At 72.1% G+C, this 57,671-nt stretch carries 46 protein-coding genes, 1 tRNA gene and 1 riboswitch (1 of these 48 running past the window's edge); of the genes, 29 read left to right on the forward strand and 18 right to left on the reverse strand.

Translation table 11 applies throughout. The features are described 5' to 3' along the window. The coding region (locus ACIGEZ_RS32425) for an IS481 family transposase (RefSeq protein ID WP_399838410.1) at positions 1-675 on the forward strand (675 nt) is incomplete at its 5' end. An 8-nt stretch (positions 676-683) separates the two neighbouring features. On the opposite strand, the gene ACIGEZ_RS32430 is transcribed toward ACIGEZ_RS32425, so the two are convergent. Continuing rightward, a complete protein-coding gene (locus ACIGEZ_RS32430; protein ID WP_399838413.1) occupies positions 684-2,114 on the reverse strand; it encodes an MFS transporter in 1,431 nt (476 codons plus the stop codon). A gap of 106 nt (positions 2,115-2,220) precedes the next feature. Further along, on the reverse strand, positions 2,221-3,954 hold the full coding sequence (locus tag ACIGEZ_RS32435; protein ID WP_399838619.1) for an MFS transporter: 1,734 nt from the start codon (positions 3,952-3,954) through the stop codon (positions 2,221-2,223). A gap of 397 nt (positions 3,955-4,351) precedes the next feature. Here ACIGEZ_RS32435 and ACIGEZ_RS32440 point away from each other — a divergent pair, with 397 nt between their 5' ends. Further along, complete coding sequence (locus tag ACIGEZ_RS32440; protein ID WP_399838416.1) at positions 4,352-5,140, forward strand: ABC transporter ATP-binding protein; 789 nt, start codon at positions 4,352-4,354, stop codon at positions 5,138-5,140. Continuing rightward, complete coding sequence (locus tag ACIGEZ_RS32445) at positions 5,137-7,710, forward strand: ABC transporter permease (protein WP_399838418.1); 2,574 nt, start codon at positions 5,137-5,139, stop codon at positions 7,708-7,710. The genes ACIGEZ_RS32440 and ACIGEZ_RS32445 overlap by 4 nt, the downstream gene beginning before the upstream one ends. Before the next feature lie 35 nt (positions 7,711-7,745). On the opposite strand, the gene ACIGEZ_RS32450 is transcribed toward ACIGEZ_RS32445, so the two are convergent. After that, positions 7,746-8,021: a type II toxin-antitoxin system Phd/YefM family antitoxin gene (locus ACIGEZ_RS32450; RefSeq protein ID WP_399838421.1), complete on the reverse strand. Its 276-nt coding sequence runs from the start codon at positions 8,019-8,021 to the stop codon at positions 7,746-7,748. A 142-nt stretch (positions 8,022-8,163) separates the two neighbouring features. On the opposite strand from ACIGEZ_RS32450, the gene mfd reads away from it, so the two are divergent. Beyond that, entirely contained in the window at positions 8,164-11,694 is a 3,531-nt protein-coding gene (gene mfd, locus ACIGEZ_RS32455; protein ID WP_399838423.1) for a transcription-repair coupling factor, read from the forward strand. Between the two features lie 75 nt (positions 11,695-11,769). Here mfd and ACIGEZ_RS32460 read toward each other — a convergent pair whose 3' ends face one another. After that, on the reverse strand, positions 11,770-13,065 hold the full coding sequence (locus tag ACIGEZ_RS32460) for an SGNH/GDSL hydrolase family protein (RefSeq protein ID WP_399838425.1): 1,296 nt from the start codon (positions 13,063-13,065) through the stop codon (positions 11,770-11,772). 74 nt (positions 13,066-13,139) lie between these two features. Beyond that, on the reverse strand, positions 13,140-13,739 hold the full coding sequence (locus ACIGEZ_RS32465) for a TetR/AcrR family transcriptional regulator (RefSeq protein WP_399838428.1): 600 nt from the start codon (positions 13,737-13,739) through the stop codon (positions 13,140-13,142). Between the two features lie 193 nt (positions 13,740-13,932). Here ACIGEZ_RS32465 and ACIGEZ_RS32470 point away from each other — a divergent pair, with 193 nt between their 5' ends. Then, positions 13,933-14,772: a hypothetical protein gene (locus ACIGEZ_RS32470; RefSeq protein ID WP_399838622.1), complete on the forward strand. Its 840-nt coding sequence runs from the start codon at positions 13,933-13,935 to the stop codon at positions 14,770-14,772. A 174-nt stretch (positions 14,773-14,946) separates the two neighbouring features. Continuing rightward, a complete protein-coding gene (locus ACIGEZ_RS32475) occupies positions 14,947-15,726 on the forward strand; it encodes an N-acetyltransferase (RefSeq protein WP_399838431.1) in 780 nt (259 codons plus the stop codon). Positions 15,727-15,816: 90 nt separating this feature from the next. Here the strand turns inward: ACIGEZ_RS32475 and ACIGEZ_RS32480 are convergent, their stop codons facing one another. Together ACIGEZ_RS32480 and ACIGEZ_RS32485 are read right to left on the reverse strand one after the other, a co-directional pair. After that, positions 15,817-16,602 carry a hypothetical protein gene (locus ACIGEZ_RS32480; RefSeq protein ID WP_399838433.1) on the reverse strand — a complete coding sequence of 262 codons (786 nt, stop codon included), beginning with the start codon at positions 16,600-16,602 and terminating at the stop codon, positions 15,817-15,819. 56 nt (positions 16,603-16,658) lie between these two features. Further along, on the reverse strand, positions 16,659-17,456 hold the full coding sequence (locus tag ACIGEZ_RS32485) for a DUF4190 domain-containing protein (protein WP_399838436.1): 798 nt from the start codon (positions 17,454-17,456) through the stop codon (positions 16,659-16,661). Positions 17,457-17,614: 158 nt separating this feature from the next. On the opposite strand from ACIGEZ_RS32485, the gene ACIGEZ_RS32490 reads away from it, so the two are divergent. The 4 genes from ACIGEZ_RS32490 (at position 17,615) to ACIGEZ_RS32505 (ending at position 22,522) form a co-directional block, all read left to right on the forward strand. After that, on the forward strand, positions 17,615-19,756 hold the full coding sequence (locus ACIGEZ_RS32490; RefSeq protein WP_399838439.1) for an N-6 DNA methylase: 2,142 nt from the start codon (positions 17,615-17,617) through the stop codon (positions 19,754-19,756). 94 nt (positions 19,757-19,850) lie between these two features. Continuing rightward, positions 19,851-20,444 carry a hypothetical protein gene (locus tag ACIGEZ_RS32495; protein WP_399838442.1) on the forward strand — a complete coding sequence of 198 codons (594 nt, stop codon included), beginning with the start codon at positions 19,851-19,853 and terminating at the stop codon, positions 20,442-20,444. After that, a complete protein-coding gene (locus ACIGEZ_RS32500) occupies positions 20,441-21,991 on the forward strand; it encodes a protein kinase (protein WP_399838445.1) in 1,551 nt (516 codons plus the stop codon). The genes ACIGEZ_RS32495 and ACIGEZ_RS32500 overlap by 4 nt, the downstream gene beginning before the upstream one ends. Positions 21,992-22,123: 132 nt before the next feature. Then, positions 22,124-22,522, forward strand: coding sequence for a hypothetical protein (locus tag ACIGEZ_RS32505; protein ID WP_399838447.1), 399 nt, complete (start codon positions 22,124-22,126; stop codon positions 22,520-22,522). Between the two features lie 74 nt (positions 22,523-22,596). Here the strand turns inward: ACIGEZ_RS32505 and ACIGEZ_RS32510 are convergent, their stop codons facing one another. After that, positions 22,597-24,294 (reverse strand): RICIN domain-containing protein, encoded by a 1,698-nt coding sequence (locus ACIGEZ_RS32510; RefSeq protein ID WP_399838450.1) that lies wholly within the window; start codon positions 24,292-24,294, stop codon positions 22,597-22,599. Positions 24,295-24,346: 52 nt separating this feature from the next. Between ACIGEZ_RS32510 and ACIGEZ_RS32515 the strand changes: the two genes are divergently transcribed. Continuing rightward, positions 24,347-25,282 (forward strand): NAD-dependent epimerase/dehydratase family protein, encoded by a 936-nt coding sequence (locus ACIGEZ_RS32515; RefSeq protein WP_399838453.1) that lies wholly within the window; start codon positions 24,347-24,349, stop codon positions 25,280-25,282. Positions 25,283-25,324: 42 nt separating this feature from the next. On the opposite strand, the gene ACIGEZ_RS32520 is transcribed toward ACIGEZ_RS32515, so the two are convergent. From ACIGEZ_RS32520 to ACIGEZ_RS32530, 3 genes are read right to left on the reverse strand one after another with little or no spacing between them, the layout of a single operon-like run. Next, entirely contained in the window at positions 25,325-25,684 is a 360-nt protein-coding gene (locus ACIGEZ_RS32520) for a hypothetical protein (RefSeq protein ID WP_399838456.1), read from the reverse strand. Then, positions 25,681-26,259 carry a DUF6232 family protein gene (locus ACIGEZ_RS32525; RefSeq protein ID WP_399838458.1) on the reverse strand — a complete coding sequence of 193 codons (579 nt, stop codon included), beginning with the start codon at positions 26,257-26,259 and terminating at the stop codon, positions 25,681-25,683. The genes ACIGEZ_RS32520 and ACIGEZ_RS32525 overlap by 4 nt, the downstream gene beginning before the upstream one ends. A 46-nt stretch (positions 26,260-26,305) precedes the next feature. Continuing rightward, on the reverse strand, positions 26,306-28,633 hold the full coding sequence (locus ACIGEZ_RS32530; RefSeq protein WP_399838461.1) for a YfhO family protein: 2,328 nt from the start codon (positions 28,631-28,633) through the stop codon (positions 26,306-26,308). Positions 28,634-28,759: 126 nt separating this feature from the next. Here ACIGEZ_RS32530 and ACIGEZ_RS32535 point away from each other — a divergent pair, with 126 nt between their 5' ends. From ACIGEZ_RS32535 to ACIGEZ_RS32550, 4 genes are all read left to right on the forward strand, one after another. Beyond that, positions 28,760-29,794 carry a glycosyltransferase family 2 protein gene (locus tag ACIGEZ_RS32535; RefSeq protein ID WP_399838464.1) on the forward strand — a complete coding sequence of 345 codons (1,035 nt, stop codon included), beginning with the start codon at positions 28,760-28,762 and terminating at the stop codon, positions 29,792-29,794. Continuing rightward, the gene (locus ACIGEZ_RS32540) at positions 29,791-30,216 is read left to right on the forward strand and encodes a GtrA family protein (protein WP_399838466.1); all 426 of its coding nucleotides are present in this window, start codon (positions 29,791-29,793) and stop codon (positions 30,214-30,216) included. Before ACIGEZ_RS32535 ends, ACIGEZ_RS32540 begins: the two co-directional genes overlap by 4 nt. Before the next feature lie 81 nt (positions 30,217-30,297). Beyond that, on the forward strand, positions 30,298-30,936 hold the full coding sequence (locus ACIGEZ_RS32545; protein WP_399838469.1) for a SurA N-terminal domain-containing protein: 639 nt from the start codon (positions 30,298-30,300) through the stop codon (positions 30,934-30,936). Positions 30,937-30,961: 25 nt separating this feature from the next. Then, positions 30,962-31,939 carry a nucleoside triphosphate pyrophosphohydrolase gene (locus tag ACIGEZ_RS32550; RefSeq protein WP_399838471.1) on the forward strand — a complete coding sequence of 326 codons (978 nt, stop codon included), beginning with the start codon at positions 30,962-30,964 and terminating at the stop codon, positions 31,937-31,939. Between the two features lie 67 nt (positions 31,940-32,006). On the opposite strand, the gene ACIGEZ_RS32555 is transcribed toward ACIGEZ_RS32550, so the two are convergent. Next, entirely contained in the window at positions 32,007-33,218 is a 1,212-nt protein-coding gene (locus ACIGEZ_RS32555; RefSeq protein ID WP_399838474.1) for a globin domain-containing protein, read from the reverse strand. Positions 33,219-33,431: 213 nt separating this feature from the next. On the opposite strand from ACIGEZ_RS32555, the gene ACIGEZ_RS32560 reads away from it, so the two are divergent. The 11 genes from ACIGEZ_RS32560 to ACIGEZ_RS32610 all read left to right on the forward strand — a co-directional run bounded on the left by ACIGEZ_RS32560 (position 33,432) and on the right by ACIGEZ_RS32610 (position 48,942). Next, a complete protein-coding gene (locus tag ACIGEZ_RS32560; protein ID WP_399838477.1) occupies positions 33,432-36,959 on the forward strand; it encodes a LamG-like jellyroll fold domain-containing protein in 3,528 nt (1,175 codons plus the stop codon). 77 nt (positions 36,960-37,036) lie between these two features. Continuing rightward, positions 37,037-38,323, forward strand: a complete 1,287-nt coding sequence (locus tag ACIGEZ_RS32565; protein ID WP_399838480.1) for a cytochrome P450 — start codon at positions 37,037-37,039, stop codon at positions 38,321-38,323. 127 nt (positions 38,324-38,450) lie between these two features. Then, complete coding sequence (locus ACIGEZ_RS32570; protein ID WP_399838483.1) at positions 38,451-39,521, forward strand: transglycosylase family protein; 1,071 nt, start codon at positions 38,451-38,453, stop codon at positions 39,519-39,521. Between the two features lie 257 nt (positions 39,522-39,778). Beyond that, positions 39,779-39,952, forward strand: a riboswitch (cyclic di-AMP (ydaO/yuaA leader). Between the two features lie 3 nt (positions 39,953-39,955). Next, positions 39,956-40,675: a transglycosylase family protein gene (locus ACIGEZ_RS32575; RefSeq protein WP_399838486.1), complete on the forward strand. Its 720-nt coding sequence runs from the start codon at positions 39,956-39,958 to the stop codon at positions 40,673-40,675. 261 nt (positions 40,676-40,936) lie between these two features. Beyond that, positions 40,937-42,223, forward strand: coding sequence for a phosphopyruvate hydratase (gene eno / locus ACIGEZ_RS32580; RefSeq protein WP_399838489.1), 1,287 nt, complete (start codon positions 40,937-40,939; stop codon positions 42,221-42,223). 117 nt (positions 42,224-42,340) lie between these two features. Further along, positions 42,341-42,811 carry a septum formation initiator family protein gene (locus ACIGEZ_RS32585; RefSeq protein ID WP_399838492.1) on the forward strand — a complete coding sequence of 157 codons (471 nt, stop codon included), beginning with the start codon at positions 42,341-42,343 and terminating at the stop codon, positions 42,809-42,811. Positions 42,812-42,829: 18 nt separating this feature from the next. After that, positions 42,830-43,420 carry a DUF501 domain-containing protein gene (locus ACIGEZ_RS32590; protein WP_399838495.1) on the forward strand — a complete coding sequence of 197 codons (591 nt, stop codon included), beginning with the start codon at positions 42,830-42,832 and terminating at the stop codon, positions 43,418-43,420. Further along, on the forward strand, positions 43,417-44,331 hold the full coding sequence (locus ACIGEZ_RS32595; RefSeq protein WP_399838498.1) for an exopolyphosphatase: 915 nt from the start codon (positions 43,417-43,419) through the stop codon (positions 44,329-44,331). The genes ACIGEZ_RS32590 and ACIGEZ_RS32595 overlap by 4 nt, the downstream gene beginning before the upstream one ends. 380 nt (positions 44,332-44,711) lie before the next feature. Then, on the forward strand, positions 44,712-46,091 hold the full coding sequence (locus ACIGEZ_RS32600; protein ID WP_399838501.1) for an NAD(P)/FAD-dependent oxidoreductase: 1,380 nt from the start codon (positions 44,712-44,714) through the stop codon (positions 46,089-46,091). Between the two features lie 174 nt (positions 46,092-46,265). Next, positions 46,266-47,579 carry a class I SAM-dependent methyltransferase gene (locus tag ACIGEZ_RS32605; RefSeq protein ID WP_399838504.1) on the forward strand — a complete coding sequence of 438 codons (1,314 nt, stop codon included), beginning with the start codon at positions 46,266-46,268 and terminating at the stop codon, positions 47,577-47,579. A 109-nt stretch (positions 47,580-47,688) separates the two neighbouring features. Then, positions 47,689-48,942, forward strand: a complete 1,254-nt coding sequence (locus tag ACIGEZ_RS32610; RefSeq protein ID WP_399838506.1) for a phospholipase D-like domain-containing protein — start codon at positions 47,689-47,691, stop codon at positions 48,940-48,942. A gap of 64 nt (positions 48,943-49,006) precedes the next feature. Here ACIGEZ_RS32610 and ACIGEZ_RS32615 read toward each other — a convergent pair whose 3' ends face one another. Next, positions 49,007-51,535, reverse strand: coding sequence for an ABC transporter permease (locus ACIGEZ_RS32615; protein ID WP_399838509.1), 2,529 nt, complete (start codon positions 51,533-51,535; stop codon positions 49,007-49,009). Positions 51,536-51,600: 65 nt separating this feature from the next. Then, the gene (locus ACIGEZ_RS32620; protein WP_399838511.1) at positions 51,601-52,377 is read right to left on the reverse strand and encodes an ABC transporter ATP-binding protein; all 777 of its coding nucleotides are present in this window, start codon (positions 52,375-52,377) and stop codon (positions 51,601-51,603) included. A gap of 398 nt (positions 52,378-52,775) precedes the next feature. On the opposite strand from ACIGEZ_RS32620, the gene ACIGEZ_RS32625 reads away from it, so the two are divergent. Together ACIGEZ_RS32625 and ACIGEZ_RS32630 are read left to right on the forward strand one after the other, a co-directional pair. Beyond that, positions 52,776-52,857: transfer RNA gene (locus ACIGEZ_RS32625), tRNA-Leu, on the forward strand. A 108-nt stretch (positions 52,858-52,965) separates the two neighbouring features. After that, the gene (locus ACIGEZ_RS32630; protein WP_399838515.1) at positions 52,966-53,868 is read left to right on the forward strand and encodes a Bax inhibitor-1/YccA family protein; all 903 of its coding nucleotides are present in this window, start codon (positions 52,966-52,968) and stop codon (positions 53,866-53,868) included. Between the two features lie 58 nt (positions 53,869-53,926). Here ACIGEZ_RS32630 and ACIGEZ_RS32635 read toward each other — a convergent pair whose 3' ends face one another. Next, positions 53,927-54,490: a TetR/AcrR family transcriptional regulator gene (locus ACIGEZ_RS32635; protein ID WP_399838518.1), complete on the reverse strand. Its 564-nt coding sequence runs from the start codon at positions 54,488-54,490 to the stop codon at positions 53,927-53,929. Positions 54,491-54,576: 86 nt separating this feature from the next. Beyond that, positions 54,577-54,807 carry a DUF4287 domain-containing protein gene (locus tag ACIGEZ_RS32640; RefSeq protein ID WP_399838521.1) on the reverse strand — a complete coding sequence of 77 codons (231 nt, stop codon included), beginning with the start codon at positions 54,805-54,807 and terminating at the stop codon, positions 54,577-54,579. A gap of 100 nt (positions 54,808-54,907) precedes the next feature. On the opposite strand from ACIGEZ_RS32640, the gene ACIGEZ_RS32645 reads away from it, so the two are divergent. Next, a complete protein-coding gene (locus ACIGEZ_RS32645; protein WP_399838524.1) occupies positions 54,908-55,237 on the forward strand; it encodes a hypothetical protein in 330 nt (109 codons plus the stop codon). Positions 55,238-55,313: 76 nt separating this feature from the next. Here the strand turns inward: ACIGEZ_RS32645 and ACIGEZ_RS32650 are convergent, their stop codons facing one another. Next, on the reverse strand, positions 55,314-56,192 hold the full coding sequence (locus ACIGEZ_RS32650) for a hypothetical protein (protein ID WP_399838527.1): 879 nt from the start codon (positions 56,190-56,192) through the stop codon (positions 55,314-55,316). Positions 56,193-56,488: 296 nt separating this feature from the next. Then, positions 56,489-57,671, reverse strand: partial view of an acetyl-CoA C-acetyltransferase gene (locus ACIGEZ_RS32655; RefSeq protein ID WP_399838528.1) — the 3' portion only. The gene runs 38 nt beyond the window's last position; the window shows 1,183 of its 1,221 coding nt (coding positions 39-1,221); its start codon lies beyond the right edge, outside the window; its stop codon occupies positions 56,489-56,491.

Consider the following 57,671-nt stretch of genomic DNA (forward strand, 5'->3'; position numbering starts at 1 on the left):
CACCTGCTGGACCTCGTGCCCTCGACCGTGCACCGTGTCCTGACCCGCTTCGGCCTGGCCCGCCTCGCACACCTGGACCGCGCCACCGGCCGGAACATACGCCGCTACGAACGCGACCGGCCCGGCGAACTCGTCCACGTCGACATCAAGAAACTCGGCAACATCCCCGACGGCGGCGGCCACAAGGCCCTCGGCCGACCTGTCGGCCGCAAGAACCGCAAGAACGCCGGCTACAGCTACATCCACACCGCCGTCGACGACCACTCCCGCCTCGCCTACTCAGAGATCCTCACCGACGAGAAGAAGGAGACCGCGACCGGCTTCTGGACCCGAGCCCAGACGTTCTTCGCCTCGTACGGGATCACCGTCGAGCGGATCCTGACCGACAACGGCGCCTGCTACAAGTCCCACACCTGGCGCGACGCACTGGCAGCGGCCGGGATCACCCACAAGCGAACCCGGCCCTACCGGCCCCAGACCAACGGCAAGGTCGAACGGCTGAACCGGACCCTGCTGGAGGAGTGGGCCTACGCCCGCCCCTACCGATCAGAGCAGGAACGACGCGACGCCTTCCCCGACTGGCTGCACACCTACAATCACCACCGCGGACACACCGCACTCGCAGGCAAACCACCCGCCAGCCGCGTCCCCAACCTCACTGGGCAATACACCTAGGGCGTCCCCTAGGCCTTGTCCGGCCGCGTCCCCGACCCCGCTCCCGCGGCCGACCCCGCTCCCGCGGCCTTGGCCGTCAGCAGGAGGAACAGGCCGCAGGCCGTCACCAGGAGCCAGCCGGGGCGGGAGGCCTGGGGGAGGTCGGGCGCGCCGGTGGCGGTGGTGAGGGCGACGGCTATGGCGATGCCGACGGCCGAGCCGAGTTGGCGGGCGGTGGAGGTGATGGCGCCGGCCACGCCCGCCCGGGACGGGGGGAGGCCGGCGACGGCGGTGGTGGTGAGCGGGGCGTTGGCGAAGCCGAAACCGATGCCGATGAGCAGGTAGGCCGTCAGGAGCAGCGCGACACCGGTGTCCGGGCCGAGGTTCACCAGGCACAGGCCGCCCACCGCGGTGAAACCGCCGGCGAGGAGGAGCGGGCGGCGGGGGCCGATGCGGCCGACGAGCCGGCCGGACCAGGGGGCGCAGAGCGTGGCGCCGAGCGCCATGGGCAGGGTTGCCGCGCCCGCCGCGAGGGGGGTCCAGCCGCGGGTGTGCTGGAGGTAGAGCGTGTTGAGCAGGAGGGTCGTGTTCAGGGCCGTGAAGACCGCGACCGCCCCGAGCACCGCCGTCGCGAAGCGGGGTCTGCGGAAGAGGGCGAGGTCCATCAGGGGTTCCGGGCGGCGCAGTTCGACGAGGACGAATCCGGCTGTCGCCGCTGCCGCCAGGACGTAGCCGGTCAGGGCCGCCGGTGAGGTCCAGCCGATGCGGGGGCCTTCGATGAGGACGCCTACGGACAAGGCCAGGGCCGCCATGAGGAGGAGCTGGCCGGGCGGATCGAGCCGCCGGGTGCGCTGCCCGTACGACTCCGGTACGAAGGCGGCGACCAGCAGTAGGGCGGCCGCGACGACCGGCACGTTGACCCAGAACACCGAGCGCCACCCGAACGCGGCGATCAGCGCCCCGCCGGTGACCGGGCCGGCCGCCATGCTCAGGCCGAACACCGAGGCCCAGATGCCGATCGCCCGCGCACGCTCCCGCGGGTCGGGCATGGCGCTCACCACGATCGCCAGCGCCACCGGGCTCAGCATCGACGCCCCGACGCCCTGCAGCGCCCGTGCCGCGACCAGGACTCCCAGGGACGGCGCCAGCGCGCAGGCCAGGGACGCCAGGCCGAAGACCACGAGGCCGCAGCGGAAAACGCGGCGCCGGCCGAAGCGGTCGGCCAGCGCACCGGAGACGACGAGCAGGCCGGCGAGGACGATGGTGTACGCGTCCACGACCCACGCGAGGCTGCGGGGGCCCGCGTCCAGGCCCTCGCCGATCGCGGGCAGGCCCACGTTGACGATGGTGGTGTCGAGGCCGACGAGGAACATGCTCAGCGCGCAGACGGCGAGCACCGTCCAGCGCCGGCGCGCGCTCAGCGCGACGGGGGGAGTCGTGGGGGATGTCGTGGTCGTCATGGGCCCGCCTTCTGCCGGAGAGGCGCCGCGGAAACGGCTTGCGGCCCATGCTCGGAGCGGGTGCTCCCCCGCGCCCAGCGATGTTGCGGAAACCGCAAAATCCTTCTCAGTCCGGGGCCTCGGATGGCTCGTGTTCCTTCAGGACCGGGAAGCGGCGCGGGGCGATGGTGAGCAGGACGAGGAGGGCGAGGGCCGCAGCCCCGGCCGCCCCCAGGTAGACGTAGTCGACGGCGGTGTCCACCGCCCGGCGCAGGAAGTCCGCGGTCGGCTCGGGCAGTGCGCCGGGCGTCTCCAGGGCGCGGACGAGGCCGTCCAGGTCGCCGGTGCCCGCGTCGCTGCCGGTGCCGGTGCCGGTGCCGGTCTCCGCGCCCGTGCTCCCGCTCTGGGCGATCCGTGCCGCCAGGACCCCGTTGGCGATGGCGCCGAACAGGGCCGCGCCCACGCTCTGCCCGACCTGGCGCACGAACAGCACCGACGCGGTGGTCGTCCCGCGTTCCTCGTAGGGGACGGTCGACTGGACCCCGACGATCAGCGGGAGCTGGAAGAAGCCGAGCGCGCCGCCGAGCAGCAGCATGAGCAGCGCGGGCTGCCAGGGCTCGCCGGGGAAGGGCAGGAGGGGGAAGGCGAGCAGGACCAGGAGGGCGAGGGTCATGCCCAGGACGGCGGTGCGGCGGAAGCCGATGCGGGTGTAGACCCGGTTCGACAGCGCCGCCGTGACGGGCCAGCTCAGCGTCATCGCGGAGAGCACGAAACCGGCGGCGATCGGGCCGAGGCCGAGGACCGCCTGGGCGTACGTGGGCAGGAACACGGTCGGGGCGACCATGAGCAGGCCGAGCGCGCCGAGGGCCAGGTTGACGGCGGCTATGGTGCGGCGGCGCCAGACCCAGCCGGGGATGATCGGTTCCGCGGCCCGGCGTTCGATGAGAACGGTCAGCGCGGCGAGCGCCGCCGCCCCGCCGAACAGCCCGAGCGACGGCGGCGACAGCCACGGCCAGGCCACCCCACCCTGCACGAGCGCGGTCAGCAGCAGGGTGCCGGTCGCGAAGATGGCGAGCGCCCCGGCCCAGTCCACGGAGACCCGCGGGCGCGCCGTCCGTCGCCCCGCCGTGTGCCCCGCCGCGCGCCGTGCCAGGGCCCCGTCCCGTACGGCCCCGGCCTCATCCCGTACGGCCCCGGCCTCATCCCGTACGGCCCCGGCCTCATCCCGTACGGCCCCGGCCTCATCCCGTACCGCCCCGGCCCCGTCCCGTACGGCTGCTCCGGCGCAGCCCCCTACGGGCTCCGCCCCGTCCCGTAGGGGTTCCCCGAGCCCCAGCCCCCGCCCCGGCTCCACCAGATACCGCGCGATCAGCCACAACGCCGCCGCGCCCACCGGCAGGTTGACCAGGAAGATCCAGCGCCAGTCCGCGTACCCGGCGAGCAGGCCGCCCGCCGTCGGGCCCGCGACCGCCGAGGTGGCCCACACGGTGGAGAGGCGGGCCTGGATCCTGGGGCGTTCCTTCAGCGGGTACAGGTCCGCCGCGATCGTCTGGACCGTGCCCTGGAGCGCGCCGCCGCCCAGGCCCTGGACGACGCGGAAGGCGATGAGCGAGCCCATGTTCCAGGCCGAGGCGCACAGCACCGAGCCCACCAGGAACAGCACGATGCCCGCGATCAGGACGGGCTTGCGGCCGAAGGTGTCGCTGAGCTTGCCGTACACCGGCAGGGTCACCGTCACGGCGAGCAGATAGCCGGAGAACAGCCAGGAGAAGACGGAGAGCCCGCCGAGGTCGCCGACGATCTGCGGCACCGCCGTGGACACGACCGTGCCGTCGAGCGCGGCGAGCGCCATGCCCAGCATCAGCGCGGCGACGACGGGACCGCGCCGCGGGGAGCCGGCCTTCGCGGTCGCCGGCGCGGCCACCGGCTCACTCCTCGTCGCGTCGGACGCCCCGTCCGAGACCCTGTCGGACACCCCGGACCCACCCCTTCCTCCGGATGCTTCATACAGCTAAATGCGCCCGGCCCACACCCTCTCACTCGATCCATCGATGGAGAACCCCTAAGGGCTCCTCCCCCATGCAGCCCAGGGACCGTTCGTCCCGGCGGAGGAGGAGCCGGGACCCCTCCCGTCCTTAACTTGGTCCTACGGAAAACCGCAGGGCGAAGAGTGCGTCGGGCACCAGTGCCGCGGCCCCCGCCCCCGGACCAGACTCGAACGCGCCATCACACGCGTACGAACACATAGGAGACATACCGTGACTTCGGCTGTGACCATCCCCAGGCACGGGGGTACCGGAGGGCGGACGGCCGTCGCCGCGCGGGCGCGACAGGTCGTCAAGGCCTACGGCTCCGGGGAGACCCGGGTCGTCGCGCTCGACCACGTCGACGTGGACATCGCCCGCGGTCGGTTCACCGCCATCATGGGGCCCTCCGGCTCCGGCAAGTCCACGCTCATGCACTGCCTCGCCGGTCTCGACACCGTCAGCAGCGGCCAGATCTTCCTCGACGAGACCGAGATCACCGGCCTGAAGGACAAGAAGCTCACCCGACTGCGGCGCGACCGCATCGGGTTCATCTTCCAGGCCTTCAACCTGCTGCCCACGCTCAACGCGCTCGAGAACATCACGCTCCCCATGGACATCGCCGGCCGCAAGCCCGACCAGGCCTGGCTGACCCGGGTCGTCGACACCGTCGGCCTCGCCGAGCGCCTCAAGCACCGGCCCAACCAGCTGTCCGGCGGCCAGCAGCAGCGCGTCGCCGTGGCCCGCGCGCTCGCCGCCCGGCCCGAGATCATCTTCGGTGACGAGCCGACCGGAAACCTCGACTCGCGCGCCGGCGCCGAAGTCCTCGGCTTCCTGCGGCAGTCGGTCGACGAGCTCGGCCAGACCATCGTCATGGTCACCCACGACCCCGTCGCCGCCTCCTACGCCGACCGCGTCCTCTACCTCGCCGACGGCCGCATCGTCGACGAGATGCTGCGGCCCACCGCCGACGCCGTACTCGACCGGATGAAGGACTTCGACGCGCGCGGGCGGACCTCATGACCGTGCTCAAGACCTCGCTGCGCAGCTTCCTCGCGCACAAGGGCCGCATGGCGCTCTCCGCCGTCGCCGTCCTCCTCTCCGTCGCCTTCGTCAGCGGCACCCTGGTGTTCAGCGACACCATGAACACCACCTTCGACAAGCTCTTCGCCTCCACCGCGTCCGATGTCACCGTCACGCCCAAGCCCGCCGCCGAGGACGACGAGATCCCGCAGAACGGCCGCCCCGAGACCCTGCCCGCCGCCCTCGTCGCCCGGGTCGGGAGCGCCGAGGGCGTCAAGGCCGCCCAGGGCCAGGTCGTCTCCACGAGCATCACCGTCGTCGACTCCCGCAACGACAACGTCGGCCCCACCTCCGGCGCGCCCACCATCGCCGCCAACTGGTCCGCCAACGAACTCCGTTCGATGGAGATCGCCTCCGGTCACGAGCCGCGCGGCCCCACCGAGGTCATGGTCGACGGCGGCACCGCCGGGAAGCACCACCTGAAGATCGGCGACGAGCTGCGCACCATCGCCGTCACCGGCGACTTCACCGCGAAGATCTCCGGCATCGTCGACTTCAAGGTCACCAACCCCGGCGCCACCCTCGTCTACTTCGACACCGCCACCGCCCAGCGCGAACTCCTCGGCAAGGAAGGCCTGTTCACGCACGTCACCGCCGACGCAGCACCCGGCGTCAGCGACGACACCCTCAAGAGGAACATCGCCACCACGCTGGGTGACGGCTACAAGCTGCAGACCGCCGCCGAGGCCGCCGACGCCGGCCGCGAGGACGTCGCCGGCTTCCTCGACATCATGAAGTACGCGATGCTCGGCTTCGCCGGGATCGCCTTCCTCGTCGGCATCTTCCTCATCGTCAACACCTTCTCCATGCTGGTCGCCCAGCGCACCCGCGAGATCGGCCTCATGCGGGCCATCGGCTCCAGCCGCCGCCAGGTCAACCGCTCCGTCCTCGTCGAGGCCCTCCTCCTCGGCGTCGTCGGCTCGGTCGCCGGCGTCGCGGCGGGCGTCGGCCTCGCCGTCGGCCTGATGCAGCTCATGTCGTCCATCGGCATGGACCTGTCCACCCAGGACCTCACCGTCCGCTGGACCACCCCCGCCGTCGGCCTCGCCCTCGGCATCGTCGTCACCGTCCTCGCCGCCTTCGTCCCCGCCCGCCGGGCCTCGAAGGTCTCCCCGATGGCCGCCCTGCGCGACGCCGGCACCCCCGCCGACGGCAAGGCCGGCACCGTACGCGGCGTCCTCGGCCTGCTCCTGACCGCCGCCGGCGCCGGCGCGCTGTGGACCGCGACCCAGGCCGAGAAGGCCGGCGCGGGATCCCTCTGGCTCGGCCTCGGCGTCGTCCTGTCGCTGCTCGGCTTCATCGTCATCGGCCCGCTGCTGTCCGGCGCCGTCGTCCGCGCCCTCGGCGTCGTCGTCCTGCGGGTCTTCGGTCCCGTCGGCCGCATGGCCGAACGCAACGCGCTGCGCAACCCGCGCCGTACCGGAGCCACCGGCGCCGCCCTGATGATCGGCCTCGCACTCGTCGCCTGCCTGTCGGTGGTCGGCTCGTCGATGGTCGCCTCCGCGACCGAGGAGCTCGACCGGTCCGTCGGCGCCGACTTCATCATCCAGTCCACCAACGGCCAGCCCGTCGTCCCGCATGCCCAGACAGCCGTCGAGAAGACCCCCGGCCTGGACCACGTCACCGAGTACAAGTGGGTCGACGCCACCGTCACCGACCCGCACGGCAAGGCCGACAAGACCGGCCTGGTCGCCGCCGACCCCACGTACGCCGAGGACGTCCGCCGCGACACCACCGCCGGCACCCTGACCGACGCCTACGGGCCGGACGCCATGTCCGTGGGCAGCCGCTACGCCACCGAGCACGGCGTGAAGGTCGGCGACAAGCTCACCGTCGCCTTCACCGGCGGCAAGAAGGCCACCCTGCGGGTCGCCGCGATCACCTCCGACGACAACAACATCGACAAGGGCGTCATGTACACCGGCCTCACCACGGCCGCCCGGTACCTGCCCGCCGAGAAGATGCCCAAGAGCGTGATCGTCTTCGCCACCGCCAAGGAAGGCCAGGAGACCGCCGCGTACGAGGCCCTCAAGGACGCCCTCGCCCCGTACCCGCAGTACAAGGTCGCCGACCAGGCCGACTACAAGAAGCAGCTCCAGGACCAGGTCGGCCAGCTCCTCAACATCGTCTACGGGCTGCTCGCCCTCGCGATCGTCGTCGCCGTCCTCGGCGTCGTGAACACCCTCGCCCTCTCGGTCGTCGAGCGCACCCGCGAGATCGGCCTCATGCGCGCCATCGGCCTCTCCCGCCGCCAGCTGCGCCGCATGATCCGCCTGGAGTCCGTGGTCATCGCCCTCTTCGGCGCCCTCCTCGGCCTCGGCCTGGGCATGGGCTGGGGCACCGCCGCCCAGAAGCTCCTCGCCCTGGAGGGCCTGGGCGTCCTGGAGATCCCCTGGCCGACGATCGTGGCGGTCTTCGTCGGCTCGGCCTTCGTGGGCCTCTTCGCGGCGCTGGTCCCGGCCTTCCGGGCGGGGCGGATGAACGTGCTGAACGCGATCGCGAGCGAGTAGGGGGGCGGAACGGGGGTGGCCGGGCCCGGTGAAACTCACTCACGCTCCAAGCCGAGCACGGCGCGGACTTCATCGTGCGGTACGCCGGCGAAGGTCCCGTTCGCCTTTTCGGCGCGGTAGCGTGCCACCGCCAGCTGTTCTTCCAGCTCCAGGACGCGCGATTCCAGCTCGTCCAGCTCCCTCGGGTTGATGAAGACGGCCGCGGCCTGGCCGTGGTCAGTGATGGTGATCCGTTCGCGGGCGTGCGCGGTCCGGCGAACCAGGGAGCCGAACTGAGCGCGGGCCTCGGTGATGGGAAACGTGTCACTCATGTGCTCGACTGCACGGTTGAGTACACGTCGCGTCGATCCCACGAACGAGTCACTGTCACCGCGTCGTCGTAGGCTGGAGACCCCGGCCCGTGAGACGTGTCGGGCCGTTCGCGTTGCCCACCTTCGCCGGGATGGACCCTCCATGAGCCTGCACGGTCTGCTGGACGTCGTCGTCAAGGACGCCGCACTCACCGAGGCGGTCAAGGCCGCCACGGACGGCAATCGCCACCACGTCGACCTGGTCGGCCCGCCCGCCGCGCGCCCCTTCGCCGTCGCCGCGCTCGCCCGCGAGGCCGGCCGGCCCGTGCTCGCGGTCACCGCCACCGGGCGCGAGGCCGAGGACCTGGCCGCCGCCCTGCGCTCCCTGCTCGACCCCGACACGGTCGTCGACTACCCCTCTTGGGAGACCCTGCCGCACGAGCGGCTCTCGCCCCGCTCCGACACCGTCGGCCGCCGCCTCGCCGTCCTGCGCCGGCTCGCCCACCCGCGGGACGACGACCCCACCGCCGGGCCCGTCAGCGTCGTCGTCGCCCCCGTCCGCTCCGTACTCCAGCCGCAGGTCAAAGGCCTCGGCGACCTGGAACCCGTCAGCCTGCGGACCGGGCAGCAGGCCGACCTCGGCGAGGTCGTCGCCGGCCTCGCGGCCGCCGCGTACGCACGGGTGGAGCTCGTCGAGAAGCGCGGCGAGTTCGCCGTACGCGGCGGCATCCTCGACGTCTTCCCGCCCACCGAGGAACACCCCCTCCGCATCGAGTTCTGGGGCGACGACGTCGAGGAGATCCGCTACTTCAAGGTCGCCGACCAGCGGTCCCTGGAAGTCGCCGAACACGGCCTGTGGGCGCCGCCCTGCCGCGAACTGCTCCTGACCGACTCCGTACGGGAACGGGCGGCGGCCCTCGCCGAGGCCCACCCCGAGCTCGGCGAACTCCTCGGCAAGATCGCCGAGGGCATCGCCGTCGAGGGCATGGAGTCGCTGGCCCCGGTCCTCGTCGACGACATGGAACTGCTGCTCGACGTCCTGCCCAAGGGCTCGATGGCCGTCGTCTGCGACCCCGAGCGGGTACGGACGAGGGCGGCGGACCTGGTGGCGACCTCGCAGGAGTTCCTGCAGGCGTCCTGGGCGGCGACCGCCGGCGGCGGCGAGGCCCCCATCGACGTCGGCGCGGCCTCCCTGTGGGGGATCGCGGACGTACGGGACCGGGCGCGCGAGCTCGGCATGATGTGGTGGTCGGTGTCGCCGTTCGCCGCCGACGAGACGCTCGACGCGGACACCCTGAAACTCGGCATGCACGCCCCCGAGACGTACCGCGGCGACACCGCCCGCGCACTCGCCGACACCAAGGGCTGGCTCGCCGACGGCTGGCGCACCGTGTACGTCACGGAGGCGCACGGCCCCGCCTCCCGCACCGTCGAGGTGCTCGGCGGCGAAGGCATCGCCGCCCGCCTCGACGCCGACCTCGCCGAGATCACCCCGTCCGTCGTCCACGTGGCGACCGGCTCCATCGACTACGGCTTCGTCGACCCCGCCCTCAAGCTCGCCGTCCTCACCGAGACCGACCTGTCCGGGCAGAAGGCCGCCGGCAAGGACGGCCAGCGCATGCCCGCCAAGCGGCGCAAGACCATCGACCCGCTGACCCTGGAAGCCGGCGACTACATCGTCCACGAACAGCACGGCGTCGGCCGCTACATCGAGATGGTCCAGCGCACCGTCCAGGGCGCCACCCGCGAGTACCTCCTCGTCGAGTACGCCCCCGCCAAGCGCGGCCAGCCAGGCGACCGCCTCTACATCCCCACCGACCAGCTGGAACAGGTCACCAAATACGTCGGCGGCGAGGCACCCACCCTGCACCGGCTCGGCGGCGCCGACTGGACCAAGACCAAGGCCCGCGCCAAGAAGGCGGTCAAGGAGATCGCCGCCGACCTCATCAAGCTCTACTCCGCGCGCATGGCCGCCCCCGGCCACGCCTTCGCCCCCGACACCCCCTGGCAGCGGGAGCTGGAGGACGCCTTCCCGTACGCCGAGACGCCCGACCAGCTGTCCACCATCGCCGAGGTGAAGGAGGACATGGAGAAGACCGTCCCCATGGACCGCCTGATCTGCGGCGACGTCGGCTACGGCAAGACGGAGATCGCCGTACGCGCCGCCTTCAAGGCCGTCCAGGACGGCAAGCAGGTCGCCGTCCTCGTCCCCACCACCCTGCTCGTGCAGCAGCACTTCGGCACCTTCTCCGAGCGCTACTCCCAGTTCCCCGTCGTCACCCGCGCGCTCTCGCGCTTCCAGACGGACACCGAGTCGAAGGCGACCATGGAGGGCCTGCGGGACGGCTCCGTCGACATCGTCATCGGCACCCACCGCCTGTTCTCCGCCGAGACCAAGTTCAAGGACCTCGGCCTGGTCATCGTCGACGAGGAGCAGCGCTTCGGCGTCGAGCACAAGGAGCAGCTGAAGAAGCTCCGCGCCAACGTCGACGTCCTGACCATGTCCGCCACGCCCATCCCCCGCACCCTCGAGATGGCGGTCACCGGCATCCGCGAGATGTCCACGATCACCACCCCGCCGGAGGAACGCCACCCGGTCCTCACCTTCGTCGGCCCGTACGAGGAGAAGCAGATCGGCGCCGCCATCCGCCGCGAACTGCTGCGCGAGGGCCAGGTCTTCTACATCCACAACCGGGTCGAGTCCATCGACCGGGCGGCCGCGCGGCTGCGCGACATCGTCCCGGAGGCGCGGATCGCCACCGCCCACGGCCAGATGAGCGAGAGCGCCCTCGAACAGGTCGTCGTCGACTTCTGGGAGAAGAAGTTCGACGTCCTCGTCTCCACGACGATCGTCGAGTCCGGCATCGACATCTCCAACGCCAACACGCTCATCGTCGAACGCGGTGACAACTTCGGCCTGTCGCAGCTGCACCAGCTGCGCGGCCGGGTCGGCCGCGGCCGCGAGCGCGGATACGCGTACTTCCTGTACCCGCCGGAGAAGCCGCTGACCGAGACCGCCCACGAGCGGCTCGCGACCATCGCCCAGCACACCGAGATGGGCGCCGGCATGTACGTGGCCATGAAGGACCTGGAGATCCGCGGTGCGGGCAACCTCCTCGGCGGCGAGCAGTCCGGCCACATCGCGGGCGTCGGCTTCGACCTGTACGTCCGCATGGTCGGCGAGGCCGTCGCCGACTACCGGGCCTCCCTGGAAGGCGGCGTCGAGGAGGAGCCGCCCCTGGAGGTCAAGATCGAGCTCCCGGTCGACGCCCACGTCCCGCACGACTACGCCCCCGGCGAGCGCCTGCGCCTCCAGGCCTACCGCGCCATCGCCTCCGCCAACTCGGAGGAGGACGTCAAGGCCGTACGCGAGGAACTCACCGACCGCTACGGCAAGCTGCCCGAGCCCGTCGAGAACCTCCTGCTCGTCGCCGGCCTGCGCATGCTCGCCCGGGCCTGCGGTGTCGGCGAGATCGTCCTCCAGGGCCCCAACATCCGCTTCGCCCCGGTCGAGCTGCGCGAATCGCAGGAGCTGAGGCTGAAGCGCCTCTACCCGCGCACGGTCATCAAGCCGGCCGTCCACCAGATCCTGGTACCGCGCCCGACGACCGGGAAGATCGGCGGGAAGCCGGTGGTGGGCCGCGAACTGCTCGCGTGGACCGGGGAGTTCCTGGCGGAGATCCTGGGGTCGTGAGGGTGGTGCGGCACCCCGCGGCCTCACGCCGGGGGTGCCGCACCGCTCAGCGGTCTTACCTGCTTCCCTGCTTCCCTACAGCTCGTCGAGGTCGAGCGCCTGCGCCATCGCGCGGTAGCCCGCGTCGCCCGGGTGGAGGTGGTCGCCGCTGTCGTACGCGGGGAGCACCCGGTCCGGGTCGGACGGGTCGGCGACCGCGCGGTCGAAGTCGACCACCGCGTCGTACGCGCCGGACGTGCGGACCCAGTCGTTGAACGCGTCGCGCTTCGCCTCGTTCTCCGGGGTGTCGTAGAACGAGCCCTTGATCGGGGTGAGGGTCGCCCCGACCACCTTGAGGCCGTGGGCGTGGGCCTGGCGTATGAGGGTGCGGTGGCCCGCGATGAGGCGGTCGACGGAGACCTCGGGGGTCGGGCCGCCCGGGAAGGCCGGGCCGCTGCCGCCGAAGTCGTTGATGCCTTCGAGGAGGATGACCGTGCCCACGCCCTTCTCGGTGAGCACGTCCTTCTTGAAGCGGGCGATGCCCTTCTCGCCGGCCCAGGTGGTGTCGTTGGTGACCTCGTTGCCGCCGATGCCGTGGTTGAGGACGGCGCGCGGGGTGCCGGCGGCGGCGAGGCGTTCGGCCAGCTCGTCGGGGTAGCGGTTGTCCGCGTCGGCGGTGGAGCCCACGCCGTCGGTGATGGAGTCGCCGAAGGCGACGATGCCGTCGCGGCGGGCCGTGCGGGGGCCGCCGGAGACCTCGACGCCGGACAGGTAGTACCAGGACGTGCTGGTCTCGGTGAAGGCCTTGCCGGACAGGTCGGCCCGGTGGTCGCCGGCGGCGCGGTAGCTGGTGGCGGCGGCGAAGTTGTGGAAGGTGGCGGGGCCGGTGGGGCCCGCCAGGTACAGGGTGACGGTGACCGACTCGAACGCGCCGACCTTGAACGGCACGCCGTCGCTCAGGAGCGTCCCGCCGGCCGGGACGGTGACGGAGGTGCGCCCGCCGAAGGTGAGCGGCCGCACCGAACCGGGCCGCACCGCGCCGCCGTCGGCGGTGCGGGCGACGGTCGCGCCGGTGATCCGCAGCGGGGTGGAGCCGTAACGGTTGGTCAGCTCGATGCGGGCCTTGGTGCCGCCGGCGGTGACGCGGACGCTCTGGCGCACGGTCTGGTTGTCGAAGCCCTGCTGCGACCAGTTGGGGCCGAGGGGCGCGGAGGCGGCCTGCGGCGACGCGGCCCAGGCGCCGTGCCAGGTGGCGCCGGTGGTGCCGGCGGCGCCGGTGGTGCTGCCGGTGCCCCGGTCGTGCGCCGTGGCGGCGACGGTGGGGAACGCGGTGAGGGTGGTGGCGGCGAGCAGGGCGATGCCTGCGCGTCGAAGGGTGCTGCTGGTGTTCATGAATTTCCGCCCGTTGTCGTGTGCTGTGGTCGAACGCGTGCACGCATCAGGCGACAAGTCTTGATCGGCTTCGGCTATTCCCGCTCGTCGTCGGCGAGTTGAGCGGAGGGGAGCAGTCCGGTCAGCGAGCGGAAGACCTCGCCCGGGTCCCGCCCGCCGAGCGGGGCGTCCAGGTTGTGGGTGAGGAGCAGGGTCGCGAAGCCGTGGGCGAGGGACCAGGCGGCGACGCCGGTGTCGCGGGGGGTGTGGGGGGCGTGGGGCTCGGTGGTGGTGGTCGTGAGGGTGGCCACGCCCGCGCGGAGTTCGGCGGAGGCGCGCTCCTTGGCGGCGAGCAGCTCCGGGTCGTCGGCGCGATGCAGGCCCGGCTGGAACATCACCTGGAAGTGGGCCGGGTGGGCGGCCGCGAAGCGTACGTAGCGCACCCCGCGCTCGCGCAGGTCGGGGGCGCCGGCGAGGGCCTCGGCGAGGAGGTCGTACCCCTGGGCGGCGATCGCGGTGAGCAGGCCGGTGCGGTCCTTGAAGTGGTGCGCGGGGGCCGCGTGCGAGACGCCCGCGCGGCGGGCGAGGTCGCGCAGGCTGAGCGCGGCGGGGCCCTCGGTGGCGATCACGTCGAGGGCGGCCGTCAGGACGGCCTGCCGCAGGTCGCCGTGGTGATAGGTGCGCCGACTGGTCATGGCAGCAGCGTACGCGGAATCTAGTCATTGACAAGTTCGGTCGGCGGGAGCAATCTTGTCAGTGACAAGATGAATGGACGGCACGGCTTCGAGACGAGCGAGGGACGACGACATGACCGCGCAGACCCAGCCCCAGGACCAGGACCAGGCTCAGGCTCAGGCTCAGGCCGTGGACCCCGGCCGCGTCCGCCAGATGTGGCACCTGCTCGAACCCCTGCACGCCGTGCTCTACTACGCCCCCGAGGCCTTCGACGAGGCCGCCGCCCTCGGCTACGGCGTGGACGAGCGCTGGCCCAGCTACTTCGCCTGGCGCGCCGCACCCCTCGGCGCCGCCGGCGCCACCCGGGTCGCCTCGGCCTTCTACAGCTTCGACCCCGCCATGGTCGCCCGGTACACCCCCGCCGCCTGGGACGTCGCCGCCCCCGCCGACGTGCTCGCCGCCCGCCTCCGCGCCGTCGACCGGACCTACCGCACCCTCCTGGGCGACGACGTGATCGACGGCCCCGAACTCGCCGAGGCCGCCGCGCTCGCCCGCCGCGCCGCCGGGGCCGCCGGGGCCGCGGGGCGGCCGCTGGCCGCCGCCAACGCCGAGCAGGCCTGGCCCGACGCCCCGCACCTCGTCCTGTGGCAGGCCGCCACGATCCTGCGCGAGCACCGTGGTGACGGCCACCTCGCCGCGCTCCTCGCCGCCGGCCTCGACCCCGTCGAGGCGCTGGTCTCCTTCGCCGCGGTCGGCGCCGCACCCGAGGCGACCTTCGCGAGCCGCGGCTGGAGCGCGGAGGCGTGGGCCGCCGCCCGCGACCGCCTCGCCGCCCGTGGGCTCCTCGGTCCCGACGGCGCCGCCACCGAGGCGGGGCGCGCCCTGCGGGACGAGGTCGAGCGGCGGACGGACGAACTGGCCGCCGGGCCCTGGGTCGCCCTCGGCCCGGAGGCCACCGCCCGACTCTCCGACCTCCTCGGCGGCCCCTGGCTCGCGGTCATCGGATCCGGTCTGCTGCCGGCCGAGAACACCCTGGGGATCGGCAAGATCTGAAATCGGATCAGGGGTGAGGGGGCGGGGCCGAGGGATCCGGGATCCGGAATCCGGGATCCGGATATTGGATCCGGGATATTGGATCCAACACCCGGCCCCGTCGGGCCCGGTGTGGATCCTCGGGCGAGGAAAACCGTTTCTCCTGCCGAGCTACCCGCCGTTAACCTGCGCCTCATGGACCTGCACATCACGACCCTCGCCGAACGCCCCGAACTCGCGGGGCCGATGTGGCAGATGAAGGACCTCTGGCCGGAGTTCATGATGTACGACCCGGTCGGCTGGGCCAACGTCGGCCGGATCGTGAGCGAGTTCCCCGAGTTCGTGCTCGTCGCCACCGACGGCCCCACCGAACCGGCGACCGACGACGTCAACCCCACCGGGAAGATCGTCGCCAGGGCGCTCAGCGTGCCGTTCCGGCTCCAGGAGGCGGACCGCCGCGAACTGCCCGACACCGGCTGGGACCAGGTCCTGCTCTGGGCGTTCTCCGACCTGCGGCACGGCCGCACCCCGGACACCGTGAGCGCCATCGAGGTCACGGTGGAGAAGAGTGCGCTCGGCCAGGGGCTCTCCGGGACCATGCTGGCCGAGATGCGCGCCAACGCCGCCCGCCTCGGTTTCTCCGAGGTGGTCGCCCCGGTGCGCCCCAACGCCAAGCACCTGGAGCCCGAGGCCTCCATCCACGAGTACGCCTTCCGCACCCGCGAGTCGGACGGGCTGCCGCACGACCCGTGGCTGCGCGTCCACGTCCGCGCGGGCGGCACGATCGAGAAGGTCGCCCCGGCGTCCATGACGGTCGGCGGGTCCGTCGAGCAGTGGCGCAAGTGGACCCGCAAGCCGTTCGACACCGACGGCCCCGTCGAGGTCGACGGCGCGCTGGTCCCGGTCCACTGCGAGGCCTCCCGCGGCTACGCGGTGTACGTCGAACCCAACGTCTGGGTCCGCCACCGTGTCTGAGCGCGTCCGTGACCCGCGCAAAGGCGTGAAGGCCGCTCCCCCGCAGCGGCCTTCACACCTTTTCCGCTTCCGGGGCCGTCCGCGGTTCCGTCAGCCGTACTTCTTCTCGTCCACCACGTCCTTCGCCGGCGGCGCCTTCGCCTCGACCGGCTTGCCGTAGTCGGAGAAGGAGATCGAGCCGGGCTCCTTGCCGCCCACCGTCACGATCCTCAGCAGGTACGGCTTGCCCTCGGTGGCCACGTAGAGGGTGGTCTTCTCGTCGCCGAGGGTCTCGGTGAGCGTCAGCGCCTTCCTGCCTCCGACCGTCGCCTCCTCGCCCTTCACCGCGAGGCCGGCGCCTTGCTCGAACTCGCCGAGCAGCGCCTTCAGTTCGCACAGTTCGAGGCTGTCCTTCGCCTCCGGGTCCTTGGCGTCGGTCTTCATCCAGCGGCCCTCGAGCTCCTTGAGCACGGCCTCCTGGACCTCGGCGGACTCGCCCTTGGACTGCTCGCGCAGGAACGCCTCGTCGAAGCGGAGGTAGGCGGTCTTGTCGTCGGGCTTGATCAGCTCGGCCGAGCCCGTCGGGCCGACCGTCAGCGTGCCGGCGCACCGGCCCTTCACGTCGGTCGCGAGGTATGCCTTGACCGGGCCGTCGGTGGTCTTCAGGTCGATGTCCAGGGTGAGCGACTTCGCCGTCTTCGTGGCGCCGATCGCCTTGTTGACGATCTGCTGTCCGCTCAGGTCCCCGAAGGGGCCGGCGGTCTCGGCGGCGTCGCTCGTGTCGCTCTTGGACGGGGCGGTGGGGTCGAGGGCGCCGCACGCGGTCGCACCGAGCGCGACCGTGGCGCACAGGACGGAGGCGAGGGCGACGCGGCGGGGGCGGACGCTGGTGGGCATGGTGCTTCTCCGGAAGGGGATGGGCGTTACGGGGGAGGGGGAGGGGGAGGGGAAGGTCAGCCGACCTTCAGCTCCCACTGCGAGGCGTTGTAGTCCAGGCCGGGGGTGACCTCGACCGTGAGGTCCTTGGCCGTGGCCGGGGCGTCGAAGGCGAAGGTGGCGGTGGCCTTCTTGCCGGGCAGGACCGAGCCGCTGAAGCCGCTGCCGACCTTGTCGTCGAAGATCTGCTCGGCCGTGACGCCGTCCTTGCCGGCGCGGGCCTCCAGGGTCACCAGGGCGGTGTCGACCTTCTTCTTGCCGCCGTTCTCGATGGTGACGGTGACCTGGTACGCCTTGTTGCCCTCGGTGTGGCCGGCGGCGAACTCACTCGGGGAGTACTTCTTCGCCTCCGTGACGGTGACCTTCAGGTCGTCGTCGTAGACGACGGTGTCGCCGGCCGCGAGGGCCTCGGTCTTGTCGGCCTTGCCGGCCGCGCCGCCCTTGCCGGCGGGGGCCTTCGACGCCGGGTCCTTCGGGGCGGCGTCCTTCACCGCCTTGTCGATCTCCTCGACCGCGTCGCTGACGGCCGTGAAGGTGATGACCGCGCCGACCACGGAGAGGATCAGGGCCGCGAGGCCCAGGATCGCGCCGGTCAGGGCGACGCCCTTGTTGTCGGCCTCACCGCGCTTGACTCTCCCCCTGCCGACCAGGCCGAGGACCAGCGCGATCAGGCCGAGGATGCCGGCCAGCCAGAAGAACAGCGGGATCAGCCCGGACACGGCGCCGATGATGCCGAGGATCAGGGCCGCGGTGCCGAGCCCGTTGCGCATCGCCGCAGGCGCCGGGGCGTGCGGGAGCTGCGTGTCGTACGACATGGGTGTGTCCTCCCGGACAGAGAAGTTGTCTGGCGCGATGGGTCAATCACAGCAGAGCCTGTGAACCGAGTCAACACGATTTACGGGAAACGGATCGGCTCACGGTGTGAAGTGGTGTGGCCGGCATTCGTCAGTAAGATCGGCGTCACACACGTGGCATGAGGGAGTTGAGGCAGGTGCCCGACAGCGCAGCAGAGGTGACCGCCGCGGGCATCGCCCGCCTCGCGGGGGTCGGCCGGGCCGCCGTCAGCAACTGGCGCCGCCGCCACGCCGACTTCCCCAAGCCCGTCGGCGGCACCGAGACCAGCCCCTCCTTCGCCCTCCCCGACATCGAGGCCTGGCTGCGCGCCCAGGGCAAGCTCGCCGAGGTCCCCCCGCGCGAACGCGTCTGGCAGCTGATCGCCGGCCACCCCGCCGGCGCCGCCACCGCCCTCGTCCACGCGGGCTGCGCCCTCCTCCTCGTACGCGACCGCCCGGCGGCCTGGCCGGCGCTCGCCGCCGTAGCCGACGAGCGGCTCGCGGCGGTGCTCCCCGTCCCCCTGGAGGAGACGCTCACCGAACGCCTCGGCGCCGAGCGCGCCGTCCGCACCCCCACGGCCGCCGCACTCGCCCCGTCCGTCCCCCTCGTGCGCGGAGCCGCGGAGCTCGCCGCCGAGACGGGGCCCCGCGACGCGTTCGAGTTCCTGCTCGGCCGTCATCTCGACGCCAACCCGCGCCAGTACACGCTCACCCCGCCCGGCCCCGCCGCCCTCATGGCCGCGCTCGCCGGCCCCGCGGCCACCGTCCTGGACCCCGCCTGCGGCACCGGCGCCCTGCTCGGCGCCGCCGCCGGACCGCCGACCGCGCTCCACGGCCAGGACGCCGACCCCGACCTGGCCGCGCTGACCGCCCTGCGCCTCGCGCTCGCCACCGACGCCGACATCCGCGTCCACGCCGGCGACACCCTGCGCGCCGACGCCCACCCGGCCCTCACCGCCGACGCCGTCCTGTGCCACCCGCCGTTCAACGAGCGCAACTGGGGCCACGACGAACTGGCCTACGACCCGCGCTGGGAGTACGGCTTCCCGGCCCGTACGGAATCCGAACTCGCCTGGGTCCAGCACGCCCTGGCCCGGCTGCGCCCCGGCGGCACCGCCGTCCTGCTCATGCCGCCCGCCGCCGCCTCCCGCCGCTCCGGCCGCCGCATCCGCGCCGACCTGCTGCGCCGCGGCGCCCTGCGGGCCGTCGTCGCCCTGCCGGCCGGCGCGGCACCGCCGTACGGCATCCCGCTCCACCTGTGGGTGCTGCGCAGGCCCGTCCCCGGCGAGCGGCCCGCCGCCGAGCTGCTGCTCGTCGACACCGCCTCGGAGGCCGCCGCCACCGGCCGCGACCGGCTCGACTGGCCCGCCGTCCAGAGCGCCGTCCTCGACGCCTGGCGGCCCTTCGACCGCGACGGCACCCTCGCCGAGACACCCGGAGCGAGCCGAGCCGTCCCCGTCATCGAACTCCTCGACGACGACGTCGACCTGGCCCCCGCCCGTCACCTGCCGCCGCCCGCCGCCGCCGAGGGCGCCGCACAGCTCGCCGGGGTGCGCGAGCGGCTGACCGAGACCCTGGCCCGTACCCGCGAGCTGACCCCGCCGCCCGCCGCCGACACCGGATCCGGCGCCGTCCGCTGGCCCGCGACGACGGTCGGCGAACTCGCCCGCGCCGGCGCCCTGACCCTGCGCGCCGGAGGCGCCGGCACCACAGGCACAGGCACAGGCACAGGCACAGGCGCAGGCGCAGGCGCAGGCGCAGTCACAGGCCAAGGCGCGGGCACCCACGCGGCTCCCGTCGCCGTCCTCACCGACACCGACGTCCTCGCCGGCCAGCCGCCCTCCGGCACCCTGCCCGACGCCCCCGCCGACGGCCCGGCCGAGGAGCCGGTGCTCCTCGCCGCCGGTGACGTCGTCGTCCCCGTCCTGGGCGGCGGCTCGGTCGCCCGGGTCGTCGACGCCGCCACCGCGGGCGCCGCCCTCGGCCGCAACGTCCACCTCCTGCGCCCCGACCCGGCCGCCCTCGACCCCTGGTTCCTGGCCGGCTTCCTGCGTGCCACCGCCAACAGCCGGCAGGCCAGTTCGTACGCCTCCACCGCCACCCGGCTCGACGTCCGCCGCCTCCAGCTGCCCCGCCTGCCGCTCGCCGAACAGCGGCGGTACGGAGAGCGGTTCCGCGCCCTCGCCGCCTTCGAGGAGGCGCTGCGGCTCGCGGGCCGGCTGGGCGAACAGCTGGTGCAGGGGATGCACGACGGTCTCGCGGACGGCACCGTGGAGCCCTGACCGTCTCGGTCCGTACAACCCTGAGGTGGCTGTCGCGGTCGGTGTATACGCTCATCCCCGACAGACCCACCGCAGGACCGATCCGGGAGCAGGAATGTACGGCCACGGCCATCAGCAGCCCACGCCACCGCCGCGCGGCGTCCCGGCGAACGTCATCGTGCTGCGGGTGCTGTTCGCCGCGCTCCCCCTGCTCAGCTGCGGGCTCCTGGCCTGGGCGACGGCACTGCGCATCGGTCTGCTGACCCGCCGGGTGGCCGACTGGATCCTGCTCGGGGTCTCGGTGGCGGTCGTGATCGGCGGCATCATCCTGATGCCGGACGACCCCGACACGCCCCAGGCCGACTGGGCCGTGGGGATCATCCTGCTGAACGCGGTGGCGTTCACGGCGTACTTCCTGGTCGTGGACATCCGCCACGACCGCACGCCCGTACGCGGCCAGGTGCCGCCGCCGTACAACCCGTACGCGGCGACGATGCCGCAGCACCAGCCGCCCGCCTACGGCTACCCGCAGCCCCGGCCCGTCGCCCCGCGGCCCCAGCCCCAGCCCCAGCCCGTAACCCAGCCGCAGCCCGTCACCCCGCCGCCCCCGCAGCCCCCGGCGGCCGGTCCCCGCATCGACCAGGTCCGCGCCGAGCTCGACGAGCTCAGCGACCTGCTGCGTCAGGACCCCCGGGAAGGCGGGCGGTGAACGGCCGGGTCATCGGAGGCCGTTACGAGCTGTCCACGCTCATCGGGCAGGGCGGCATGGGCCAGGTCTGGACGGCGTACGACGGCCGGCTCGACCGGCGCGTCGCCGTCAAACTGCTCAGTCCCGTCACCATCAGCGGCCCGGCCACGGCCGCGGAGGAGCTCAGGCGCCGGTTCGTGCGCGAGTGCCGGGTGACGGCGCAGGTCGCCCACCCCGGGCTCGTCACCGTCCACGACGCGGGCAGCGACGGCGACGACCTGTACCTCGTCATGCAGTACGTGGAGGGTTCGGACCTCGCCGACCACCTCGCCGAGCACGACCCGTACCCCTGGCCGTGGGCCGTCTCGGTCGCCGCGCAGCTGTGCGCGGTGCTCGCGGCCGTGCACGCGGTGCCGATCGTGCACCGGGACCTCAAGCCGCGCAACGTGATGGTCCTCCCCGACGGCACCGTGACCGTGCTCGACCTGGGCATCGCGTCCGTCCTCGACTCCGACACCACCCGCCTCACCCACACCGGCTCCCCCATAGGCACCCCCGCGTACATGGCGCCCGAGCAGGCGATGGGCGGCGCCGTCGGCCCGTACACCGACCTCTACGCGCTCGGCGTGCTGCTCCACGAACTCCTCAGCGGCAATGTGCCGTTCGCCGGCTCGACCGCCCTCGGGGTGCTCCACCGGCACCTCTACGAGCCGCCCGTGCCCGTGCGCCGGCTGCGGCCCGAGGTGCCGGAGGCCCTCGAGGCGCTGGTGCTCCGGCTGCTCGCGAAGGACCCGCAGGCACGGCCCTCGGGCGCGCAGGAGGTGTACGAGCACCTGCTGCCGCTCCTGCCGCCGCGCGGCGCGCCCGGCCCGTCGGGGCCGCTCGACCCGACCCGGCCCTTCCGCCGCCCGCACGCCCCCTGGCCCGACCGGGCGGTGCAGCCGCCGCCGGTGCCGCCGATGCCGTCCGCGCCACCGGCCGCGTCGCGGCCGGACGTGGCCGCGGCCGTCGACGAGGTGAAGCGGCTGCTCGGGGAGGGCTCGATCACGCGGGCCGTGGACATCCTCGGCGGGATCCTCCCGGCGGCCGCCGCGGAGCACGGCGAGCACTCGCCGGTCGTCCGCATCCTGCGCAAGCAGTACGCGACGACGCTGATGGACGACGGCCAGTACCGCCGCGCCCTGCCGGAGCTGCGCCGCCTCGCCGAGGACCGCGCGGCGGAGGCGGGCCCGGCCGACCCGCAGACCCTTCAATTCCGTTATGACGCGGCCTTGTGCCTGGAGCAGCTGGGCAACCCCTCGGCCGCGCTCGCCGAGTACCGCGCGCTCCTGCCGTACTACGAGCACGGTGCCGACCCCGCGCAGCAGGCCCGGGTCTTCGACATCCGCCACCGGATCGGGCTGCTGCTGCTCGCCATGGGCGACCACACGGCGGGGCAGTCGCAGTTGCGGGGGCTGCTGTTCGACGCGGAGCGGGTGTACGGGCCCTATCACCCGCTTTCGGGGGATCTGCGGCGGGCGTTGGAGCGGCAGCAGCAGGTGGGACGGCGTCCTGATCCGCGTCTGTGACGGATGTCTGACGGGGCGGCAGGATCACGACTCCGTATCTGATTGGGAAACGAGTGAGACAGGTCCGATTTGGTCGTTTCGCGCTGTGTAACGTGCGCGTTCGATCATGTCCACGCCGTCCAAGGATCCTTCATGACCACGCCTCCGCCGTCCGACCCGTTCACCACCCCCGAGCAGCAGCCTGCTGCGGCGCCCGCGAAGAAGGGCGGCGCGCTGCTGAAGAAGATCGGCGGCTTCGTCGTGCTGCTGGTGATCGCGGGCGCGGTCAAGTTCGGCCTGCCGCACCTCACCGGTGACGCGCCGGTGCACGCCGAGGTCGGCGACTGCGTCACCGTCTCGGGCGAGGAGAACGACCCCAAGGTGGACACCCAGGACTGCTCCTCGGGCAAGCCCGACCTGTTCAAGGTCGCGCAGGTCCACACGGGCACCTTCGACCTGAACAAGTGCGACGAGACCAAGTTCTCCGCGCTCGCGCAGCAGCTGGGCTCGGACAAGTTCGTGCTCTGCCTCGAAGAGGTCGCCAAGAAGTAACGCGCGCGGCGCGACGTGCGCGTGTGGAGGAGGGGCCGGCCACGGGGGCCGGCCCCTCCTCGCGTCAGGGGCTGCTAGAAGCCCTTCACCGCCCAGTCCTGGACGTCCGGCGTCGGGCCGGTGGCCTTCGTCCAGAGGGTGAGGACCGTGCCGTTCGTCAGGGAGTCGGCCTTCGGGGTGATCGCCTTGCCGTAGGGGTTGGCGAGCGCGCCGGCGGCGTCAGGGGCGAACTTCTGGACGTCGCTCGCGGGGTTGCACGTCCACAGGGTCAGCACCGCCCCGTCGACGTCCGCGCCGTTGGCCTTCGGGGTCAGGCACTTGCCGCTCGCCTGGTGGACGAGGAATCCGTTCGTCGCGTCGTACATCCAACGTTGGATATTGGATCCAGTACACGACCAGACGGTGACGACCGTGCCGTTCGCCGTCGCGTTGCCCTGCGGCGTCGCACACACGGCGCCCGGGCGGTGGGAATTGGCCAGCCACGACCAGCCGTCCACCTCCCGGCCCGCCGCCGGGTCGACGGAGAAGACGACACGGCGCCCGCCGCTCGCGTTCTCCAGCGCCTCGTTGACCCCCCAGAGCCGGCCCGCGAGCGGGTCGTACGAAAGCCCCTGCGACAGGTAAGGCGCCTGGGTGAGCACCCGCGTGGCCTCGCCCGCGCGGGCCGCGTGGACGCAGCCGTAGCCGGCCGGCGAGCCGGTCGGGCAGGTGCCGCTCATGTAGAAGGTGTCGCCGCCCTTGGCGATGCCCTGGATGCCGACCACCGGACTCGTGTACGCCGTGCCGTACGCGGCCACCTGCGGCGGCGTCCCCGTCTCCAGGTCCGCGAGCGGCCAGCGCACCACCCGGGCGCCGCCCTGGGAGCGGTGCTCCGTCGACAGCAGCGCCGGGCCGGCCGGGTCGGAGAGGTCGACGCTGAGGCTGCTCAGGCACAGCTCGTCGAGGTTCTCGGCCGCGGGCCCGCAGGCGCGCGGGGTGCCCCGCAGGAAGGCCGTCGTGGGGTCGTCGGTCCTGGCGGTGCTGAGGGTGCTGTAGCGGGCCACGAGGGGCAGCGCCCAGCGGTGGTGCCGGGCCGAGCTCCTGCCGCCGGTCAGGCCGGTGCCGCTGCTCGTGGTGTCGGTCATCCGCCACAGGTGGTTCAGGTCGTACACCTGGAGCTCGACGCCGTTGGCGACGAACAGCCGGTCCTTGTACCAGGCGAGGCCGTCCGCGTGCGACGGGAACACGGGCTTCGTGAAGTCGCCGCCCGCCAACGGCTCGACGAGCCCGATGTGCCCGTACGAGACCGGAGCGCCGCCGCCGGCCGACTCGGCGATCGAGACGCGGGTGTACTCCTCCGGCCGGCCCATGGTCCCGAAGTACCACGACGCGGCGACCAGGGCCCGCCCCTGGTAGGTGCCGTCCGCCGTCCCCGACGCGTGCGCCCCGGCGAAGCCCTGCGGCATCCACCCGCCGCCCGCGTCCGTGTACCCGGTCCTGTCGTCCTGGTCGTCCCAGCAGAAACCGTCGGGGCGCAGGGCGCCGTTGAGCCCGGTCGCGTGGCACAGCCCGGGCCTGCCGGTCCGGGAGCCCAGCACCTCGCTCACCGGCGCCGTCGAGACCCCCGCGGCCTCGACGGCACCGATGAGATCGGTCTTGACGCCGTCCACGCGGGTGAGCGTGAAGTGCGCGTCGAACGGGTCCAAGCCCCCGGCGGCCTGGGCGGGTTGGGCGGGCAGGAGGAGGGCGGAGGCGGCCAGAGCCGCCCCCACCACGAGTCTGGTCATTCGCATCCCGGCAGCTTAAGCACCGGACCGTGTGATCCACTCGCGCTAGTGTGCGGGAGTGAGCCTTCATGTCGTTCTGGGATTCGGGCCCGCCGGGGCCGCCACCGCTCGCCTGCTGGCCGGGCAGGGCCATGCCGTACGGGTCGTCACGAGGTCGGGACGCAGCCCCGAACCGGGCATCGAGCACGTCGCGTTGGACGCGGCGGACGGCGAGCGCCTGGCCGAGGCGACGAAGGGCGCCGCCGCCGTCTACGGCTGCGCCGCCCCGCCGTACCACCGCTGGACGAGCGACTGCCCGCCCCTGGCCGCGTCGCTGTTCGCGGCGGCCGAGGCTTCCGGCGCCGTCCTGGTGATGCTGGGCAACCTGTACGGCTACGGCCCGGTGGACGGCCCCATGACCGAGGACCTCCCGCTCGCCGCCACCGGCCCCAAGGGCGCGCTTCGCGCCGGCATCTGGGAGCGGGCGCGCGCCCTGCACGAACAGGGCCGCGTCAGGGCCGTCGAGCTGCGCGCCTCCGACTTCTTCGGCCCCGGCGTCACCGACGGCGGTCACCTGGCCGGCCGGGTCGTGCCGCGCCTGCTGAACGGCAAGTCCGTCTCCACCCTCGGCGACCCCGACGCCCCGCACAGCTGGAGTTACGTCCCCGACGTCGCCCGCGCCCTCGCCGAGCTCGCGGGCGAGGAGAGGGCCTGGGGCCGCGCCTGGCACGTCCCGACCGAGCCCGCCCGGTCCGTGCGCGAGATGGTCGGCCTGCTCGCCGCGCAGGCGGGGACGGGCCCGGTCGCCGTACGCGGGCTCCCGGCCCCCGTCCTCGGTGTCGCCTCGCTCTTCTCCCCGCTGCTCCGCGAACTCAAGGAGATCCGCTACCAGTTCGACCGCCCGTTCGTGATCGACGCGAGCGCGTACGAGACCGGGTTCGCCGTACGGGCCACGCCCCTCGCCGAGCAGGTCGCGGCGACGGTCGCCTGGTGGCGCGAGCGCCCCGCTGCGTGACCGCCGACGCGAACACGGCCCAGGTGGTCGCCTCGAGGCCGACTACGCCCCCAGCAGCCCGAGGAGCCGCCCCACCGCGTCCACCACGGGTTGCCCCACGGCCCCCACGGCGGCGGCGATCTGGGCCACGGCCGCCAGCGTGAGCCCCCGCCGGCTCAGAGCGGCCCGGTCCGGGGTGAGCGCGGGCAGCGCCTCCTCGATGGCGCGGGCCTGCTCCGGGGCCACCTGACCCTGCAGCTCGCGCAGCAGTCGGGTCAGCTCCTCGACGGCGGCGCGGAGTTCGGCGTCCTGGGCGGCGCCGGCGGAGCCGTACTTGACGATGCCGGTGACGTGGGTGCCGCCGCTGATGACGACCTTGTCGCCGCCGACGTCGTCGCCGTGGTGATGTGTCGCGTCGCTCATTTCCTGATCCCCGTGATGTTGTTGCCGCCGAGCACGACGACCTTGTCCCCGTTGTTGTTGTCGCCGTTGTGCACGTACTGCACGAAGGTGCTGAATTCAGCCTCGGGGTTGTCGATGGCGTAGGCGATGCGGCCGACGAGCCGCCGCAGCTCCTCCGCGTCCGGCAGGGTCACGAGCATCATCGAGCCGCTGGCCGTCTCGATGGCCAGCACGGGCGTCGACGGTCGGGACAGCTCCCTCACGAGGACGAAGAGCAGGACGAGCACGGTGATGACGGCCGCCGGGGCGCCGCTGTCGCCGATGGACGCGGTGCCGCGGGCGACGTTGAACAGGACGTAGACCACGGCGACGAGGACGAACCACTTGAGGAACCGCAGGAAGGCGGCCCAGCGGTCGGGCTTGAGCATGAAGGTGTCGACGCGGGTGATGTTGTGCAGCGGAAAGGCCGCGGTGCCCACCCACAGCATCCGGCGGCTGATGCGGAGCGGGACGCCGTCCCTGGTGGCGGCCGGCGGTGCCGGCGGCCGTTGCGGAGGCTCGGACGGTTGTGCGCCGGCACGTGTCCTGTCGTCCATGCGTCCCCCTGCGCGATCGGCGGCACCCGCGTAGCGCGGGGCACCATTAAGCGCTCACGAGCTCCCGCGAGACAGGCGAGATCGGGCCAACTCCGCTTTTTCTGCGGCGCATCGTGGACAGCGTCCACAGGGCGGCGAGCCCGAGCGCCGCCACCCCGCCCACTGCCGGCCCGAGCCGCAGCCCCGGCGGCCGGAAGGCGCAGGAGACCGTTGTCTCGCCGTCGACGGGGACGGCGACGAGTCCGCCGTACGCCTTCGCGGGGCGGCCCTGGCACTGCCAGCCGGCGATGCGGGGGGAGGACAGGACGAGGGTGCCGCGGGTGCCGGGGCGCAGGGTGGCGCGTACGCCGGAGTCGGTGACCTGGATCGAGGTGGGGGCGGTCGCGCGGAGCGCCGCCAGGGCGGTACGGAGCCGGGTGTGGTCCAGGCAGGCGAGCTCGCCCTTGCGCGGCAGCTCGGGGCGCAGCCCCTCGGTCTCCTGGACGCCCAGCGAGGTCAGGGTGGCCCGCCACTTCTGCAGCTGCCCGCGGAGCTTGACCGTGCGGTCGCCGAAGCGGACCGTGCCGGTGTGGTCGGGGGACCAGAAGAACACCTCGGTGCCGACGCGGCAGGCCCCGTGCGCCGTCGGCGGCTCGTAGACGCGGGCGCCGAGCAGGAGTTCCTGGTTGCGGAAGGGGGAGGCGCCGTAGACGGGGGCCGGGCCCGGGGGCCGTACGGTCACGAGCGGCAGCGGCGGTTCCGTACGCACCACCTTGCCGTCCCGCCAGCGGGCGCCGACCGCGAACAGTGCGTCGGTCACCGGGTTGTCCAGGCTCTGGAGGTTGCGGCCGCGCGAGGTCCAGCCGGCGCCGAGGGCGGCCATGGTGCGGGTGAGGACGTCGGGGGTGAGGCTGCTGTAGTAGGCGCCGCCCTGGCCGCCGAGGAGCATGGGTTCGTTGGCGGTGGTCTGGGGGCGGCCGGAGTCGGTGCGGTAGGCGGGCCAGCCGTCGGCGTCGGCGAGGGCGGCGGCGCGGCGGGTGTCGGCGGCGCTCCAGGCGGGGTAGTCGTCGAGGCGGGCGAGCCGTTCCTTGTCGCCCCAGGCGGTGGTCGCCGCGGCCTGCGCGACGAGCACCGCGGCCACCAGGGCGGCCGCGAGCCGCCGGTGCCGGAGCAGGACGAAGACGAGTGCCGCCCCGAGGCCCGCCGCGAACAGTGCCCAGCCGGCGGGGGTGGCCTCGCCGCTGCCCAGTGCCGCGAGCGCGAGCACGCCCACGACGGCGGTGCCGCCGAGGACCGAGCGCCGGTCCGGCAGCCCGTCGGCGACGGCCGTCCAGGCGGCGAGCACGAGCACGCCGGTGAGGACGAAGGTCTGCCGGTAGGGGCTGCCGTTGGGGGTCGCGAAGATGTGCCACACCAGGTGCGTCGGGCCCCACTGGAGGGACAGCGCGACACCCGCGACGACGGCCGGCCACAGCGGGCGGCGCCGGAACAGCAGCGAGGCGGCGAGCACCGGCACGGCGGTGAAGACGAAGAGCGCGGGGGTGGAGAAGCCGTAGGTGGCGGGCATCAGGCGGGCGGCGAGGTCCGCCCCGCCGGCCGGCCCGAACTCCCGGACGACGCCGGGGTAGGCGTGCTTCGTGCCGAGGAAGACCGGCGCCAGGACCGGCGCGGCGAGGCCCACGCCGAGCAGCACGGTCAGCGCGCCGCGCAGGATCACCCGCCAGTGCGGTGCGGTCACGACCAGCACGAGCGCGGCGCCCAGCGTGGCCATGTAGGCGGTGTAGAAGTTGGCGGTCCAGCACACGGTGACGACCAGCGGCCCGAGCACCGGGCGCCGCCCCTCCCGTACCCATACGCCCACCAGGCACAGGAGGGGGAAGGCGATCAGACCGTCCATCCACATCGGGTTGTAGACCGCCTCCAGGACGGCCCAGCCGCACAGCCCGTACGCGGCGCCGAGCAGCCCCGCTCCCCACCACAGGCGCGGATCGGCGGCAGGCCGCAGCCGGGGCAGCAGGAAGGCCATCGCGGCGGCGGCGGCCGCCATCTTCAGGACGGTGATCGCGTACAGCGCGTACGCCAGGTCGGCGCGGGGCGCGAGGGCGACGAGCGGTGCGAACGGGCTGGTGACGTAGGTGCCGAGGTCGGGCACGAAGCTGGTGCCCCAGCCGGACTGCCAGTTCAGCAGCAGTCCGCCGTCGGTCCGGCCGTGCAGCAGGTCCCAGAGGTGCGCGTGGAAGGGCAGGAACTGGTTGCCCAGGTCGTTGACGCTGCGGCGGTGGTGGCCGAAGGGGAAGGTGGTGGCGACGGCGTCGCCCGCGCACACGGCGACGGCGGTGAGGAGGGCGGCCAGAAGGGGGGCCCGTCCGGCGGCACGCGGCATACGGATCTTCATGGTGCTTCGAATATGACAGCGATAATGCGTGAAATCGCCCCCAGCGCCGGGTCGTTCATTCAATGGTCGCCTGACCGTCACCGGTGGAATCCGCCTGCGACATCCGTCTCCGTTGTCGTGGCGTGCGTGCTGCTCTCGATCGTGGTCCCGTGCTTCAACGAAGAAGAGATCATCGGTCGCTTCCACGACCATGTGACCGCAGAACTCTCCCGTTTCGACGGAGAATTCGAGCTGGTCTATGTGGACGACGGAAGCCATGACCGAACCCTGCCGCTCCTGGAGGGGATCGCCGCCGGCGATCCCCGGGCGCGCTATGTCTCCTTCAGTCGCAACTTCGGCAAGGAGGCGGCGATGCTGGCCGGCCTCCAGCACGCGAAGGGCGACGCCGTCGTGATCATGGACGCCGACCTCCAGCACCCGCCGGAGCTCGTGCACCGCATGGTGACCCTGCACGCCGAGGGATACGACCAGGTCATCGCCCGTCGCACCCGCACCGGCGACCGCGTCACCCGCACGCTGACCGCCCGCGTCTACTACTGGGCGATCAACCGCCTGGTGGACGTCGAGCTCGTGGACGGCGTCGGCGACTTCCGGCTGCTTTCCCGCCGTACGGTCGACTCGATTCTGGAACTGACCGAATACAACCGTTTCTCCAAGGGTCTGTTCGCCTGGGTCGGGTTCCGGTCGACGACGTTCGAGTACGAGAATGCGGTGCGTGAGGAGGGACGTTCGAAATGGACGTTCGGAAAGCTCCTCAACTACGGTCTCGACGGCCTTCTCTCCTTCAACAACAAGCCGCTGCGGGCCGCCGTCTATCTCGGAATGATCCTGGTCGGAGTGGCTTTCGCGTACGCCGCCTGGATCGTCGGTGTCGCGCTGGTGAACGGCGTGGACACACCCGGTTATGTCACCCTGCTCGTCACGGTCACGGCGCTCGCGGGGGTGCAGATGGTGATGCTGGGGCTTGTCGGCGAGTACGTGGGCCGCATCTACTACGAGGTGAAGCGTCGCCCGCACTATCTGGTGAAGGCGACCAACGCGAGCGTCCCGCGCCCGCGCCCGCGAGACGAGACGGGTGACGAGACGCGTGACGAGAGGCGCGCCGAGACGGGCGCCGAGACGCGTGACGAGACGCGTGACGAGGAGCTGCTGCGCCGATGACCCGTACCGCCGTGGCGGGGCAGGTGTTCCGCTTCGCCCTGGTCGGCGTCGTGAACACCGGCACGTACTACGGGCTCTACCTGCTCTTCGGGCTGTGGCTGCCGTACATCGCCGCGCACGTCGTCGCCTTCGCGCTGTCCATGGTCGGCTCCTTCTTCCTCACCTCGTACTTCACCTACCGCACCCGCCCGACCTGGCGGAAGTTCCTCCTCTTCCCGCTCACCAACGCGGCGAACTTCGTCATCACCACGGTCGGCGTCTACGTCCTGGTCGACCTCCTGTCCGTCGACAGCCGCTACGCCCCGCTGCTCGCCGCCGCGGCCGCGATCCCGGTGACCTTCGTGCTCTCCCGGACGATCATGCTGCGACCCGACACCACCCGAACACGTGAGTCGTTGACCGAAACAGTCGCTGCCAAGTAGTGGTCCACGCCACCGCGACTGCCTAACATCGATCACCGCACGGTCGTCCCACTGACGCACGACCCACGCCGGGAGGCTCCTTTGCACCGCCGCACCGCGCTCTCCGTCTCCGCCGCCGCGCTGCTCGCCGCGGCTCCGCTGCTCACCGCCTGCGGCAGTGATGCCCACCCGGGGGCGGCGGCCGTCGTCGGCGGGCAGCGGATCGAGGTCTCCAGCCTGCAGGCGCAGGTCAAGGACGTACGGGCGGCCCAGCAGGCCTCGCCGCAGTCCGCGCAGCTGATCAAGGAGACCGGCGACCTCAGCCGGCAGAAGCTGCACACCATGATCTTCGACCGGGTGGTCGACAAGGTCGCCGAGGACAACGGGATCAGCGCGAGCCGCGGCGAGATCCAGAAGACCCGCGCCGACTTCGCCCGCGAGAGCGGCGGCGAGAAGCAGATGGCGGACGTACTGCTCCAGCAGCAGGGCGTGGCGCCGGGCCGGATCGACGACGTCGCCCGGCGGGCCGTCCTCATGAACAAGATCGCCGCGAAGCTGGGCGTCACCAACACCCCCGAGGGCCAGAAGAAGCTCACCGAGACCTTCAGCCAGGCCTCCAAGGCGCTGAAGATCGACGTGAACCCGCGCTTCGGCACCTGGGACGACGAGAAGATCCAGCTCGCCACCTACACCGCGCCCTGGGTGCGGCAGATCAGCAAGGCGCCCGAGCAGTCGCTGTGACCGTGGGCCGGGGTAGGTTCGAGGGGTGAACGCGCAGAATCCCGACCCCGGCCGCATCGTCCTGCTCACCGCCAGTCACCGGGTGGCGCCCGGACTGCTGTCCTGGCCCGCCTGGCAGGCGCTGCACGGAGCCGACCGGGTGCTGTGCCCCGACGGTGACCACCCGCAACTGCCGTACCTGCGGGAGGCCGGCGTCGCCGTCGAGCACCTGCGGCCCTCCGCCGAGGAGCTGGTCGAGGCGTGCGCCGGGGGCCGGACCGTCCTCGTGCTGCCGTCCGGCGAGGGGGACCGGGCGCTGACCGACGGGCTCGCGCGGATGGCCGGCTCCGGGCGGGTCGCCATGCCCGACCTGGAGCTGCTGCCCGGCTCGTACGACCTGCCGGGGGCGCGGCTGCTCGACCTGGTGCAGGTCATGGACCGGATCAGGCGCGAATGCCCGTGGTCCTCGCAGCAGACCCACAAGGGGCTCGCCAAGTACGGCATCGAGGAGTCCTACGAGCTCGTCGAGGCCATCGAGGACGGCGACCGCGAGGCGCTGCGCGAGGAGCTCGGCGACGTACTGCTGCAGGTCGTCTTCCACGCCCGGATCGCCGAGGAGGACGGCGAGGAGCCGTTCTCCATCGACGACGTGGCCGGGACGATCGTCGAGAAGCTCGTCCACCGCCATCCGCACGTCTTCGGCGACGCGACCGCCGAGACGCCGGAGGAGGTCAAGGCGCACTGGCTGCGGACCAAGGCCGTGGAGAAGCAGCGGGAGTCGGTGACGGACGGGGTGCCGCTGGGGCAGCCGGGGCTCGCGCTCGCCGCGAAGCTCGCGGGGCGGGTGCGCACCGCCGGTCTCGACGTCGCGCCGCCGGCCGGGGACGGCATCGGCTACGAGCTGCTCGCCCTGGCCGTACGGGCGGAGGCCGCCGGGGTCGACCCGGAGGCGGCCCTGCGGGCGGCGGGCCGGCTCTACCGGGACGCGATCCGCGCGGCGGAGGGCCTCGGGGACGAGGCGTAGCGGCGCTCACGGCTCCTGTGGCGTGCGGCGGGGGTGCTCGCGGCCACCGTCCCGTGGTGCCCGCGGCTCACCGCTCCCGTGGTGCCCGCGCCTCCGGGTTGTGCCAGTGGAGTTGTGGGGGTTCGATCAGCCATTCCGCGCGGGTGCTCGGGCGGGTGGTGAAGCGGCCCACGGCCGGCAGGGTGTCGTGGAAGACGCGGCACGGGTCGGTGCCCAGGTCCTCCAGTTCCTCGGCGACCTCCGTCAGGAAGCCCGGCGGGCCCGCCAGGTAGACGTCGTGGGCGGGCCAGTTGACGGACGCGCGGAGCGCCTGGACGAGGCGCTCGGTGGCCTGGTCGCGGGGGCGTAACGGCGCGGCGGTGATGTACGTGACGTGGAGGCCCGGTATGAGCTCCCGGAAGCGCTCGGCGTCCGCCTTCCCGTACAGGTACTCCTTGGCGCGGGCGACGACGAACAGCCGCCCCTCCAGCGCCGGTTCGTCCGCGGCGGCCTCCTCCAGGAGTGCCCTCACCGGGGCCCAGCCCGTTCCCGCCGCTATGTAGGTGCGGGGTTTGCCCGGCGGGGTCCGGGCGGTGAGCGCGCCGCCGGGGGTGCTCAGGCGCAGGGTCTCGCCGACCCGGAGCCGCTCGGTGAGCGTGGGGCTCATCAGGCCGCCGAGGACCCGGCTGACGTGCAGGTCGAGGGTGCCGTCCGGGCGGGGCGCGTTGGCGAGCGAGTAGGTGCGCCAGACCCGGGGCACGTGCAGCGAGCTGACGCTGACGTACTGGCCGGCCAGGTACGGGTAGGGCTGCCGGGGCCGCAGGGTCAGCAGGGCCAGGTCCTCACCGAACCGCTCGTGCCGTACGACGTCGGCGTCCCACCAGGCGGGCTGGCCCTCCGCCACGGACGCCTCGGCGCCGGCCTTCATCAGGTCGGCGACGAGCCCGTACGCCTCCGTCCACGCCTTCTCCGCGGCCACCGTCCAGGCCGCGCCGGCCGCGTGCGCGAAGGCGGCGAGGAGGCTGGCGCCGACGGCGCTGTAAAGGGCGGGCGTGGCCAGGAACTTGCGGTGGTCCCGGCCCAGCGCGCCCAGGTAGTCGGCGAGTCCGGGCTCGTCCAGGTGGGTCACGACATGGGTGAGGGCGGCGAAGATGCGGTCCCGCTGCGGGGCCATGTCCTCGGGGAACAGTGCGCGCATGCCCGGGTTGTTCCAGAAGAGGTGCGAGTAGAAGAACGTGACGGCGTGCTCCGCCCGCCTCTCGACGACCGCGAACGTGTGACGTAGCAACTGGGCATCCACGGGGTGAATCTAGGCCACCGCGCGTCACGTGACGATCACAACTCCATGGCCGGGGAGTGGAATCCGCGCGTCCCGCCGGAGGGGCCCTCTAGTTTCTCGATCATGCTTCGACTGAAAACCCGGTCAGGATCCCGGTCAGGATCCCGATTCGGATCCCGATGCGGATCCCGGCCCGTCACCCTCCTCGCCTCCCTCGCCGTCCTCGTCCCGCTCGTGCCCGCGCTCGGTCTCGCGGCCGCCGCCCCGGCCGCGGCGAGCGGCACCCAGACGTCCGCCGACGGCAAACTCGGCGACCAGCAGGTGCTGTTCCGCTCCGGCACCGCCGGCTACGGCTGTTTCCGCATACCCACGCTCGTGCGTACGGCGAAGGGCACGCTGCTCGCCTTCGCCGAGGGCCGGACCTCGCCCTCGTGCGCGGACCGCGGCCCCATCGACATCGTGGTGCGCCGCTCCACCAACGACGGGCGCACCTGGTCCCCGATGCGGGTCGTGCTGTCCGGCACCGACGGCGACCCGGACGCCCTGCACGTGCGGGGCAACCCGTCGCCGGTCGCGGAGAAGGACGGCGCGGTCTTCCTGCTGTCCAACTCGGAGAACGCCACCCCCGCCAGCACCCGCCTGTCGTGGGTGCAGCAGTCCGACGACGACGGCCTCACCTTCGGCGCGCCCCGCGCCATCCCGCGTCTCACCACCGGCACGGGCTGGTTCGGTACGGGCCCCGCGCACGGCATCCAGCTCCAGGAGGGCCCGCACGAGGGGCGGCTGGTCGTCGGCGCGTACGAGACGGTCAGCCTGAAGGCGGGCGCGGAGGACCAGCGCGCCGGCGTCCTGTACAGCGACGACAAGGGCCGGACCTGGAAGGCGAGTGCCAACGAGAACACCTTCCTGCGGGCCGGCGACCTGCCCGCCCTGCCGCCCGGCGCCCAGCCGGAGGACCCCGTCCTGAAGCCCGGCGAGCCGGTGGTGGCCGAGCTGCCCGGCGGTCAGGTGTACGTGAGTGCGCGCAGCCCGTACGACGTGCGGGTCAGCGCGACGGATCCGGCGCAGATCGAGGGCCACCGCGGCCACGCCGTCGGCGCCGACCTGCCCGACGGCGGCTACCAGGTGCCGAAGTTCCAGCTGACGAAGGGCTGGAAGGGCGCCGACGTCCAGGTCGGGCTCCTCGCCCCGCGCCAGACGTACCGCTCCCGGCCGGGCGACCTGCTCCTGATGTCGACCCCGTCGCACATGAAGAACCGCCAGGATCTGCGGATCCGCTACTCCGACAACGGCGGCACCACCTGGCTCGACGCCCCCGGCGGGCAGGTCGCCAAGGTGCTCGGCGACCGGGCCGGCTACTCCGACCTGGCCGAGCTGACCGCCGGCGACATCGGCATGGTCCACGAGGGCGGCCAGTCCTTCTCGGCCCAGCACATCTACTTCACCCGCTTCACGGTGGACAGCCTCGGCATCCCGGGCACCTTCGCCAAGAGGGGCTCGGCCTTCCCTCAGGCCGCCCAGCCCGCGGGCCGGACCTCGCCCGACACGACCGTGGAGGCGAACGACGCCTACCTCGGCACGGGCGCCGCTCTCGGCGCGGGCGCGGAGTTCGGCCAGCGGCGGTTCGGGCAGGGCCTGACGCTCAGCGGCGGCGTCGACGGCACGGCCGGTTCGGCCGACCTGCCGTACACCCCGTCGCTCGACCCGGGTGCGGGAGACGTCACGTACTCCCTCTTCTTCAGGTACGACGCCACTGCCGCCAGCCCGCAGCAGACGCTGCTGTGGGCGTACGGCGTGGGCGACCCCAAGCCGCAGGTGTGGGTCCGTGTGCAGCCGGCCGGCAACCAGGTCATGGCGCGCGTGGAGGGCGACAGCGGGCAGCATGTGACGCTGACCGTCAAGGCGCCGGAGAACACCACCGCGAAGGCGTTCGGCGACGGCCTGTGGCACCACCTGGTCCTCACCCGCAAGGGGGCCGAGGCCACGCTGCGGGTCGACGACCTCGTCTCGGCCCCGGTGCCGGCGCCCGACGCCGGCCGGCTCGCGCCGCAGCGCAAGGACAACCCGGCGGGCATCCGGCTCGGCGACAAGCTCGGCACCGACCCCACCGACGGGTTCACCGGCACCCTCGACGAGTTCCGTCTGTACGGCACGGTCCTGTCCGACGCCGACCGGGCAGCCCTGCGCGGCGCGGAGCCCGAGAAGGTCGCCCCGGCCGCGCTGAAGGCCCACCTGCCCTTCGAGGTCGTCGACACCGCCGACCCCACGGCGCTCGCGAACGTCAGGATCCAGGACGACGTCTCCGGCCACTGCGCCGACGGCACCCTGCTCGGCACCGCGAGCACGGAGGACTCCAAGGTGCTCGTGAAGGGGCGCATCGGGCAGGGCGCGCTCGGCGTCTCGCCGGCCCTCCCGGGCGTGGAGGTGCCGTACGTGCCGGCCGTGGACAACGGCGACGGGGACTTCACCTTCGCCCTCTGGTTCCGCTACGACTCCACGGTGAACACCCACGACGCGGCGCTGCTGTGGGCGTACGGCTCGACCTCGGGCAAGCCGTCGCTGTGGGTGCGCGCCAAGCCGTCCACCGACCGGCTGACGGCGCGCGTGGAGACCGGCCAGGTCTCGGTCGCGATCGACCTGCCCGACACGAAGACCGACCGGGTCGCCTTCGGCGACAACGCCTGGCACCTGCTGACGCTGACCCGTAGGAAGGAGACCGGGACCCCGCAGGAGTCCACGGTCACGCTGCGCGTCGACAACGACCCCGCGTACACCAAGGACGCCGCGAACGTCACCGGCTCCTTCACGGACGGGATCGTCGCCCCCGAGGGCTTCCGGATCGGCTCCAAGCCCGGCGACCTCGACATCCTCACCGGCGAGCTCGACGACTTCCGCTACTACAAGCGGGCCCTGTCGGCGGCCGAGGAGACCGCCATCGCCGGCACGGCCGTCGGTGGTTCGGCCGCTCCCCGCGACCCGGTCGTCTGGTGGACGATGGAGGGCGGTCACACGGAGCAGCACCTCGTGGCCCGGGCCGCCGACGACCCGGCCGCGCGCGCCACCCCCGACGCCTCGCGGCACTGCGGTCACGGATACCTGCGGGGTGGCGCGTCGCCCACCGACACGGGCGCGAAGTTCGGCCGCAGCCTCGACCTCGACGGCGTCGACGACGGCGTGGAACTCACCTACGGCAAGGACAGGGCGCTCGGCTCCGGCGACTTCACGCTGGCGACCTGGGTGCGCTTCCAGCAGGCCGAGAACACGACCCCGGTGCTCGTCTGGGCGTACGGGGTCGGTACCGCGGAGCGCCAGCTGTGGATCCGTGCCGTGACCGACGAGAACAAGATCGTGGCCCACTTCCAGACGGACGCCGGGATCACCAGCCTGGAGGCCAGGGCGCCCGCGGGCACGGTGTTCGGCGACGGCACCTGGCGGCACGTGGTGCTGCGCCGGGCCGGCGGGCAGCTGACCCTGTCGGTCGGCGACGGCACCGCCCTGCAGGCGGTCGCGACCGGTGCGGTCGCCGGCTCGGTGACCTACCAGGACGGCTTCGACGTCCGGGGCCTGCAGCTGGGCGCGCGCCCCGGCGGCACGGCCAAGGACCGCCTGAAGGGGGCGCTGGACGAGTTCACGCTGATCCGCAGGGCGCTGCCGGACGCCGAGATCACGACGGTGGGCGCGCCGTTCCCGGTGGACAACGCCACCGTGGCGCGGCTGCCCTTCGACCAGCTGACGGCGAAGGGCGTGTACGCCCGGATGTGACCCGTATACAAGGATGCGCGCCCTGTGTGACGGCACGGGGCGCGTGCCCGCAGAGGCGGGGGGTTAGTGTCGGGAGCATGCCCGACCAGCCCCCCGCCTCTTCCGTTCCGCCGCTCGCCGCCTCCCTTCCCGCCCCCGCGCCCGAGCTCTTCACCTGGGAGTTCGCCACCGATCCTTACCCGGCGTACGCCTGGCTGCGCGAGCACGCGCCCGTGCACCGGGCGAAGCTGCCGAGCGGGGTGGAGGCCTGGCTGGTCACGCGGTACGCGGACGCGCGGCAGGCGCTCGCGGACCAGCGGCTGTCGAAGAATCCGGCGCACCACGACGAGCCGGCGCACGCCAAGGGCAAGACGGGCATTCCGGGCGAGCGCAAGGCCGAGCTGATGACCCACCTCCTGAACATCGACCCGCCGGACCACACCCGGCTGCGGCGGCTGGTGTCGAAGGCGTTCACGCCCCGGCGGGTGGCGGAGTTCGCACCGCGGGTGCAGGAGCTGACGGACCGGCTGATCGACGGGTTCGCGGAGCGGGGGAGCGCGGACCTGATCCACGAGTTCGCCTTCCCGCTGCCCATCTACGCGATCTGCGACCTGCTCGGCGTGCCGGCGGAGGACCAGGACGACTTCCGGGACTGGGCCGGGATGATGATCCGGCACGGCGGCGGGCCGCGCGGCGGGGTGGCGCGGTCGGTGAAGAAGATGCGCGGCTATCTGGCGGAGCTGATCCACAGGAAGCGCGAAGAGCCGGGCGACGACCTGATCTCCGGGCTCATCAAGGCCTCCGACCACGGCGAGCACCTCACCGAGAACGAGGCCGCGGCGATGGCCTTCATCCTGCTCTTCGCCGGTTTCGAGACCACGGTCAACCTCATCGGCAACGGGGTGTACGCGCTGCTGCGCAACCCGGAGCAGCGCTCCCGTCTCCAGGAGTCGATCGCGGCGGGGGAGCGGGGGCTCCTGGAGACGGGGGTCGAGGAGCTGCTGCGGTACGACGGGCCGGTGGAGCTGGCGACCTGGCGGTTCGCCACGCAGGCGCTGACGATCGGCGGGCAGGAGATCCCGGCCGGCGATCCGGTCCTGGTGGTGCTCGCGGCCGCGGACCGGGATCCGGCGCGCTTCGGGGAACCGGACACGCTCGACCTGGCACGGCGCGACAACCAGCACCTCGGGTACGGGCACGGCATCCACTACTGCCTGGGGGCGCCGCTGGCCCGGCTGGAGGGGCAGACGGCGCTCGCGACGCTGCTGACTCGCCTGCCGGACCTGCGACTTGGGGCCGATCCGGCGGAACTGCGGTGGCGCGGCGGGCTCATCATGCGTGGCCTGCGCACGCTTCCGGTGGAGTTCAGCGCTTCCCACAAGTGAGCCCCGGAACTGACGGAGCGTCAAGAATGTGATCTTCGCGTGATCTCCGCTGCATCGACTTGTGACTCACGTTCGAATGCCGCTACGTTCACCCGCAGTCTCAGCAGTCACGCGAAAGGCACCCCGTATGCGCTCCGGGAACGGACGTCACCGCAGACCCCGCCAGGCCCCCGCACTCGTCGTCGCCGCCGGTGTCACCGGCTCGGCCATGGCACTGCCGCTGCTCGCCACCGGCTCCGCCTCCGCCGCCGACGCCCCGACCTGGGACCGGGTCGCCGAGTGTGAGTCGGGCGGCGCCTGGAGCGCCAACTTCGGCAACGGGCTCTACGGCGGGCTGCAGTTCAGCCAGGAGAGCTGGGAGCGCCACGGCGGCCTCGCGTACGCGCCGAGCGCCGACCTCGCCAGCCGCGCCCAGCAGATCACGATCGCCGACAAGGCGCTCGCCGCGGGCGACGCCCAGTGGGCCACCTGCGCCCCGATCGCGGGCCTGACCAACGACGGCAAGGCGCCGGCCGTCGACCCGGGCCCGGGCGTCCCGGCCAAGGAGGCCACCGGCCCGCTCCCCGAGTCGAACCGGACCGACGGCCTGCCGGCGGGCTCCGGCACGGCCGACGGCAAGACCGACGGCGAGGCCGGCGGCAAGCACGCGGGCCCGGTCGCCCCCTCGACCTCGCCGTCGACGTCCACCCCCGGCGCGTCCGCGCCCTCAACGGACCCGGCGAACCCCACCTACCCGGTGACCCCGGGCGGGCCCTCGACCTCGCCCGCCACCCCCGTGACCCCCGGCACGCCCGATGCGTCCCTTACGCCGGGTACGACGGTTACGCCCGGTACGCCGGGTGCGTCCGGTACGGCCTCTCCCGGCACCGGCAAGCACCGGGGTGACGCCGCGTCCGAGGATTCGGGCAAGAAGGACGACACGTCCGAATCCGGACGCCATGCGGCCCCGGCTGACGGGTCGAAGGGTGACGCGACCGACGGTACGGCGGCGGATAATTCGGTCAGCTCGGACAAGCTGGACGAATACACCGTCAAGCCGGGTGACAGTCTGTCGGACATTGCGCAGGAGAACGCCCTCCCCGGAGGCTGGACCGCGCTGTACGACGCCAACAAGGGGACGGTGGGTGCCGATCCGGATCTCATCCTCCCTGGTCAGAGCCTTGAGCTGACGCTCGAATCCCTCGCATCCAAGGGGTAGTTCGCGGGCTGATGTCCGTTCTGTCCAAGTGAGACATGGGTCTCTCTTGCCGAACTGGCGTGTCGCGTCCGCAAACTTTGCTCGTGTCGCCCCTCACCTGCGCAAACACCCCTTTTGGGGGAGCAAGTAGGGGCGATATTTCCGGGTTGATGGACTTTGAACTTCCGCCGGGTCTATGTCTACGGTCGTCACCGCTCGCCACCGCGGGCCCCGTCGACCGGTACGCCGAATCCTGCCGCCGACCGACGGGAACAGTCGTCGCGCAAGCGCCGAAGGCAGGACCGGGGGACCCAAGGTAAGTGCCGGCCCCGGCCGTTGAGACAGACGGCCGGCGATCGGCTTGGGGTGGAGCCGCGTGCAGGTCACGCGGCCGGGCAACTCATCAGGCCCGAACCCGACAGCTCACCTCGTAGGCGTCGGTGAGGAGAACTTCCATGCTGCTTTCCGGTAAGGGCAAGCACCGCCGTCCCTCCAAGGCCACCCGCGCCGTCGCGCTCGTCGGTGTCGCCGGCGTCGCCGTCGCGGCCCCGCTCATGACCGCCGGCACCGCCTCGGCCGCCACCACCGCCGAGTGGGACACCGTCGCCCAGTGCGAGTCCGGCGGCAACTGGTCCATCAACACCGGCAACGGCTACTACGGCGGCCTGCAGTTCTCGGCCTCCACCTGGGCCGCGTACGGCGGCACCGCCTACGCCGCGACCGCCGACCAGGCCTCGAAGGCGCAGCAGATAGCCATCGCCGAGAAGGTCCTGGCCGGCCAGGGCAAGGGCGCGTGGCCGAGCTGTGGCGTGGGCCTGTCCAACGCCGCCAACGACACCGCCGCCGCCCCGTCGAAGCCCGCGGCTCCGGCGAAGCCCGCGGCCCCGTCGAAGCCCGCCGCCTCGACCCAGCGCTCCGCCGAGCAGCCGGCCACGCGCAGCGAGAAGCGCCCGGCGCCGAAGAAGGCCGAGTCCAAGAAGACCGTCACCACGCCGACCGGCAAGAAGGTCAAGAAGGGTGACGGCGAGTACATGGTCGTCGCCGGCGACACCCTCAGCAAGATCGCCCAGGCGCACGGCGTCAAGGGCGGCTGGGCCAAGCTCTTCGAGCTGAACAAGGACATCGTCCAGGACGCCGACCTGATCTACCCGGGCCAGCAGCTCCACCTCAAGTGAGCCTGACGACCTTCCCCCCGCGGTGACCACCCCGGCCCGGAGTGCCCTTCCCCCGTGCGCTCCGGGCCGGGGTTTCCCCATTACCCCTGAGTAGTACGGGGCCTTTCGTCCCGAGATGCATGCCCCCGGGTCCTTTTTCGTCCCAGCGGGCGGGCGCCGGGCAGGCCGGAGCGCCTGAGCCGGTTAGGCTCTTGCCGCAAGGCGAAACGAGTCCTTGCCGCATGCGTCACACCCAGCGTCACATCCCAGAAGGAGATGCTCGTGCCGTCCATCGACGTCGTCGTAGCCCGGGAAATCCTGGACTCCCGAGGCAACCCCACGGTCGAGGTCGAGGTCGGCCTCGACGACGGCAGCACCGGCCGTGCTGCCGTCCCGTCCGGTGCCTCCACCGGTGCGTTCGAGGCCCTTGAGCTCCGCGACGGTGACCCCAACCGTTACCAGGGCAAGGGCGTCGAGAAGGCCGTCCTCGCCGTCATCGAGCAGATCGGCCCCGAGCTGGTCGGCTACGACGCCACCGAGCAGCGCCTGATCGACCAGGCGATGTTCGACCTGGACGCCACCCCGGACAAGTCCTCGCTCGGCGCCAACGCCATCCTCGGCGTCTCCCTCGCCGTCGCGCACGCCGCCTCCGAGGCCTCCGACCTGCCGCTCTTCCGCTACCTCGGCGGCCCGAACGCGCACCTGCTGCCCGTTCCGATGATGAACATCCTGAACGGCGGCTCGCACGCCGACTCCAACGTGGACATCCAGGAGTTCATGATCGCGCCGATCGGCGCGGAGTCCTTCTCCGAGGCCCTGCGCTGGGGCACCGAGGTCTACCACACCCTCAAGAAGGTCCTGAAGGACAAGGGCCTGTCCACCGGCCTCGGCGACGAGGGCGGCTTCGCCCCGAACCTGGGCTCCAACCGCGAGGCCCTCGACCTCATCCTCGAGGCCGTCAAGCAGGCCGGCTACGTGCCCGGCAAGGACATCGCGCTCGCGCTCGACGTCGCCGCCTCCGAGTTCTACAAGGACGGCTCGTACGAGTTCGAGGGCAAGTCCCGCTCGGCCGCCGAGATGACCGAGTACTACGAGGAGCTCGTCGCCGCGTACCCGCTGGTCTCCATCGAGGACCCGCTGTTCGAGGACGACTGGGCCGGCTGGAAGGTCATCACCGACAAGCTCGGCACCAAGGTGCAGCTGGTCGGCGACGACCTGTTCGTCACCAACCCGGAGCGCCTGGCCCGCGGCATCGAGGAGGGCACCGCGAACGCCCTCCTGGTCAAGGTCAACCAGATCGGCTCGCTGACCGAGACCCTGGACGCCGTCGAGCTGGCCCAGCGCAGCGGCTTCAAGTGCATGATGTCGCACCGCTCCGGCGAGACCGAGGACGTCACCATCGCCGACCTGGCCGTCGCCACCAACTGCGGCCAGATCAAGACCGGTGCCCCGGCCCGCTCCGAGCGCGTCGCCAAGTACAACCAGCTCCTGCGCATCGAGGAGATCCTCGACGACGCCGCGGTCTACGCCGGCCGCAGCGCCTTCCCGCGGTTTCGCACGGCGAACTGATTAAGCGGGGCCAGGGCTGACACCTGCTCCGATCCGTACGTCCCCGCACTCGGTCCCGTACCGTGTGCGGGGACGTGCGTGTGAACAGGGCCGGCAGCAAAAGGGGAGGCGTACGACATGGCCGTGAAGGACCGGGACCGGTTCTCGACCGCGACCCGGATCAGGCTGCTCGGCGAGCAGACCGCCGCCCGTGTCTACCGCTCCCAGACCCGCCGACAGGCCCGCCGCTCCCGGCTCACCGGCCGCGCGGCCTTCCTCGCCCTGGTCGTCTGCTCGCTCGTGGTGGCGCTCGCCTACCCGATGCGGCAGTACGTCTCCCAGCAGGGCGAGATCGCCGACCAGCAGCGCAAGGCGGCCGAGGCCGCCCAGCGGGTCGAGGAGCTCCGGGACGAGAAGGCCCGCCTCCAGGACCCCGCCTACGTGCGCCGGCTGGCCCGCGAACACCTGCACTACGTGATGCCCGGCGAGACCGGCTTCACCGTGAACGACCCGGACGCGGAGCACCGGCCCCGCACCGACCAGGGCGCGACGGACCGCCCCTGGTACGACAACCTGTGGGACGGCGTGGACAACGCCGACCGCCACTGACCCAACCCAGGATCGATGATGGAAACGCCCCCTCCGCAGACCGAACGCACCGAGCCCACCGACGCGGACGTCGCCGCGTTCGAGGCCCAGCTCGGCCGGCCGCCCCGCGGCCTGCGTGCCATCGCGCACCGCTGCCCGTGCGGCAACCCGGACGTCGTCGAGACCGCGCCGCGGCTGCCCGACGGCACCCCGTTCCCGACCACGTACTACCTGACCTGCCCCCGGGCGGCCTCGGCCATCGGGACCCTGGAGGCCAACGGGGTCATGAAGGAGATGCAGGCCCGGCTCGCCACCGACCCGGAGCTCGCCGCCGCCTACCGGGCCGCGCACGAGGACTACCTCGCGCGCCGGGACGCCATCGAGGTCCTGGAGGGCTTCCCGAGCGCCGGCGGCATGCCGGACCGGGTCAAGTGCCTGCACGTGCTCGTCGGCCACTCGCTGGTCGCCGGGCCGGGCGTGAACCCGTTCGGCGACGAGGCGATCGCGATGCTGCCGGAGTGGTGGGCGAAGGGCCCCTGCGTCGACCCGTGCGCGGGCAAGGACGCCGGCAAGGACGCCAAGGACGCCGGCGAGGGCGCCGGCAACGGTGAGCAGGAGTCCGCGCGATGACCCGGGTCGCCGGAATCGACTGCGGGACGAACTCCATCCGCCTGCTGGTCGCCGACGTCCATCCGGAGACGGGCGAGCTCATCGAGCTGGACCGGCGGATGACGATCGTCCGGCTCGGCCAGGGCGTCGACCGCACCGGCCGGCTCGCCCCCGAAGCGCTGGAGCGGACCTTCGCCGCCTGCCGTGCGTACGCGGCGGTGATCGAGGAGCTCGGGGCGGAGAAGGTGCGCTTCGTGGCCACCTCCGCCTCCCGCGACGCCGAGAACCGGGCCGACTTCGTCGACGGCGTGATGGCGATCCTGGGCGTCGAGCCCGAGGTCATCACCGGTGACCAGGAGGCGGAGTTCTCCTTCACCGGCGCCACCGGCGAGCTGCACGGCGACGACCGGCGCCTGGTCGTGGACATCGGCGGCGGCTCGACCGAGTTCGTGGTGGGCAACAAGCACGTCGAGGCGGCCCGTTCGGTCGACATCGGCTGCGTACGCCTGACCGAGCGGCATGTGCGGCACGACCCGCCTGCCGCCGAGGAGATCGCCGCGATCCGCGCCGACGTACGGGCCGCGCTCGACCTCGCCGCCGAGACCGTGCCGATCGGAGCGGCCGAGACCCTGGTGGGCCTGGCCGGCTCGGTCACGACGGTGGCCGCCATCGCGCTCGGGCTCCCCGAGTACGACTCCACGAAGATCCACCACGCGCGGATCTCCCGTACCCGGGTCGCCGAGGTCGTGGAGCGGCTGCTCGGCTCCACCCACGACGAGCGGGCCGCGATCCCGGTCATCCACCCCGGCCGGGTCGACGTGATCATCGCGGGAGCGCTCGTCCTGCTGGAGATCATGGAGCGCACGGGCGCCGCCGAGGTCGTCGTCAGCGAGCACGACATCCTCGATGGGATCGCCCTATCCGTCGCATAGCGGGCAGCTATCGAGGGCTCCGGCGCCCCTCTGGCGACGCCGCGTCGGAAAGCTTCGTGAAGTTCTTCACAAGAGAAAGGGCCCTGACGGGCCCCAAGGAGGGTCTTCGGTCCCTCCGAGGGGCTTCTCAGGGCCCTTTCGCAGGCGCGGGGCCCACTTCGCTCGTTGTTTCCATCGTGTGAACGCACCCCTTGGTTCAGCGTTAAGGAAGGCTCTCCGGGCCAGTTCACAAGGGGTGAACAACGTCCGCCGTTACACCCTGGTTCCTTTGCTGGACCATGACCTGGGTCACGTGGGCGGCGGAGTGTAGCAGAGGTCTCCCAGAAGCTTGTGAAGGGGCGCACGAGCGACCCCCCAGTGGGAGGTGGATACTCGATGGCATGAGCACCACGGAGCGTCCCAGGATCCTCGTAGTAGGCGGTGGGTACGTAGGCCTGTACGCGGCTCGGCGCATTCTCAAGAAGATGCGCTACGCCGAGGCGACCGTCACGGTCGTCGACCCGCGGTCGTACATGACCTACCAGCCCTTCCTCCCCGAAGCCGCCGCCGGCAGCATCTCGCCGCGCCACGTCGTCGTCCCGCTGCGACGCGTCGTGCGCGGAGCCGAGGTGCTCACCGGTCGGGTCACCACCATCGACCAGGACCGCAAGGTCGCCACGATCGCGCCGCTCGTCGGCGAGGCGTACGAGCTGCCGTTCGACTACCTGGTCATCGCGATGGGTGCCGTCTCCCGCACCTTCCCGATCCCCGGCCTCGCCGAGCAGGGCATCGGCATGAAGGGCATCGAGGAGGCCATCGGCCTGCGCAACCACGTCCTCGAGCAGCTGGACAAGGCCGACTCGACGACCGACGAGGAGGTCCGCCGCAAGGCGCTGACCTTCGTCTTCGTGGGCGGCGGCTTCGCCGGCGCAGAGACCATCGGCGAGGTCGAGGACATGGCCCGCGACGCGGCGAAGTACTACCAGAACGTCAAGCGCGAGGACATGCGCTTCGTCCTGGTCGACGCCGCCGACAAGATCCTTCCCGAGGTCGGCCCGAAGCTCGGCCAGTACGGCAAGGAGCACCTCGAGAGCCGCGGCATCGAGATCTACCTGCAGACCTCCATGGACTCCTGCGTCGACGGCCACGTCGTGCTGAAGAACGGCCTCGAGGTCGACTCCAACACGATCGTGTGGACCGCCGGCGTGAAGCCGAACCCGGCGCTCGCCCGCTTCGGTCTGCCGCTCGGCCCCCGCGGCCACGTGGACTGCAACGAGAAGCTCCAGGTCAACGGTCTCGACCACGTGTGGGCCGCGGGCGACAACGCCCAGGTCCCGGACATGGCCTCGCGCCGTGCCGGTGTCGAGAACGCCTGGTGCCCGCCGAACGCCCAGCACGCCCTGCGGCAGGCCAGGGTCCTCGGCGACAACGTCGTGGCCGGCATGCGCGGCTTCCCGCAGAAGGAGTACGCGCACTCCAACAAGGGCGCGGTCGCGGGTCTCGGCCTCCACAAGGGCGTCGCGATGATCGTCATGGGCAAGATGAAGATCAAGCTCAAGGGCCGTCTCGCCTGGTACATGCACCGTGGCTACCACGGCATGGCGATGCCGACCTGGAACCGCAAGATCCGCGTCTTCGCCGACTGGACCCTGGCGATGTTCCTCAAGCGCGAGGTCGTCTCCCTGGGTGCCATGGAGACGCCGCGCGAGGAGTTCTACGAGGCGGCCAAGCCCGCCCCGGCGCCGGCCGCCCCGGTGCAGGAGAAGGCCAAGGCCTCGTAACCTCCGCAGCACCCCAGCAGTACCCCCGTAAGGGCCGTCCGCCATCCGTGGTGCGGGCGGCCCTTCGCGTGTTTTTTCCCGGTGTTGACGCGCGAATGGGATGAGAACGCCTACGGACGGTGTTCCCTTGGTGACGAGCATGTCTGGGGCACGAGACCACGGAGGTGTTGCACCATGGCCGACGCCGCGTCGCGGCTGACCGCCCTTGCCGAGGATGTGCTGGGAGCTCCGCTCCCGGTGCGACTGCGGGCGTGGGACGGCAGTGAAGCTGGTCCTGCGGACGGCCCCGTGCTGGTCGTCCGCGAGCGCCGCGCGCTGCGCAGGCTGCTGTGGAAGCCGGGCGAGCTGGGGCTCGCCCGCGCCTGGGTGGCCGGCGAGATCGACGTCGAGGGGGACCTGTACGCGGTCCTGGACCGGCTCGCCGGGTTCCTCTGGGAGCGCGGGGACGAGTCTCGGGGCGCGCTGGAGACCGTGCGGGACCCGAAGGTGCGGGCCGCCGCCGCCACGCTCCTGAAGCTGGCCGGGCCCTTCCCGCCACCGAAGCCGCCGGTGGAGGAGATGCGGGGCCGCAGCGGAGTGCGGCACAGCAAGCGCCGGGACAAGCAGGCGATCAGCCATCACTACGACGTGGGCAACGACTTCTACGAGCTGGTGCTCGGACCGTCGATGGTCTACTCGTGCGCGTACTGGCCCGATGACGTCGCCGGCAGCACCCTGGAGGACGCCCAGCGCGACAAGCTGGACCTGATCGCCCGCAAGCTCCACCTGAAGGAGGGCGACCGGCTGCTGGACGTCGGCTGCGGCTGGGGCTCCATGGCCATCCACGCGGCGCGTGAGTACGGGGCCCGGGTCGTCGGCGTCACCCTCTCGCGCGAGCAGGCCGCGTACGCCCGCAAGCGGATCGCGGAGGAGGGCCTGACCGACCGGATCGAGATCCGTGTGCAGGACTACCGGGACGTCACCGACGGGCCGTTCGACGCGATCTCCTCGATCGGCATGGCCGAGCACGTGGGCGCGGTGCGCTACCGGGAGTACGCGGACACGCTGTACGGGCTCCTGAAGCCCGGCGGGCGGCTGCTCAACCACCAGATCGCGCGCCGCCCCGAGCCGGACGAGGAGGCCTATGAGGTGGACGCGTTCATCGACGCGTACGTCTTCCCCGACGGCGAACTCGCCCCGATGGGGCGGACCCTGACGACGCTTGAGGACGCGGGCTTCGAAGTGCGGGACGTCGAGGCGATCCGCGAGCACTACGCGCTCACGCTGCGCCGCTGGGTGGCCAATCTGGAGGCGGCCTGGGACCGGGCGGTGCGGCTGACGTCGCCCGGCCGTGCGCGGATCTGGCGGCTGTACATGGCGGCGTCGGCGGTGTCCTTCGAGCGGAACCGGATCGGGGTGAACCAGTTCCTCGCCGTGAAGACGCCGGTCTCGGGCGGCTCGGGGATGCCGCTCAGGCCGAGGGTGTGGAGTGAGTCCGAAGGACGTTGATACGTTCGGAACTTCGGACTCCGGACAAGGCGGGACGCCGGTGCGAGCCGGCGACCCGCCTTTTTGACGTCCGAATTGTCATGTCTACGCCACTTCGAGGGGGAACGTCTTGACTCGTCCCACCACCCGTCTGCTGCTCACCCTGGCCGCCGCCGCGGGTCTGCTCGGGCTGTCCACGATCCCGGGCAGCGCCGCCCCGGCCGCCACCCCGACCGTCGCCCCCGCCGTCGCCCCGGCCGCCGCGACGGCCGCCGTGACCACCACGGCCACCTTCAACGACCCGTCGGGCGACGCCGCCGCGCAGAACCGGGTCCGCGACCACATCGTCGACCTCATCGGCCAGGCCCCCGCCGGCTCCACCATCACCGCCGGCCTCTACACCTTCACCGACGACTCCGTCACCGACGCGCTCGGCGCCGCCAAGACCCGGGGCGTCAACGTCAAGGTCATCGTCGACCACACCTCCGTCACCATGGAGGGCGGCGAGTACGACCACCTGGTCACGGCCCTCGGCACCGACCGCACCCAGGCCTCCTGGGTCTTCGCCTGCCCCGCCGGCCGCGGCTGCATCGGCTCCCGGGCGCTGCCCGGCGACGCCGACGGCGCCATCAACCACAACAAGTTCTGGCTGTTCTCGAACACCGGCGGCGCCGACGACGTCGTCGTGCAGACCTCGGCCAACATGACCGGCGTCCAGCGCACCGACCTGTTCAACAACGCCGTCACGATCGTCGACACCGGCCTCTACGGCATCTACCAGTCCTACTTCGCCGACCTGCTCTCCTACGGCAGCACCGGCGCCGGCCTGAGCCACTACTACAAGACCCCGGCCAGCGGCCCCTACAAGGCGTACTTCTTCCCGCGCAAGGAGGCCACGGGCACCACGTACGACAAGGACGCCTCCACCGACACCGTCAAGCTGATCCTCGACAACGTCAGCTGCACCGGCGGCACCCAGATCCGCATGGCCGCCAACCTCTTCACCCGTGACGAGGTGGCGAGCAAGCTCGTCGCCCTGAAGAACGCCGGCTGCTCCGTGATCCTCGCCCACGACGGCGCGCCCGGCTCCATGAGCGCGGGCGTCGAGTCGGTGATCTCCGGCAAGCTCACCCAGCGCGTCCAGTGCTACGAGGACCGCGGCACCGGCGTCGCCAAGGCGGGCCTGCACTCCAAGTACCTGCTCGTGGAGGGCACGTACGACGGCGTGGCCGGCCGGAAGCTCGTGTGGACCGGCAGCCACAACTACACCTACCCGGCGCTGCGGGCCAACGACGAGACGCTGCTGAAGATAGACAACGCCGCTCTCTACGACCAGTACAAGGCCAACCACCAGTACCTGATGACGTACTGCGCGGGCAGCTGACCCCGTAGACGGACCGAAGGGCCGGGCTCCCACGGGAACCCGGCCCTTCCTGTCGTACGGAGCCCTACTCGGCCTTGATGGCGGAGAGCATGTTCAGCTTCGCCGCGCTGCGGGCCGGCCACAGGGAGGCGAGCACGCCGACCAGTCCGGCCAGGAGCAGGAAGATTCCGATCCGGCCCCACGGGAGGACCAGCGCGTAGCCGGGCAGGCTGCTCTTCATCGTCTCGCCGATCGCCCAGCCGAGGAACGAACCGAGGCCGATGCCGACCACCGCGCCGAACATCGAGATGACCACGGCCTCCAGACGCACCATCCGCTTCACCCGGCGCCGGTCGAGACCGATCGCCCGCAGCATGCCGATCTCCTGCTGGCGCTCGAAGACCGACATCGCCAGCGTGTTGACGACTCCGAGCACCGCGATGATCAGGGCCATCGCCAGCAGGCCGTACATGATGTTCAGCATCATGTTGATGACGCCGCCGAACGTGTCGCGGATGTCCTTCTGGTCCATGACCGTCATGGCCGGGTTGTCGCCGAGCGCCTTCATCACGGCCTTCTCGGCCGCGTCCGACGGGCCGCCGTCCATCTTGACGAAGATCTGCGGGATGTACGGCTTGGGGTCGTGCAGGTTGAGGATCTTCGCGTCCAGGACGAGCGGCGAGACGAACTCGCTTTCCTCGTAGACCGCGCCGACCTTCAGCTCGCCCTTCTTCTTGTCGGAGTACTCCACCGGCAGGGTCGAGCCGACCTTCCAGCCCTGCTTCTCCGCGGTCTTGTCGGCGACCGCGACCTGGCCGTCGGCGAGCGAGCCGAGCGAGCCGTCGACGACCTTGAGGTTGAGCACCTTCTCGACGTCGCCCGGGGTGACACCGGAGACCGACTTGAAGTCGCCCTTCACCTGGAGGTAGCCCGCCTGCTGGGGCGAGACCGCCGTGGCGCCCGCGGTCTTCTCCACGGCGTCGAGCGCGGCCTGGTTGAGGCCGTCCCCGCTGGCCATGGAGATCATGTAGTCGGCCTTGATCTGGTCGGTCGTCATCCGGTCCACGGCCGAGCCGACCGTGGCGCCGAGCACCGACAGACCGGTGACCAGGGTGAGACCGATGGCGAGCGCGGAGGCCGTGGCGCCGGTGCGGCGCGGGTTGCGGACCGCGTTCTGCCCGGCCAGGGAACCGGCCACGCCGAAGGCCTTCAGGACCGGCCGGGCCAGCGCGATCACCGGGCGGGACAGCAGCGGGATCAGCACGATCACACCGATGAGGGCGAGGAACGCGCCTCCACCGATCAGCATCCGGCCGTCGTCGCCGCCCTTGCCGGCGCCGAGGACGATGGCGCCGACACCGGCGGCGGTGATGAGCGCGCCGATGGTGTTGCGCACGACCAGGGACTTCGTGGTGGCGACCGCGTGGACGCTGCTCATGGCGGCGACCGGCGGGATCTTCGCGGCCCGGCGGCCGGGCAGCCAGGCGGCCAGCATGGTGACCAGGACGCCGACGGCGAGCGCGGAGACCAGCGGGGTGACGCCGACCACCAGGTCGCCGGCCGGCACCTTCAGACCGAAGGCGTTCATACCGGCGCGCAGCGCGACCGCGAGACCGATGCCGAGCCCGAAGCCGATCACGGAGGCGACCACGCCGACCAGACCGGCCTCCGCGAGCACGGAGCGGGTGATCTGCTTGCGCGAGGCGCCGACGGCGCGCATCAGCGCGAGTTCCTTGGTGCGCTGGGCGACCAGCATCGTGAAGGTGTTGGAGATCAGGAAGACGCCGACGAACAGCGCGATGGCGGCGAAGGCGAGCAGCATGTTGTTGAGCGCGCCGAGGCCGGCCTCGATGTCCTTGGCCTGCCGGTCGGCGAGGGCCTGACCGGTCTCGATGTCGGCGGTGTCGCCGACCACCGGCTTCACGGCGGCCAGGATCCTGTCGTCGTCCACGCCGGGCTTGCCGGTGACGGTGATGTCCAGGAAGTGGCCCGGCTTCAGGTAGAGCTTCTGGGCGACCGCGGTGTCGAACAGCACGAGGCTGCCGCCGGCGTTCACGGCGCCGTCCTCGGTGGTGAAGACGCCGGAGAGCGTGTAGGTCTCGACGGGGCCGTTGGTCGCGACGCGGACGCGGTCGCCGACCTTGTACGCGCCCTTGTCGGCGGTGTCCTGGTCGAGGGCGATCTGGTCGCCCCGCACCGGGCCCTCACCGGTGGTGAAGGTGTACGCCGGGTCCTTGCCGTCCTGGCCGGGCGCGAAGTTGGTGCCCTTGTTGGACCAGCCGGCGCCGATCAGCTTGCCGTCCTTGTCCGGCACGCCGGCGAAGCCGTTCACGCGGCCGGTGGCCCTGGCGACGCCGTCGAGCGAGGCGATCTTCTGCCGGGTCTGCTCGGAGAGGCCCGGCGTCTGGTTCGGGTCCTTCTGGTTCGGGGCGGCGCTGATGGCCACGGCGACGTCGTCGTAGCTCTTGGCGGACTGGTTGCGGAAGGCGTTGGAGAGCGTGTCGGTGAAGACGAGGGTGCCGGAGACGAAGGCCACGCCGAGCATCACGGCGAGCACGGTCATCAGCAGCCTGGCCTTGTGCGCGAGCACATTGCGCAGGGCGGTACGGAACATGGGGTGTCCTGAACGGAAGGTGGGACGGCGGACGGAAGACGGGGGGCGCGGGCGGTGAGGCCGCGTCAGCTCGTGCGGCCCTTGGCGTCGAAGGCCTTCATGCGGTCGAGCACGCCGTCCGCCGTCGGGTGGAGCATCTCGTCGACGATCCGGCCGTCCGCGAGGAAGATCACGCGGTCGGCGTAGGAGGCGGCGACCGGGTCGTGGGTGACCATCACGACGGTCTGGCCGAGCTCGCGCACCGAGTTGCGCAGGAAGCCGAGCACCTCCGCGCCGGAGCGCGAGTCCAGGTTTCCGGTCGGCTCGTCACCGAAGATGATCTCGGGCTTGGAGGCCAGCGCGCGGGCCACGGCCACGCGCTGCTGCTGGCCGCCGGAGAGCTGCGCGGGGCGGTGGCTGAGCCGGCCGGAGAGGCCGATCATGTCGATGACCTGCTGCACCCACTGCTTGTCGGGCTTGCGGCCCGCGATGTCCATCGGCAGCGTGATGTTCTCCAGGGCGGTCAGCGTCGGCAGCAGGTTGAACGCCTGGAAGATGAAGCCGATCTTGTCCCGGCGCAGCTGGGTGAGCTGCTTGTCCTTCAGAGAGCCGAGCTCGGTCTCGCCGATCCGGACGGAGCCGGCGCTGAAGGAGTCGAGACCGGCGACGCAGTGCATCAGGGTCGACTTGCCGGAGCCGGAGGGGCCCATGATCGCGGTGAACTCGCCCTGCCGGAAGTCCACGCTGACCCGGTCGAGGGCGACCACCTGGGTCTCGCCCTGTCCGTAGACCTTCGACAGGTCGGTGGCGCGGGCGGCCACCGCCGTCGCGGTGGAGCGGGGCACGGTGGGGGTGGTGGTCACGACGGCGACTCCTGTCACAGCGGATGTTCGGGAACCACTCCATCGTGTCGAGCGTTCAGGGCCGTGGCGTCCGTCCACGTGCCCGTTCCTTGGGCAGCCTCGAGTCGGACCGCCCGGGCCCGCCCTCCTCCTGAGGTATGACGGCGACCCCGAGGCGGGGGGACGGGGGCGGGGCGCGGGGGAGGCGGCGGAGGTGACGGACTCCGGCGGCGAGTTTTCGTCAATCCGGCCCCCGGGTCTTTGCTGGTGCGACCCCTGTCACACTTCGCCCGAAGGGCCCCCACCTGCACTGACACACCCTCAGGTGTCAATAAAATAAGACAACATCGAGTGGCCGTTCCGCTGAACGAGCGATGCGCCCCGATAGGCTCCTGTGCCAACGCGGAGCCCCGCGTCACGCCCGGATGGTGGAATGCAGACACGGCGAGCTTAAACCTCGCTGGCCTACAGGCCGTACCGGTTCGAATCCGGTTCCGGGCACTCCTCGACACGATCGTGATAAAGATCCTCCCCCAGCACGAGGGAGTTTCTTTTGCCTTCGCATTACTCTTGTGCCAAGGCCGCGCAGTGCGGCCATGGAGGAGTGAGATGAGGAGCAGCAACCCGGTCTTCTCGCGACGGGGGTTCAGCCGCGACAACGGCACCGCGGGCTTCAACGCGCAGCAGCCGCAGGCCGGGGGCCCCGCCGTAGGAACCAACCCGTACGCCACCGGCAACCCGTACGCCGAGGGCGCGGCGAACCCGTACGCGACCAACCCGTACGCCCCGCAGGACGCGCAGCTGGGCGCGCCGCAGCAGGTCCGCGGCAACGTGATGACGATCGACGACGTGGTGAGCCGCACGGCCATCACGCTCGGTACGGTCGTGCTCACCGCCGTCCTGGCCTGGCTGCTGCTGCCGGTCGACCCGGCGAACCTGGGCAAGTCCTACGGCATCGGCATCGGCGCCGCCCTGGTGGCCCTGGTCCTGTCGCTCGTCCAGTCCTTCAAGCGCAAGCCCGTGCCGGCGCTGATCCTGGGCTACGCGGCCTTCGAGGGTGTCTTCCTCGGCGTGATCTCCGCCGCCGTCTCCACGTACATCGCGGACGGCGTCGTCATGCAGGCCGTGCTCGGCACCATGGCGGTCTTCGCCGGCGTGCTGATCGCGTACAAGATGCGCTGGATCCGCGTCACCCGCCGCTTCTACGGCTTCGTGATGGCGGCCGCCATGGGCTTCATCCTGCTGATGGCGGTCAACCTGCTGTTCGCCGTCTTCGCCGGCGGCGACGGCCTCGGCTTCCGCAGCGGCGGCCTCGGCATCCTGTTCGGTGTCATCGGCATCGTCCTCGGCGCGTGCTTCCTGGCCCTCGACTTCAAGCAGGTCGAGGACGGCATCACCTACGGCGCTCCGCGTGAGGAGTCCTGGCTGGCGGCCTTCGGCCTCACCATGACCCTGGTGTGGATCTACCTGGAGGCGCTGCGTCTGCTGTCGATCCTCCAGGGCGACGACTGACCCCAGAGGTGAGCGAGGGGCCCGTCCGGCATCCGCCGGGCGGGCCCCTCCGCTTTCGCTACGACGAGACGGCCGCGTCCAGCAGCACCCTGGCCGCGTCCTTCGCCTGGGCGGCCGGCTCGGAGGTGCCGTTGATGCCGGCGACGGCCATGGCGCCGTTGACGAGCAGGGCGAGCTGGTCGGCGAGGGCGGGCGGGGCGCCCAGGGCGTCCGTCTGCTCGGCGAGGTAGTCGCGCAGGGCCTGCTTGTGCCCGCGGGCGATGGCGGCGATGTCGGTCGAGATGCCGCCCATCTCGCCGAAGGTGTTGATGAAGGCGCAGCCCCGGAAGGCGGGGTCGGCGAACCAGCCGCCGAGGTAGTCGAAGACCGCGAGGGCCCGCTCGTACGGCGTGGTGGCGTGGGTGGCCCCATGGGCGGCGATGGCCTCGCGGACGGCGGCGTCACGGCGCTTGAGGACGGCCCAGACCAGATGGTCCTTGGATGGGTACAGCTGGTAGAGGCGCTTGAGGGAGACCCCGGACTCGCTGCGGATGGCGTCCATGCCGACGGCCTGCACGCCCCGCTCGTCGAACAGGGTCTCGGCCGTCTCCAGGAGCCTCAGCTCGGCGGTCTCGGTGTCCATGACCGGTCACCCCTTGCCTGCCTCACGTGGGAGAACCATCGTTCTCCCACTGTACAGGGCAGCGGGAGAACGATCGCTCCCGTCCGTCAGAGCATGCGGCGCGCGGCCCGGCGGAGGTCGTACTCGTGAATGATCGCCTTGGCGTGGCCGTACGCGAGGTCGTGAGCGCCGCGCAACCAGCTGACCTTCTCCTCGAATCGGATGAGGGAAGGGCCTTCTTCGACGGTCTTCAGCCAGTCGGAGATCTCACGACCGGTGCAATGAGGGATGCGGGCGAGGAGATTGCGATGGGTCTCTTCGGAGAATGCGTGGGACATCGGCGCCTCCGGACGCGTTGTGCCGTGTGCTCCTTCACGTCACCGTGCCCCAGCGTTCGCCCGTTGGCAATGGTGCCCGGACGGCGCATAGGGTCGCACCGTGCGCGATACGAGTGAACTGACCGCCGCCGCAGAGCGGTTCGCCGACCGGCTGCGGGCCGCCCCGCAGAGCCGTCTCGAGCGCGGCGCGGCCGCAGAAGGGCTCCGGCTGGCACGGGAGTTGGCGACCCGGGCGCAGCGCGCCGAGTTCCCCGGACGGCCGCCGCTGACCATGCCGGACGCGGGCATGTTCGCCGTCGCCGACCAACTGGTGGTCGCCGCCGCGGATCTGGCCGAAACACTGCGAACGGCCCCGGCCGGTGCCCCCGAGGGGGACCTGGACGAGGCCGTGAGGCTCGTACGGGAGGCGGAGGGCCGCTCGGGCCTCTAGGGGGCGTCCGGCCGATCAGGGCCCGTTCCCGCCGCCGTAGGGGGGCTCCTCCGGCGGGGTGTCCCTCCGCGGGGTGTCAGAGGCTGGCGATCACGCGGTCCGCGAGGATGTACACGTTGTCCTCGGCGGCCTCGCCGCAGGAGAACGTCAGGGCGTAGGCGCCGGAGACGCCCGAGCCGCCGAGCAGGACCGGGGTGTGGCCGGCCTGCAGGGCGTCGGCCAGCCGCTCGGCGGTCTCGCGGTGGCCGGGGGTCATGCAGAGCGTGGTGCCGTCGGCGAAGACGTACACGTCGAGCGTGCCCAGCGGGCCGGGCCGGACGTCGGTCAGGGCCGTGCGTGTGTCGGCCAACTCCTCCAGGCGCGCCACCGTGCGCTCGTGGTCGGTGACCACCGGGGTCTGGACCGGCACGAAGTCGGGGTGCGAGGGGTGGCGGCGGCGGGCCGCGGCCAGCTCGGGGGAGTCCTCGGCGTACTCGGCCGGCCCGGCCGGCTCGGGGAACTCGTCCAGGGCGTCGAAGGTGTCGAAGGAGTCCAGCGGGTCGGGGCCGTCGAGCGCGGCGGCCTCCGCCTCCATGGCCTCCAGGGCCATCGCCTCCAGGCCCACGAAGTCGGCCTGGCGCGGCACGTAGTACGGCCCCTCGTCGGCCGGGCCGGCCGCGCCACCCAGCAGCGACGGGGCGTCGGCGGCGTCCCGGGCCTCCTGCGCGGCCCAGAAGGCCCGCGCCTCGGCCAGCTCGCGCTCGCGCTCCTCGGCCAGCGCCTCGGCGACCGCGGCCCGTATCTCGGCGGCGGGCGTCTGGCGGGCCTGGGGGACGGTCACGCCGCCCGCCGCGGCGAGCTCGACGCGCAGCGCGGTGACCTGCTTGCGGAGACCATGGGCGGCGTGCAGGGCGGCGGCACCCACGGCCGTGGCAGCAGCCGTGGTCACCAGCAGGGCAAGAGACAGTGCGCTCACTGACGTACTCCCGATTCCGAGTCGATCCCCCGACTTCCTACATCAGCTTGTCGTGGGGTGGCGCTCCCTGTCAGTGCATTACGTCACGAAATGGACAGGTATTTGTGCCTGGTGTTTAGTCCTGATGTGGCTGTGACCTGGGAAAACGGGTCTCCCCCGGGATGTAAGTCACATCCTGGGGGAGATTCGGTCACGGCTTGGACGCGAGGCGGTTGGTCCGGTAGCTCGCGGACCATCGTGCGGGTCGGGCTCGGCCGCTCAGCTCAGCCGCTCACCGCTCTTGGTCGCGCTGCGGCTCAGCTCAGCCGCTCGATGACCATGGCCATGCCCTGGCCGCCGCCGACGCACATGGTCTCCAGACCGAACTGCTTGTCGTGGAACTGCAGGCTGTTGATGAGCGTGCCGGTGATCCGGGCGCCCGTCATGCCGAAGGGGTGGCCGACGGCGATGGCGCCGCCGTTGACGTTGACCTTGTCCAGGTCGAAGCCCAGGTCGCGGTAGGACGGGATGACCTGCGCGGCGAAGGCCTCGTTGATCTCGACCAGGTCGATGTCGCCGGTGGTCAGACCGGCCCGCTCGAGGGCCTGCTTCGACGCCTCGACCGGGCCGAGGCCCATGATCTCGGGGGACAGGCCCGAGACGCCGGTGGAGACGATCCGGGCCAGCGGGGTCAGGCCCAGCTCGCGCGCCTTGGTGTCGGACATGATCACGAGCGCGGCGGCGCCGTCGTTCAGCGGGCAGCAGTTGGCGGCGGTGACCAGGCCGTCGGGGCGGAAGACGGGCTTGAGGCCGGAGACGCCCTCCAGGGTGACGCCGGCGCGCGGGCCGTCGTCCGCGGAGACGACCGTGCCGTCGGGCAGCGTCACCGGGGTGATCTCGCGCTCCCAGAAGCCGTTCTTGATGGCCTGCTCGGCGAGGTTCTGCGACCGTACGCCGAACTCGTCCATCTCCTGGCGCGTGACGCCCTTCCAGCGGGCCAGGTTCTCGGCGGTCTGGCCCATGGCGATGTACGCGTCCGGGACCACGCCGTCCTCGCGCGGGTCGTGCCAGGTGGAGCCCTCGGAGGCGGCGACCTCGGCGGTGCGGGCCTCGGCCTCGGCGAAGAACGGGTTGTGCGTGTCGGGCAGCGAGTCGGAGTTGCCCTTGACGAAGCGGGAGACCATCTCGACGCCGGCCGAGATGAAGACGTCGCCCTCGCCCGCCTTGATCGCGTGCAGCGCCATGCGCGAGGTCTGCAGCGAGGAGGAGCAGTAGCGGGTGATCGTGCAGCCGGGGAGGTGGTCCATCCCCATCTGCACGGCCACGATCCGGCCCAGGTTGTTGCCCTGCTCGCCGCCGGGCAGACCGCAGCCCAGCATCAGGTCGTCGATGTCGCGCGGGTCCAGCTCGGGGACCTTGGCGAGGGCGGCCTGGATGATCGTGGCGGTGAGGTCGTCGGGACGCAGGTCCTTCAGGGAGCCCTTGAAGGCCCGGCCGATC

It is taken from the genome of Streptomyces sp. NPDC085481 (genome assembly GCF_044541845.1).
GTDB lineage: Bacteria > Actinomycetota > Actinomycetes > Streptomycetales > Streptomycetaceae > Streptomyces.

Bases quoted from the DNA above. Each gene is read 5' to 3' on its own strand.
- ACIGEZ_RS32630 (WP_399838515.1), top strand. From the start codon at position 52,966: ATGAGGAGCAGCAACCCGGTCTTCTCGCGACGGGGGTTCAGCCGCGAC.
- ACIGEZ_RS32540 (WP_399838466.1), top strand. From the start codon at position 29,791: ATGACCCGTACCGCCGTGGCGGGGCAGGTGTTCCGCTTCGCCCTGGTC.
- ACIGEZ_RS32495 (WP_399838442.1), top strand. From the start codon at position 19,851: ATGTACGGCCACGGCCATCAGCAGCCCACGCCACCGCCGCGCGGCGTC.
- mfd (WP_399838423.1), top strand. From the start codon at position 8,164: ATGAGCCTGCACGGTCTGCTGGACGTCGTCGTCAAGGACGCCGCACTC.
- ACIGEZ_RS32485 (WP_399838436.1), bottom strand. From the start codon at position 17,456: ATGTCGTACGACACGCAGCTCCCGCACGCCCCGGCGCCTGCGGCGATG.
- ACIGEZ_RS32635 (WP_399838518.1), bottom strand. From the start codon at position 54,490: ATGGACACCGAGACCGCCGAGCTGAGGCTCCTGGAGACGGCCGAGACC.
- ACIGEZ_RS32530 (WP_399838461.1), bottom strand. From the start codon at position 28,633: ATGAAGATCCGTATGCCGCGTGCCGCCGGACGGGCCCCCCTTCTGGCC.
- ACIGEZ_RS32505 (WP_399838447.1), top strand. From the start codon at position 22,124: ATGACCACGCCTCCGCCGTCCGACCCGTTCACCACCCCCGAGCAGCAG.
- ACIGEZ_RS32465 (WP_399838428.1), bottom strand. From the start codon at position 13,739: ATGACCAGTCGGCGCACCTATCACCACGGCGACCTGCGGCAGGCCGTC.
- ACIGEZ_RS32605 (WP_399838504.1), top strand. From the start codon at position 46,266: ATGGCCGACGCCGCGTCGCGGCTGACCGCCCTTGCCGAGGATGTGCTG.
- ACIGEZ_RS32570 (WP_399838483.1), top strand. From the start codon at position 38,451: ATGCGCTCCGGGAACGGACGTCACCGCAGACCCCGCCAGGCCCCCGCA.
- ACIGEZ_RS32470 (WP_399838622.1), top strand. From the start codon at position 13,933: ATGTGGCACCTGCTCGAACCCCTGCACGCCGTGCTCTACTACGCCCCC.
- ACIGEZ_RS32450 (WP_399838421.1), bottom strand. From the start codon at position 8,021: ATGAGTGACACGTTTCCCATCACCGAGGCCCGCGCTCAGTTCGGCTCC.
- ACIGEZ_RS32575 (WP_399838486.1), top strand. From the start codon at position 39,956: ATGCTGCTTTCCGGTAAGGGCAAGCACCGCCGTCCCTCCAAGGCCACC.
- ACIGEZ_RS32595 (WP_399838498.1), top strand. From the start codon at position 43,417: ATGACCCGGGTCGCCGGAATCGACTGCGGGACGAACTCCATCCGCCTG.
- ACIGEZ_RS32460 (WP_399838425.1), bottom strand. From the start codon at position 13,065: ATGAACACCAGCAGCACCCTTCGACGCGCAGGCATCGCCCTGCTCGCC.
- ACIGEZ_RS32435 (WP_399838619.1), bottom strand. From the start codon at position 3,954: ATGCTGGGCATGGCGCTCGCCGCGCTCGACGGCACGGTCGTGTCCACG.
- ACIGEZ_RS32525 (WP_399838458.1), bottom strand. From the start codon at position 26,259: ATGGACGACAGGACACGTGCCGGCGCACAACCGTCCGAGCCTCCGCAA.
- ACIGEZ_RS32490 (WP_399838439.1), top strand. From the start codon at position 17,615: ATGAGGGAGTTGAGGCAGGTGCCCGACAGCGCAGCAGAGGTGACCGCC.
- ACIGEZ_RS32480 (WP_399838433.1), bottom strand. From the start codon at position 16,602: ATGCCCACCAGCGTCCGCCCCCGCCGCGTCGCCCTCGCCTCCGTCCTG.
- ACIGEZ_RS32475 (WP_399838431.1), top strand. From the start codon at position 14,947: ATGGACCTGCACATCACGACCCTCGCCGAACGCCCCGAACTCGCGGGG.
- ACIGEZ_RS32510 (WP_399838450.1), bottom strand. From the start codon at position 24,294: ATGCGAATGACCAGACTCGTGGTGGGGGCGGCTCTGGCCGCCTCCGCC.
- ACIGEZ_RS32445 (WP_399838418.1), top strand. From the start codon at position 5,137: ATGACCGTGCTCAAGACCTCGCTGCGCAGCTTCCTCGCGCACAAGGGC.
- ACIGEZ_RS32600 (WP_399838501.1), top strand. From the start codon at position 44,712: ATGAGCACCACGGAGCGTCCCAGGATCCTCGTAGTAGGCGGTGGGTAC.
- ACIGEZ_RS32590 (WP_399838495.1), top strand. From the start codon at position 42,830: ATGGAAACGCCCCCTCCGCAGACCGAACGCACCGAGCCCACCGACGCG.
- ACIGEZ_RS32615 (WP_399838509.1), bottom strand. From the start codon at position 51,535: ATGTTCCGTACCGCCCTGCGCAATGTGCTCGCGCACAAGGCCAGGCTG.
- ACIGEZ_RS32520 (WP_399838456.1), bottom strand. From the start codon at position 25,684: ATGAGCGACGCGACACATCACCACGGCGACGACGTCGGCGGCGACAAG.
- ACIGEZ_RS32585 (WP_399838492.1), top strand. From the start codon at position 42,341: ATGGCCGTGAAGGACCGGGACCGGTTCTCGACCGCGACCCGGATCAGG.
- ACIGEZ_RS32565 (WP_399838480.1), top strand. From the start codon at position 37,037: ATGCCCGACCAGCCCCCCGCCTCTTCCGTTCCGCCGCTCGCCGCCTCC.
- ACIGEZ_RS32430 (WP_399838413.1), bottom strand. From the start codon at position 2,114: ATGACGACCACGACATCCCCCACGACTCCCCCCGTCGCGCTGAGCGCG.
- ACIGEZ_RS32640 (WP_399838521.1), bottom strand. From the start codon at position 54,807: ATGTCCCACGCATTCTCCGAAGAGACCCATCGCAATCTCCTCGCCCGC.